This window comes from Polaromonas sp., from assembly GCF_043778355.1.
Lineage (GTDB): Bacteria > Pseudomonadota > Gammaproteobacteria > Burkholderiales > Burkholderiaceae_C > Polaromonas.
In genome coordinates this window covers 1-53,483 of sequence record NZ_JAYWHI010000052.1, presented here as the reverse complement: position 1 = coordinate 53,483, position 53,483 = coordinate 1, and the positions used below count along the sequence as shown (strand labels likewise).

Sequence of the window (53,483 nt, the reverse complement as noted above, 5' to 3'; positions counted from 1 at the left end):
CTGATTCACGGGCTTCGTGTGATGGGTTCAGGCCATCGCCCTGCCCGCTCAAACACGCCTCTGGCAAGAGCATACAGCGCCCAGAGCAGCAGCAAGGGAATCACCATGGTCTGCAGCAGAAAAATCACGATCAGGCGGATGATGTGGTCGGTGGCCTGTTCGGCCGCCAGCTTCAGGGCCTCAAAACGCGCCTTCACATCGGCCGTGTCGGACAGCCAGCCTTTCATGCGGTCGAGCACACCCGGATTGTCCGGCGCAGCCACGGGCGGACCAAGCCGGGCGGCCTGCGTCGACGAGGTGTCGATCTGCAATTGGCTGGCCGCGTAATCAGGCGCCAGGAATTTTTGCCACAGCAGGTCGGTACCCAATGTCACCACGGGAACCGCGAAGCGCAGCATCAGCAAAATCACCAGCAGGCGCGACAGCCATGGCTGCGGCACCTGCCGCCTGAAATGCATCACGGCCCAGCCCATTGCCGTGGCCGTCAACGTTAGCGAGATCAACCAATAGCCACCCATGGCGATCAACGCTTTCTGCACACCAAACGCCACACTGGCCGCCAGCATCAGTGTCGAGAACTTCTCCACCAGGTCGTTGACCGGGTCGAGCAACTGGCCCGGTGTGAGCGTGACACCCACCCCGAGCGGCTGCACCGACAGCGCCGTGCCCTGCGCCACCGAGATCACGGCATTCAGCGCGCGCGCCGTGGCAAAACTGACCAGGGCGCGCTTCAGGCCAGCGTCCACCTGCGCCATCGCGGGTGCGTCCAGCGGTGCGAGCCACGAACAGGCCACTGCAGCAAGCATGAACAGGGCCAGGACATAGCGGCGGATGCTGGGCATGGGTGCCTCCTCGAAAAAAAGTCGGACGGCTTCAGGATACAGCGTCCGCAGGTCACCTCCCCGGCTGGGCAGTACGCACGGCCGCCGCTACAATCGCGCTGCCTGACGCGGCCCGCAGCAGGTGTCATCGCTCCCGGAGAGGTTGAAACCATGACCGCCATCAAAACCCTGCTGCTGTTGTCCACCGCGTGCCTGATGCTGGGCTGCAGTACCCTCGGCAATGCGCCTATCGCCAATGACAGCACGGTCAGCGGCAACACCGCGAAACAACTGGCTGGCGACGTGCCGCTGCCGCAGGGCGCGGTGATCAAACAGCAGGATACGCTGGTGATGGGCACCGGCAGCTCCTGGACGGGGCGCCTGAGCCTGACAGTGGCGGGCGAGCCGCAATCGGTGTTTGCTTATTTCCGCGACAGCATGCCGGGCGCCGGCTGGACCTTGACCTCAAGCTCTTTTTCCAAACTGAGCCTGCTGACTTTCACCAAGGCAGAACGTATCGCCACGGTGCAGATGCAAGGCTCAGGGTTTGGCGGCGGCAACGAGGTGCTGATCACCGTGGCCCCGGCGGTCAAGCCGGCCAGTCCCGCCGGCCCCATCAGCCGGCCCTGATCCGTCGGGTTTCAGGCCGCTTCGTTTTTTTCGGGGTGCGTTTCGGGGACGGCGCTGACCAGCACCTTGTCGATGCGTTTGCCGTCCAGGTCCAGCACTTCAAAACGCCAGCCCGCCGCCTCGACGCACTCGCCCACGGCCAGCAGCCGCCCCGACACGCTTTGCAGCAAGCCGGCCACGGTGTTGTAGCGTCCCTTGTCTTCGTCGGGCAGCTCCTTGATGTCCAGTCTGGCCTTCAATTCGGACACTGGCATCACGCCGTCAATCAGCCAGCTGCCGTCGGGTCGCTGGGTGGCCCAGGCATCGACCTGGGCGCCGGGTTGTAGCTCGCCGGTAATTGCCTCCAACATGTCCATCGGCGTCATCAGCCCCTGCACCACACCGTATTCATCGACCACAAACACGATGCGGGTAGAGCGCTTGCGGAACTGCTCAAGCAGCTCCATGCCGGTCAGGGTTTCGGGCACAAATACGGCGGGAATGGCATAAACATCGATACGGTCATCCAGGGTCGGCGTGGTGCCCGTGCCGGTGCTTTCACCGACCGGCTGGATCTGCCCGCGCAGCGCCAGCAACTTGGCAATATTGATGACGCCCACCACATCGTCGAGGCTACCCCGGCACACCGGGTACCAGGAATGCCCGGTGGCACCGGCCTTGGCAATCGCCTGGGCGACGGTGTCGTTGGCGTCTATCCACTCAATGTCCGAGCGCGGCAGCATCAGCGATGGCAACAAGCGGTCGTCGAGCAGAAACACGTTTTGCACCATCTGGTGTTCGTGCTCCTCAATCAGGCCAGCGTCCAGGCCTTCCTCCAGGCTGGCCGCAATTTCTTCGTCGGTCACGGTGCGCTCGCCGGCGTTGTCCACCCGCAGCAGCTTGAGCACGGCATGGGTGCTGAAGGACAGCAGGCGCACAAAAGGCTTGGCGCCGGTGGCCACCCACATCATGGGCCGCGAGACCAGGCGCGCGACGGTTTCGGGATAAAGCTGGCCGATGCGTTTGGGCACCAGCTCGCCGAACACAATGGTGATGAAGGTGATGATGGTGACCACCAGTGCCGTCGCCGAAATGTCGGCGGCACGCACTGACGCGCCGAAAGACTGAATCCACGCCGACAGGTCGTCGCTGAACGCTGCCTCGCCGATGATGCCGTTGAGCATGCCGATGGAGGTGATGCCGACCTGTACCGATGACAAAAACTGCGTCGGGTTGTCCAGCAGCGTCAGCGCCGCGCGCGCCCCCTTGTCACCCGACTCGGCCATGGCATTGAGCCGGGCCTTGCGGCTGGAGGCCAGCGCCAGCTCCGACATGGCGAAGACGCCGTTGAGCAGCGTCAGAAAGGCGATGAGGATGAAATCCATGGATCCGGAGGCAGAATGAACACATGGCACTTTACATGATCGGCGACCTGCAGGGTTGCCATGAACCCCTGACGCGGCTGCTGCGCAAGCTTGACTTCTCGCCGAGTCGCGACACCCTCTACATCCTCGGCGACCTGGTCAACCGGGGACCGGACTCGCTGGCGGTGCTGCGCAGCCTGGAGCAACTGGGCGACGCAGCGCAATGCCTGCTCGGCAACCACGACCTGAACCTGTTCGGTATCCGCCACGGCCTGCGCAAGCCGCATCGCGGCGACACCGTGCAGCAGGTGCTGGACGCGCCCGACAGCGAAGCGCTGCTCGACTGGCTGCGGCATCGCCGCATGGCGATGTTTGCGCATGGCTGGCTGATGGTGCATGCCGGCGTGCTGCCGCAGTGGAGCGTCGCGCAGACACTGGCGCTGGCCGGCGAGGTGGAGCGCGCACTGCGCGGCCCGGACCTGGCCGGCTTTCTCAAGGGCATGTACGGCAACACGCCAGACCGCTGGGACGATGCACTGGCTGGCGCCGAACGCCTGCGCGTGATCGTCAACGCCCTGACCCGCATGCGTTTTTGCACGGCAGACGGCGAGATGGAATTTGCCAGCACCGGGGGCACCCAGACCGCCCTGCCCGGCTACCTGCCCTGGTTTGAGGTGCCGGGCCGCGCGACGGCTGCCACGCCGGTCGCGTTTGGCCACTGGTCCACGCTGGGCGCGGACACCGCCGCTGCCGGTGGCGGCCTGCTTTCCAACACCTTGCCGCTGGACACCGGTTGTGTTTGGGGCGGCTGCCTGACGGCCGCCCGCATTGGGGACACGCCGGATGAATTTGAGTTGGTCAATGTGCGTTGTGATCAGTCGCAGGCGCCCGGATAGCCTCACGGCGAAATTTTCAAGCCTTTTAGGCCGCCAGCCCATACCGGACGTGCGCAGACAGCTACTGATTCAATAGCGCTCTGGGCTTGCCTGATCGCTTGTTGCCGGCTTCACGGCCTTGTTGGCCGCCTGCAGGGCGGCTTCGTCGGACAGGCTGCGCGCCACGCTGGCCGACAGCAACAGCACCGCCGAGGAGAAGTAAATCCACAGCAGCAACACCACCAGCGAGCCGGCCGCGCCATAGGCCGACACCACGGCGGCGGTCGACAGGTACAGCGCCATCAGGTACTTGCCGAGAGAAAACAGGATGCCGCCCACCGTGCCGCCCAGCACCAGGTAACGCAGTTGTGGCTTGGGGCCGGCGCTCATGCGCATCAGCGCCACGAAGAGGCCCGCACAAAAGGCCATGGACACTGCCTCATTGACCGCCAGGGCCACCCGTTCCAGCGGCAGGTAGGCACCGGCCCAGCCGGTCAGGAAAGTCAGCAGCGCCGAAATCGCCAGCGAGGTCATGAGCAGGAAGCCGAAAGCCAGGATGTAGGCAATGCCGCGCAGGCGCAACGAGGCGCTGTACCACCACTTCTGCCGTGGCAGTTCGCCGGTGTCGCGCCGCCACAGCCGCTCGAACGCATCCTGCAATTCGGCAAACACGCCGGTGGCGCCGGACAGCAACAATCCGAAGGCAATCAGTGACGCCAGTACGCCGTCGGCTGGCTGCTGCGCGCTGGTCAGGGCCTGCTGCACCATCTGCGCGCCCTGCTCACCGATCACGTCGGCGATCTGACGCACCAGGCTGGCTTCGATGTAGCTGCGGTCCAGCCACCAGCCGAGCACGGCCACCAGCAGCACCAGCAGCGGCGCCAGGCTCAGGATGCCGTAGAACGACATGGCCGCACTCATGCGCAGGCCGTCAGCGTCTATCCACAACCGGACCGCCCGCCGGATCGGGCGCACCGGTTCGAGCAGGGTTTTCAGCAGGGATGAAGAAGGCTTGCCAGCAGACACAGGAAACATGGTCTGCAGTCTAACGAAGCGGCGCGGCAGCGGGCATCAGACGCCCACGCGCCGGCAGGTAGGCTGCTGCCGACGCCCCCCAAGGAACGGGCGCGGCGGGCCCGCGCATCTCAGGTCGCGGTTTTGAACAGCGCCGCGACTTTTTTCTTCGGCTTGATGTTGGCCGACACACTGCTGCGTGAGGAGGTGCTCTTGGCGGCTTCTTCCCAGGCGGGCTGGGCTTCAGCCGGCAGCGTCGATTCGTAGGGCTTGTCGAAAAACGGATCGCGCGCAGCCGGGCGCGGGGCGTATTCGCGGCGTTCACGCGGCTCACGGCGCTCGCGCGGAGCCGCATCGGCTTCGCGCGGTGCCTGGTCACCGGTCTCACGGTACATTCGGCGGCCGTCGTTGATGCGGCCCTGCTCCTTGATGCGCGGCTGGTCTTCCTCAAACTCCATCGGTTCGAGTTCGATCTTGGTCTTGATCAGTTTTTCGATGTCGGCAACCAGGCGCTGGTCGCTGCTGGCAGCAAAACTCACGGCCAGGCCGGATGCGCCGGCGCGGCCCGTGCGACCAATGCGGTGTACATAGTCTTCGGCGTTGAAAGGCACGTCGAAGTTGAACACGGCCGGCACGTCCTTGATGTCCAGGCCGCGGGCGGCCACGTCGGTACACACCAGCAAATCGACTTCGCCCTTTTTGAAGGCGTCGAGCGCCTTGAGTCGCTCGTCCTGGCTCTTGTCGCCGTGCAATGCGGTGGTCTTCAGGCCTTCGCGTTCGAGCGACCGTGCCAGCCGCGCGCAGCCGAGCTTGCTGTTGACGAAGACAAACGCCTGCTTGATACCGCGGGCCTTGAGGATCTGGTGCAGCGCGCGGCGTTTGTCGTCGGCACCGACGCTGTAGAAATGCTGCTCGACGGTTGACGCCGTGGCGTTGGAGCGCGCCACCTCAATCGTCACCGGGTCCTGCAGAAAGCTGGACGCCAGGCGTTTGATCTCGGGCGAGAAGGTGGCCGAAAACAGCAAGGTAATGCGCTGCTTGGGCAGGTAGCTCAGGATACGCTGCAGGTCGGGCAAAAAGCCGATGTCCAGCATGCGGTCGGCCTCGTCGAGCACCACGTACTCGACCTGGTTGAGCACAGCGTTTTTGGCTTCGATGTGGTCCAGCAACCGGCCCGGCGTGGCGACCAGCACCTCGACGCCCTTTTTAAGTTCCAGCGTCTGCGGTTTCATGTCCATGCCGCCAAACACCACCGCACTGTTCAGGTTGGTGTACTTGGCGTAGAACTTGACCTGCTCGGCCACCTGCACGGCGAGTTCGCGCGTGGGCAGCAGCACCAGCGCACGCACCGGATGGCGCGCGGGCGAGGTCGAGGCGTTCTCGTGTTTCATCATGCGCTGCAGCAGCGGCAACGCAAAAGCGGCCGTCTTGCCAGTGCCGGTCTGGGCAGCACCCATCACGTCCCTGCCCTGCAGGACGACCGGGATGGCCTGTTCCTGGATCGGGGTCATGGTTTCGTAGCCCATCTCGGCGACGGCACGGGCCAGCGGTTCAGCCAGCGAGAGGTTGGAAAAAGAGGATGTCATAAAAAAAGGCCCGACGTAACTCCAGCGTTGGTAGATGCGGATGGTCGCGCGGGCCGGGACGGGTTTGCCGGGGCGCGTTGGGGGCCAACAGCAGCGCTGGTGGCAAAGGTGGCGACGCGGACCGCCCGGTCGCGGTCATTGATCGCAGGGCGTGTGCAGCGTTTCCTCAAGTCCTTATTGTCGCACTTTGGGTGAAAACCCCCGCCAAGTGCCCAACAACCCCTGAAAGGCGCGCTGGGCACCCCTGATCAGTCTGTTGGCAGAGCGACGCACGCTATCTATTTTATAGCTGCTTGCGCCCATCAAATATGGGCTGTAGCCCGAAATCTTATAAATTGCGGGCACTGAAGGTGTCACAGGCCTTGACGCTGCCCTGTTGCAAGCCCGTGTTGAACCAGCGCGCCCGCTGGGCACTGGTGCCGTGGGTAAAGCTTTCCGGCACGACTTTTCCGCCGCCGCCCTGCAAGGCGTCGTCGCCGATCTTGGCCGCTGCATTCATGGCCTCCTCGACATCGCCCTGCTCCAGGATGGCGCGGGCGCGCTGCGCCTGGTTGGCCCAGACACCGGCAAAACAGTCGGCTTGCAGTTCAAGCCTGACACTCATGGCGTTGTATTCAACCTTGCTGATGCGTCCGCGCATCTGGTCCATCTTGCCAGTGATGCCCAGCAGGTTCTGCACATGGTGGCCGACCTCGTGCGCAATCACATAGGCCTGGGCAAAGTCACCGGGCGCGCCCAGCCTTTTCTGCAGGGTTTCGTAAAAACCGAGGTCGATATAGACCTTCCGGTCAGCCGGGCAGTAAAACGGCCCCATCGCCGCCTGACCCTGGCCGCAGGCGGTCTGCGTCGCACCGCGAAACAGCACCAGCGTTGGTTCCTGGTAAGTGCTGCCGCCCTTGGCAAACACATCCTTCCAGACATCTTCAGTGTCAGCGAGCACGGTAGAGACAAACCCCGCCATGCGGTCATCAGCCGGCGGCCGCTGGGCCGGGCCCTGCTGCACCTGCGCGGTCGGCGCACCCCCGCTGAGCATGCTCAGGATGGTCATCGGGTTGATGCCGAAGATCCAGCCGCCCACCAGCGCCACCACGATGGTGCCTATGCCTATGCTGCGGCCGCCCAGCATGCCGCCTCCCCCGAATCCGGAGCCTGAGCTGCGGCGGTCTTCGACGTTGTCGGACTGGCGGTTGCCTTCCCATTTCATATGCAGATTTCCTGTTGGGCTTGTTCTGAACTACTTTACTTGAGCGGTAACTGCCATCGGGAACAATGTCGCATGGCGCAAGATCTATCCCCCATGACTACATTTCCCCGACTTCGCGTCGCGCTGGCGGCTCTGGCCGCTGGCCTGTTGACAGCATGCGCCAGCCCCATCGTCACCCAGGTCAGCAATTTCAACCAGTGGCCGTCAGACGCCGCCGGTAGCAGCTTCAGCTTCATCAAGCCACCGGCTGGCGCGACGCAGCCGCCCCCCGAGCTGGAACTGGCGACTTACCAGGCGTATGCGCAGCAAGAACTGGAAAAACTGGGTCTGCGCAAGGCACCGCCCGGCCAGGCCGCTCGTCTGCTGGTGGAACTCGGCTGGATCACCCAACCGCAAGAACGCACCTACCGACAACCGATTTACGACGACCGGCTGGTGTTTTACCCGCCCTACCGCAATGCAGCCGGCCAGCTGTTTCCGGGCTACTGGGCGCCGAGCCGCTTCGGCCCGGCCTACATCGGCGACCGGCTGGTGGCCTACACCGTGCAGTTCAACCAGATCAATCTGCGCATCCTTGACACGCGAGGCAGCCCGCCGGGCCAGCCCCGCGCTGTGTTTGAATCGCACGCGGTCTACGAGGGCCAGGCCACGCTGCCCACCATGGCGCCCTACCTGGTGCGCGCCGTGTTCGACGGCTTTCCGGGCCAAAACGGGCAGGTCCGCCGCGTCAACTTTGACCGGGAGACCGGTGCAGTGATCCGGAAGTGAACCCTATTTGAAGCGCACCGAAAGGCCCTCGAGCTGGCCGGCGATCGGCCCTGAACCGTCGAGTTCGGTGCGCCAGGTTTGCCCCGGCAACACTGGCCAGGCATCGGTCAAGGTGCCGGTAGTGACCACGTCGCCCGCCTGCAGGAGCGGCGCTCCGGGAAGCGCACGCAGTTCGTCCATAAAATACAGCAGGGCCTGCAAGGGGCCGTCCAGCACGTTGGCGCCCGTGCCCTCGTCTTTGATCACACCTTCGCCATAGAGCCTGAGCCGGATGCTGGACAGTGCCTCAGCCAACGCGTGCGGCGAAGTGCCTGGCGGCAATGACACCGGCTTCCCCACCAGCAGGCGGCCGTGCAGGCCTTCGTCGGCCACGGCCTGCGCGGCGCTGAATTTCCAGCCTGAAAAGTGCGTGTGAACAATCTCAAAGCCATGCGCGACCCAGTCAATCGCATCGACCAGTTGCGCCAGGCTGCAGCCCGGCACCGGCGCGCTGCGCAGGCCGAACACAATCTCGGGCTCGATGCGCGGCTCGCACAGTCCGGCCAAGGTCAACACGCCGGTATTCGGCCCCGCCGCATCAACCCGGCTCAGGCTGCCTTGCCAGACGGTTCCCCAGATCGGCGCATACACCTGATACCGCGGCCAGATCGTGCGGTTGGTGAAACCGACCTTGTAGCCGGCCGGACGCTCGCCCCCCGTGATTCGCGCCGCGCGCACCGCCAGCGCAGCGGCATAAGCCGCGGGAAGGTCGGCAGGAACGCTGGAGGGCCACACAAGGGGGCTGGCCTGCAATCGGGCCGCAGAAATTTGAGCCGCCAGGCCGTCGGTTGAAGAAGGAATGGTCATGCCGCGATGTTAGCCAGAAACAGTATGCAAGTTGCGCACAATAGGGGCATGCACACCCCCGCTGCCGTCAAATCGCTTCCAACCGTTCTGCTGACCGGCTTTGATCCCTTTGGGGGCGAGCGCCTGAACCCGAGCTGGCTGGCTGTCCAGTCGCTTCAAGGCCAACACATCGCCAGCCACAAAGTCGTGGCGGCGCAATTGCCCACGGTGTTTGATACGTCCTTGCTCGAATTGGCGCGCCTGCTGGAGGAGCACCGTCCTGCACTGGTCGTCTGCGTGGGCCAGGCCGGCGGGCGGGCGGCGATCTCGCTGGAGCGCATCGCCATCAATATCAATGACGCGCGCATTCCCGACAACGCTGCCGCGCAACCGATAGACACGCCGGTGGTGGCGGGCGGACCGGCGGCCTATTTCACCGGCCTGCCGATCAAGGCGATGCTGTTGGCGCTGCAGGGCGAGGGCATCCCCGCCGAGGTCTCGCAAACGGCAGGAACCTTTGTCTGCAATCATGTTTTTTACGGCTTGATGCACCACCTGGCCACTCAGCGAGGCTTCGAGGGCGTGCGCGGCGGTTTTGTCCATGTCCCCTGGCTGCCCGATCAGGGCCAGCCCAGCATGAAGACCGATGAACTGGTACGCGGTTTGCGGGTGGCCATTGCAACGGCACTGGCCACCCGCGCCGACATCGCCGCAGGCGCAGGTTCGCTCAATTAGTCCTGGGAAGATCGGGGTTCATCGCGCACCAGACGCCACATCAGCCAGGTGCCAATCAGCGCGTTCGATAACGCAAAGATCGCGACCACAATCATGGCAAACGTATTGAGGGGTCGGTTATGAACAATCCAGGCCAGCGCTGCGGATAAGGCATTGAGCGCCAGCATCATCCAGAACAGGGGATTGCGCGGCTGAAACAGACGGGTTAACTTCATGGCGGTGATGCTAACCGCATTCAATGTGCGGCCCGCGCCGCGCGGGCCTAACGGCGTGCGCTGAAGGCCACGGGCATCAGGCCCTGGCTGGAACCGGCCGACACCGCAGTACTGCGGCTGAAGCTGACGCTGTTGTCAGCGAGGGTTGTGCGGCTGGCAGCATCCGGCTCGGACCTGGCCTGAATGAGGCAGTTGTTGAGCTCTACACCACCCAAAGTTTCCATGCACTGAACCACGGCGATCCGCTGGGAAGACAGCAGGGACTCACGCAGCTCGGCCTTTTTCACCTGTCCGCTCGCCACCATCGCAATGCCGACCAGCAGGCCGATCACCAGCATCAGCCCGGCGCCGGCAAAAATGTATTCGCGTGGCACGTTATGGACGGGGGGCAAGTGGCTGGAAAACATGGAAGGCTCCTGGGTGGTGACTGTCTCTATCGTAGGCAGGCGCGCTGCGGCAGCAACCCGGTGCACGGCTTGTGGCGCTGTAGGAGAAAATCGTCTGGCCGCATACGCCTTCCGGCTTAACATCCGGTCATGAAAGTCGAATCTCCCCTGCTGGACGCCAGTCAAACCGCAGCCCGCCTGCCTTACCCTGCGCTGGTCGCAGAAATCGTGCGGCTGCTGGACGACAACTCGGTGAAGGTTCCGGAGCGGCTGGTGCAGCCGCTGGCAGGAGGTGGCAGCCTGTTTGTGATGCCGGCCATGGACAGCCAGGTGGCGATCACCAAGCTGATCACTTTCACCCCCGCCAACGCGGGCACGCCGCGAGCGACCATCCAGGGCGACGTGGTGGTGTTTGACATTGCCAGCGGCGCGCGCCGGCTGGTGCTCCACGGCCCCACCGTCACGGCCAGGCGCACGGCCGCCGTGTCGCTGCTGGCAGCGCAGCGGCTTGCGCCCAGCCCGCGTGGCCCGCTCCTGATCATCGGCGCGGGCGTGCAGGGCCTGGCGCACCTCGAAGCCTTTGCCGAAGGCCTGGGCGTCCCCGAGGTGGTGATCGCCTCGCGCAGCGCCAACAGCGCGCAGGCGCTTGCTGCACACGCGCAGACACTGGGCCTGCGGGCACGCGTCACGCAGGACGCCAACGCCGCGCTGGCCGATTGCCCGCTGGTGGTGACCTGCACACCCGCCAGCGGCGTGGTGCTGACGGCCTTGCCACGCGCAGATGTTTTTGTCAGTGCGGTCGGTGCCTTCACGCCGACCATGGTTGAACTCGGCGTCGGCCTGTGCCAACACATGGCGCAGTCCGGCAGGGTGTTTGTAGACACGGCCGACGCGCTGCACGAAGCCGGCGACCTGCTTCAAGCCGAACTGGACGTGGCCCGCTTTCCCACGCTGGCCGATGTGGTCCGCAGCGACCTGATCCGACCCACGGGTCCGGTGCTGTTCAAAAGCTGCGGCTGGGCCGGCTGGGATCTGGCCGCAGCAAGAACCGCCTTGCGCGCTCTAGTGAAAAATTGAGTCAAGCCAGTCCACACCATTGTGCGAACCCGTGAAAGGCGTCGGCCCACAAGGCCCAGGCTGCCGCAAGAACCAGCAGCCCGCCGGCCGCGCGGGTGCCCCAATCCTTTCGAATCCGGTTACCCCGATCCTGCAGCTTGTCGTACAGCCAGGGCACCAGCATCAGCGACACACTGCTTCCGGCGGCAAACAACGCCATGGATACGGCTCCGGCCAGCGGCCCGCCGCTCAGCGAAGCCACCAGCAAGGCTGAATACAGCAGGCCGCAAGGCATGAAAGCCCACAAGGCGCCCGTGGCAAAGATACCGCCGCGCGCCGAGGCCAGGGGCCGCAGCCGTGACCAGACCGCGCGGCCGGCGTTGGTCGCCCAGACCGGCTGCCGGGCCTGCGCCAGCAACATCAGGCCCCAGAGCAGCACAAGCAGGTGAAACAGCGTCCAGACTGGTCGCAGTGCCGCTGTGTTGGCCGTGAGCCAGGCCAGGCTCTGCACCGCCAGCGCCGCTGCGCCGCCAGCCAGCGAATAACCCACCAGCCTCCCGGCCTGAAAACGCCAGAGCGCGCTTGGGGAAGACGTCGCCCCCTGGCGCGGCCCCAGCCGCGAGATCCCGGCGCAGGCTGCACCGCACATCGCCGCACAGTGCGGGCCGCCGGCCAGCCCCATCAGAAGCGCGGTCAGGGCAAGGGATGTGGACATGGATGCAGTGCTTGGGGCACTAGATGATCCGTGAGAAGTTTGTGCGGTGGCGATCAGCCTGCAGGTAGCGGTCAAACACCATGGCTACGGCGCGGACAAAAAACCAGCCCTGAGCGGTCACCTCAATGCCCGACGCGTCAAGCACCACCAGCCCGGCGTCTGCAAGCTCGCGCAACTGGTCCAGTTCGGTCGTGAAATAACTTCTGAAGTCCAGCAGCCAGGCCTGCTCGATCGATTCGAAAATTACCTGGCCCTGGCACATCAACGCCATGATCACGGCCCGGCGCGCCAGATCGTCGCGGTTGAGCGCCAGCCCGCGTACCACCGGCAGGCGCCCCTGGTCCAGGTGATCGCAATACTCGTCCATGGTCTTGGCGTTCTGGCTGTAGCTTGCGCCTATGCGCCCTATCGCTGACACACCGAGCCCGATCAGGTCGCAGTCGGGCTGGGTGCTGTAACCCTGGAAGTTGCGGTGTAACCGGCCCTGGCGCTTGGCCACGGCCAGCGCATCGCCGGGCAGCGCGAAATGGTCCATGCCGATGTAGACGTAACCCGCATCCCCAAAAGCTTCCAGCGACTGCGCCAGCATGGCCAGCTTGGCCGCAGCGCCCGGCAGGTCGGCCGGATGAATGCGCCGCTGCGGTTTGAAACGCTCGGGCAAATGGGCATAGGCATACAGCGCAATCCGGTCGGGTCGCAATTGCAGCACCTGCGCCAGCGTGCGCGCAAAGGATTCCGGCGTCTGCAGCGGGAGACCGTAAATCAGGTCGACATTGATGGAGTCGAAGGCCAGTTCGCGCGCCAGCGCCATCAATTCCTTGACCTGCGCAAAGGGTTGGATGCGGTGTACCGCCTTCTGCACCTCCGGGTCAAAATCCTGCACACCAAAACTCAGGCGATTGAAACCCAGGTCGGACAGGCTGCGCAGCCGCCCGGCGTCCACGGTGCGCGGGTCAACCTCGATGGAATATTCGCCGCCCGCCGCCAGCGTAAAACTGCGCCGCAACATGGCCATGAGTTCGCCGAGCTCATCGTCGCTCAGGAAGGTGGGTGTTCCGCCGCCCAGGTGCAGTTGCGTGACGCTCTGACCCTGCCCCAGCTGCGCCGTGTGCAGACCGATTTCCCGGCCCAGATAACGCAGGTAGCCGGCCGACCGGCTGTGGTGCTTGGTGATGATCTTGTTGCAAGCGCAGTAATAACACAGCGACTCGCAGAACGGGATATGCACGTACAGCGACAGCGGCAGGGTTGCAACGCTAGCCCTGTCCCGTCGCTGCGTCAAAGCCTGTTCATAGTCAACCGCGGTGAAGGCTTCCACAAACCGATCGACCGTCGGGTAGGACGTGTAGCGCGGGCCGGGGACGTCGAATCGTTGCAGCAACCCGGGCAATACGGCGGGCATGGCGGAGGTCATGGCAGGTAGTTCATGGTGATGTCCGACTGTGCAGCGTTGGCGCCCACCCGCGCTTGATGTGGATCAAGCGACGGTCTGCTGCGCGCCGGACAATTTGACACAGGGCCATCGGAGACCTTCCAGGACAGATCCGGACCCCAGACGTGCAAATACGTACGGAAACGAACAGACACCTGACGCCCCGCGCACCTAAGGTGAACGATGGCCAAACCGGCCAAAACCGGCCACCTACCAAGGACTCCCTATGCAAGCTCTCGTCTACAACGGCCCCGGCCGGAAGAACCTTGAAGACCGCCAGAAACCGGTGTTGCAGGCGCCGACAGATGCGGTCATCCAGGCCCACACTCAAAGGAGACAACATGAAAGTCAATGAAGGCGTGCTGGACCGCAGCCTGCGCGTAGTTGCAGGGCTGGTTCTGATTGGCCTGGCAGCCACCGGCACCGTTGGGGCCTGGGGCTATATCGGCGTTGTTCCCCTGGTGACGGGCGCCGTTGGCATGTGCCCCCTCTACAGCCTGTTGGGCATCAATTCCTGCCCCGTCCCGCGACGTTGACGCCACACAGCGGACTGTCACAGGGTATCCAGCGGGACCTTCAGGTACGACACCCCGTTGCTCTCCGCAGGCGGCATCTCGCCGGCGCGGATGTTGATCTGCACCGCCGGCAGGATCAGCACCGGCATCTCCAGTGTGGCGTCGCGCGCGTTGCGCATGGTCACAAAGGCTTCCTCGCCTATGCCGTCATGAACGTGGATGTTGGCAGCCCGCTGCGCGGCCACGCTGCTTTGCCAGGCCGGCGGACGGCCTTCCGGCGGGTAGTCGTGGCACATGAACAAACGGGTGTCGGCTGGCAGATCCAGCAGCTTGCGCATGGAGCGGAACAGGCTGTGCGCGTCGCCACCAGGAAAATCGCAGCGTGCCGTGCCGACGTCGGGCATGAACAAGGTGTCGCCAACAAACACGGCATCGCCGATCCGGTACGCCATGCAGGCCGGCGTATGCCCGGGCACCGACATCGCTTCGACCACCAGCGCGCCGATGGCAAACTTTTCCCCCTCCAGAAGCAGCTTGTCGAACTGGTGGCCGTCGGGTCGGAACGCGGGTTCGAGATGAAAGATGCGCGCGAAGACTTTTTGCACCTTGGTGATGGCCGCAGCTATCGCGATTTTCCCACCCAACTCGCGCCGCAGGTATTGCGCTGCCGACAGATGATCGGCGTGGGCGTGGGTTTCCAGAATCCAGTCCACCCGCAACTTGTTTTCACGGATAAACGCGATCAGTCTGTCGGCCGCGACAGTAAGGGTACGACCTGCTTTGGGATCGTAGTCGAGTACCGGATCGATGATGGCACAGGCGGACCCCTTCTTTTGATAAGCCACATGGCTGATGGTCCAGGTCGCGGGGTCGAAAAAACTTTCTACGCTGGGGTTCATGGCACTTCCTGACAATAATTTCCAATATACATTATATTCATGTACATAATGTTATAAAGTATACTGTTACTTCTTCATACCACCACTCAAAACGGATTTATGCCAGGCGCCACCTCCATGGACATTGACAAATTGCGCAGTTCGGCCGAGCAGGCCGGCAGCCTGCTGAAGGCTCTGGCCAATCCGGCCAGGCTGCTGCTGATGTGCCAGTTGGCGCAAGGGGAGATGCGGGTTGGCGAGCTTGAAGGACTGGTCGGCATCACCCAGCCCACACTGTCGCAGCAGCTTGGCGTGTTGCGAGATGAAGGGCTGGTCAGCACGCGCCGCGAAGGAAAAAGCATTTATTACCGCATCGACAGCCCGCAGGCGCTGGCCGTGATGGCTGTGCTGTACGAACAATTCTGCCCACCCACCGACAGGAAGAAACCATGAACATCGACTGGAACCACTTCACGCCCTGGACCTCCCTGGCCGGCGGCCTCCTGCTGGGCCTGGCCGCAGCCCTCTTCATTCTGGTCAACGGACGCATTCTGGGCATCAGCGGCATCATCGGCGGTCTGCTCCGTCCTCGCAAGAACGACGTTGGCTGGCGCCTGTCGTTTGTACTGGGCATGCTGGTGGCGCCTCTGCTTTACCTGCTGGTTGCCGGCCCGGTTGAGGCGCGGATCAACGCCAGCTGGGGCATGGTCGTGATCGCCGGCTTGCTGGTCGGTATCGGCACCCGTTACGGCTCGGGCTGCACCAGCGGCCACGGCGTCTGCGGCCTGTCACGCCTGTCCCCACGCTCGCTGGCCGCTACGCTGGCCTTCATGGGTGCTGGCTTTGTCACCGTTTTTGTATTGCGCCATGTGCTGGGCGCGTGAACTTCTGAAAGAGACCACCCCATGAAACACCGCATCTCCGAATTTGCAGTCGGTCTGATCTTCGGCATCGGCCTGATTGTCTCGGGCATGACCGACCCCGGCAAAGTGATCGGTTTCCTCGATCTGTTCGGCGCCTGGGATCCTTCGCTGGCGCTGGTCATGGGCGGCGCCATCTTCGTTGGTGTGTTTGCCTTCGCACTGGCCAGAAAACGCAGCACCACCTTTCTGGGCGGTGCTTTGCACCTGCCGGGCGCAGGCGACATCGACCGGCGCCTGATCGGTGGCAGCCTGCTGTTCGGTGCAGGCTGGGGCCTGGCCGGGTTTTGTCCCGGCCCCGCGATCGTGTCGGCGGGAAGCGGCCAGCCCAAAGCCCTTGTTTTTGTGCTGGCCATGCTGGCGGGCATGTGGTTGTTCGAGCGGCTGGGCCAGGGCTCTGGCCGTAGCGGCACCACCTGAACGCGGGGCACACTGCGTCCCCAGCGCGCCGGGCGTGGCCAACTGTGGCCCCGCCAGCCAGGTCGCTCAATGCACACGCGTGCTGAAAGAGCGGTTCAACCCGTCCAGGTCAATGATGCGGATATGCCGCTTGTCGACCTCCAGCAGGCGCTGCTGCTGGAACGCCGAGAAAGTGCGGCTCACGGTTTCCAGCGTCATGCCGAGGTAGCTGCCGATCTCGGCGCGTGTCATGCGCAGATGGAACTCGCTGGCCGAATAACCACGCGCCTTCATGCGCTGCGAGAGATTCAGCAAAAACGCCGCCAGGCGCTCCTCGGCATTCATGCTGCCCAGCAGCACCATCAGACTGTGCTCGCGCACGATCTCGCGGCTCATGAGCCGGCTGACCACATGCTGCATGCCCGAATTGGCGGCAGCCATCTCGGTGAAGTGGGTGTAGGGGATGGAGCAGACCTCGGCGTCTTCCAGCGCGATGGTGCTGCTGGCGTGGGCGCCATGGGCCACGCCATCCAGCCCCATCAGTTCACCCGCCATGTAAAACCCGCCGACCTGCTCACGGCCATCCGCCAGCAGCAGACTGGACTTGAAGGTGCCGCTGCGCACCGCATAGATGAACTTGAAACCGTCACCCGCGCGGTACAGGGTTTGCCCGGCAGCGATCTTGCGCCGCCCGAACATCAGGCTGTCCAGGCGCTCCACATCCCCTCCCGTCATGCCGCAGGGCAAACACAGCTCCCGCAAATGGCATTTGGAACAATGCGTGACCAGGGGCGCGGGCGCGGCGCCGGACTGGCGGGCAGAAATCCGGACGGCGGAAACGCTGGCTTCGAGGGTGGCAGTCAACATGGTTTTTCTCCTGGGCGATCTCGGCTGTCAATACGTATGGGGGAGGGACGCCTGCGTCACGGCGCTGGCGAGCTGGTCGAATTCGGTGCTTTTGTCGAGGAAGGCATGCGCACCTTCATCGAGGTAGCGCCTGCGATAAACCACATCCGAGTGATTGCTGAAAACAACAAAGGCGATGTCGGGCGCGACCCGGCGCACGGCGCGCAGAACCTGCAGGCCGGAGCCACCGTCCAGCTGGACATCGAGCACCACCACGTCTGGATGCGCGGCGAGAATGCCCTCAATGGCGTATTGCGGCGTTTCGGCGTGGCCCACCACCGCCATCGCGGCGCTTTCCAGCAAACCGGCCACGCGCTCGCGCATCAGGGGCGAATCGTCGGCGTGGAACACCTGGAGGGTGTGAAGGACTGTAGGGGGCATGCATCAACTGTCGCCGCATGCGCGCCGCGCCACCATAGGCGGGCGCCGGGGATACGCATCCCGAAGTCCGAGAATTTTCTCGGTGATGGCCGGGTTGTTCTCGGAATTGTCCTAGACGCGTCTGGCGCGGCGCGTCACTACAGGTCGGTCAGACCGTGCCTGAGCGCATAACGGATGAGCTCGCTCTGATTGCCGACGCCGATTTTCTGCATCAGGTTGGCCTTGTGCGTACTCACCGTCTTCACCGACAGGTTGAGCCGCCCGGCGATGTCGGTCACGGTCGCGCCGTCTACCAGCAGCCGGAACACCTCGAACTCGCGGTTGGACAGGCTTTCCTGCGGCGACACCTCGCTGCCAGGCATCGCGCCCAGAGCCAGTTGCTCGGCCACCTCGGTGCTGATGAAAGCGCCGCCGGCCGCGATCTTGCGCAAGGCCTGCTCAAGCTGCGCGGGCGCGCTTTCCTTGGTCAGGTAACCGCTGGCGCCTGACTTGATGGCGCGCACGGCGTATTGCAGCTCCTGGTGCATGCTCAGGACCAGGATGCGCAGTTTTGGTTTTTCCGCATGTACCAGCTTGATCAGCTCCATGCCGCTGCGGCCGGGCATGGACAAGTCCAGCATCAACACGTCAAACGCCAGCTCGCGCACGCGCTGCATGACCTCATTGCCGTCGGCGGCCTCACCGGCCACGTCCATGCCATCAATTGAGCAAACGATGCGCTTGAGGCCTTCGCGGACGATGGCATGGTCGTCGGCAATCACGATGCGAATCAAGCGGTGCCCCCTTTTTCTGCCACCGGGATGCGTACATCGATGCGTGCCCCCTGCCCAGGCTGGCTGTCGATGTGGATGTTTCCCTTGAGCAACTGGGTTCGTTCGCGCAGGCCCATCAGTCCCAGGGAGTACGGTTTGCGCGGTGCGTCCGTCAGGAAGCCCCGTCCGTTGTCGCGCACCTGCAGCACGACGTTGCCAGGGACACGGTCGATGCGGACCTGGACTTCTGATGCGGCCGCGTGTTTGGCCACATTGGCCAACGATTCCTGCACGATGCGGAACACTGCGGTCGCATAGGGTTCATGCAGCACCACGTCCTCGTCCACGGTGAGTGTGCAGGCGACCCCCGTGCGCTGCTCGAAGTTCTGGACCAGCCACTCGATGGCCGGCACCAGACCGAGATCGTCCAGCATCAGGGGCCGCAGGTCGGCGGCGATACGCCGGGTGGCGGCCACCGTCGCGTCGAGCATGCCCAGCATGTCGGCGAGCTTGGCAGCGGCGGCCTGCGCACGCGCGGGAAAGTTGTCACGCACCCAGATGGTGTCCATTTTGAGCGCTGTCAGCGATTGCGCCAGCTCATCATGTAATTCGCGGGCGATGCGGGTTTTTTCACCTTCAAGAATGGCATGTGCTTCAGACGCAAAGGCGCTGAGTTCCTCGCGTGTGCGTGCGCGCTCGGTGACGTCGCGCAAGATCACGGTGAACAGCTTGCCGTCGGCGGTATCGAGCTGGGAGATCGACGCTTCCATCGGAAACTCCTCGCCACCCACACGCTGTCCATACAGCACGGTGCCGTCACCCATGCGCCGCGAGGTGGTGCCGGTGCTGGCAAAACGCCGGATATGCCCCGCATGCCCGCCTCGAAAGCGCTCCGGCATCAGTTTCTCAAGGGGCTCACCCAGGGCCTGGTCGCTGGGCCAGCCGAAAATCTTCTCGGCTGCGCGGTTGTAAAGCACGATGCGCTGCTCTGCGTCTACCGTGATGATGGCGTCCATCGCAGAATCGAGCAGGCCAGCCAGGCGCGCTGCGGCGCCTTCCAGCGCGCGCCCGCTGGAGCGCCGCTGCACCACTTCGCGGCTCGCATGGAAAAAAGCGAACCCGGCCGTGGCAGCCGCCAGGGCCAGCACGGTCAAGGTTGCCGCAGGGGACCGCCAGCCTGTGGCCATGGCCAGGGCCGCGAACAAGGTCAGTGCTGCAACGCCCGCAAGCGCAAACGCAGCCGAGCGCTGCGAAGCAGCCGCATGGTCAGCATGAACAAGGGGGGAATGAGGCACGGCGCTTTCTTCAGGACGGGTGCGCGCATCTTACAGCCAGGGTAGGGGTCGCCGTCTGTGCGAAGGCCCACGCCGCCGACAAGGCGGGAACAACCATGCGCGGGCTGAATTTGGTGTCGGATTGGCATCTGACCCATGTCCGCTGGTCACAAGCCGCTATTATTTGTATAGCAACTGAACCTCGACTGCAGCCGGGACCCAGCAGGCTTCAGCGCTTCGCAGGCCTGTCGACTTCTGCCGGCGGCACTTCCAGAAGGGCTGTCAGGGCGCTGGAAGCCATGCACACCACCCAGAACGCAAAGAAGGCGGTGGTGTAGACCGCCTGGCGCGACCAGCCGGACGGCTGACCGGGAAGGTGGACGTCCTGCGGATCCACCAGAGCAAACACCAGCAGTTCCAGCAGGCAGGCACCCAGAAAGGCGGGCCAGGCGATGGCCATGATTTTGCGGCCTGACATGGCAGTCTCCTTTTATTGTGCGGCCGGCTGGGGACCGCTGGCGGGCGCCGGCGTGGCCGCATGGTTGCGCCCCTGCTGCGCCGGCGCCAGCGACCTGTCCCGGGCCAGGGTCTGGTTGATCTCGATGCCGCGGCGGTAGTAGTCACCGGCCACCACAGGATCGGGTGTGCGTATCGCCAGCCACAAGGTGGCAAAACCCGCCACCACCACGGCAGCGGGGCCGGCGATCACCATCCACACCAGCGGGTAGCGCCACCAGGGATCGCTGCCGGGCGTATCGCCCGATGGGGTTTTTTCAGTCGTCATCATGTCTCCAAGTTAACGCGGCACCAGGAAAGCGGCTTTTTCCGACACCTGCGCACGCCCGTCGGCCGAACGCACGTCGAAGTGGACGGCGTGCGAGCCGGCCGCCGCGCTGCCATAAGGCAGTTGCAGACGCACCACGACCCATCGCGACTGGGCAGCATCGACCTCCACCGGCTCGGCCGGCAACACCACCAGTCCGGGCAGGCCGCTGGCGGACAAGCTGTAACGCTGCGTCTGCTCGGTCGCGTTCATGATCTGCAAACGGTAGACGTTTTCAAGCTGCCCGCCCTCGGCAATACGTGCCAATGAGGCGCGGTCCCGCACCACATCGACCTTGAGCGGGGTGCGCAGCACCAGGCTGGCCAGCAGGCCGATACACAGGATGGCCAGCAAGCCGGTGTAGAGCAGCACCCGCGGCCGCAACACCCGGCGCAGTACCTGCGCCGGCGTCCAGCGCGCGGCCATGCTGTTTTGTGTGGCGTAACGGATCAGACCGCGCGGCGTGGCCATGCGGTCCATCACGGTGTCGCAGGCGTCGATACACAGGCCGCACCCAATACACTCGTACTGAAGACCCTCGCGAATGTCGATGCCCGTCGGGCAGACCTGCACGCACAGGCCGCAGGCAATGCAGTCGCCCAGACCCTGGGCGCGCGGGTCGCTGCCTTTGGCATGCAAGCCGCGCGGTTCACCGCGCGCCGTGTCATAACTGACGATCAGCGTGTCACGGTCGAACATCGCACCCTGGAAACGCGCGTAGGGGCACATGTACTTGCAGACCTGCTCGCGCATGAAACCGGCATTGCCGTAGGTGGCCAAGCCATAGAAAATCACCCAGAAGACCTCCCAGGAACCCATGCCTGTCTGCAGGAATTCCATGCCGAGCTCGCGGATGGGCGAGAAGTAACCCACAAAGGTGAAGCCGGTCCACAGCGCGATGGCCAACCAGACGATGTGCTTGAACCATTTCTTGACCAGCTTTTCAGCCGAGAAGGGCTCGCCATCAAGCCGCATGCGGGCCACGCGATTGCCCTCGATCTTCTGCTCGACCCACATGAACATTTCGGTGTACACCGTCTGCGGGCAGGCATAACCGCACCACAGGCGGCCGGCAACTGCGGTGAACAAAAACAGCGACAGCGCCGACACGACCAGCAAGCCGGTCAGGTAAATCAGGTCCTGCGGGTACAGCACCAGCCCGAAGATGTAAAAGCGCCGTGCGGCCAGGTCAAACAGCACCGACTGGCGCTGACCCCACTCCAGCCAGGGCAGGCCGTAATACACAAGTTGCGTCAGGAACACCATGGCCCAGCGCCAGCGGGCAAACAGGCCGGGGACGGTGCGCGGGTAAATCTTGCGGTGCGCCGCATACAGCGCGCTGCCGCCCTCCTCTGCCGGCACCGCGGTGATGGGGATGATCTTGCGCGGGCGCGGCACGGGGTCGGGCATGGAATCCGTCGGTCGGGGGGTCAACGGGCCGGTAGCGGGCCGGGAGACAGGCTCCAGACATAAGCGGCCAGCACATGAATCTGCGCATCGGTGAGCCGACCTTGTTGCGCAGGCATCTGGTTGGTCTTGCCGGTGTTGATCATGGCAATGATGGCCTCCTGGCCGTAGCCGTGGAGCCAGACCTTGTCGCTCAGGTTGGGCGCTCCCAGCGCCGGATTACCGGCGCCGGCGACACCGTGGCAGGCAGCGCAGGCGCTGAACTTGCTTTTGCCCAGACCGGCGCGCAAGGAGTCATGCGGGCTGCCTGACAGACTCAACACATAGTTGGCGAGGTTCTTGACGTCATCGGGGGTGCCCACGGCAGCGGCCATGGGCGGCATCACCCCAATGCGACCCTTGTGAATGGTTTCGCTGATTTTTTCCGGCGTCCCGCCATACAGCCAGTCGTTGTCGGTCAGGTTCGGAAAACCCTTGCTGCCACGGCCGTCGGAGCCGTGGCACTGCGCGCAATTGTTCAGGAACAAGCGCTGACCAATGGCCATGGCGGCGGAATCGCCCGCCATCTTGTCAGCTGGCATGGCCGTGTAGGCGGCATAAACGGGTTCGAGTTCCCGCGTGGCCGTGGCCATGTCCTTGGCATATTCGCCGTCCGTGCTCCAGCCAAGTTCGCCCTGGTAGCTGCCCAGGCCAGGATAGGCCACCAGGTAGCCGAGACTGAACACAATGGTCAGCACGAACAGACCCATCCACCAGCGCGGCATCGGGTTGTTGGCTTCGCGCAAATCCTCGTCCCAGACATGCCCGGTGGTGTTGTCGGCGCTCGGCGTGGCGCGCACACGCGCGGTCAGCCAGAGCAGCAGTCCGCAAGCCAGGATGCTGGCCAGCGACAGCACGGCCACGTAGTACGACCAGAAGTCATTGAAAAAATCGCTCATGGTGCGTTCTCAATCCTGTTCAAAAGGCAGACGGGCGGCTTCATCGAAGTCCGGCGTATTGCGGCGCGACCAGGCCCAGACGAGGATGCCAATGAAGGTCAGAAACGAGACCAGCGTGGCCGCGATGCGCAAGGTGGTGATGTCCATGTCCAGCTCCTTATTTCAGCGCGAGGCCAAGCGACTGGAGATAGGCGACCAGTGCATCCATCTCGGTCTTGCCCTTGATGTCGGCGGGTGCAGCGGCGATCTGTTCGTCGGTGAAAGGCACGCCTACCTTGCGCAGCGCGCGCATGTGGATGGCAGCCTCAGTGCCGCTGAGCGGCGCTTTCTCCAGCCACGGGTAAGCGGGCATGTTGGACTCAGGCACCAGGTCGCGCGGGCTGACCAGGTGCAGGCGGTGCCACTCGTCACTGTATTTGCCGCCGACACGGTGCAGGTCCGGTCCGGTGCGCTTGCTGCCCCACTGGAACGGATGGTCGTAGACAAACTCGCCGGCAACCGAGTAGTGCCCGTAGCGCAGCGTTTCGGCGCGAAACGGCCGAATCATCTGTGAGTGGCAGTTGTAGCAACCTTCGCGGACATAGATGTCGCGTCCCAGCACCTGCAGCGAGGTCGGCGGCAACATGCCGGTGATCGGCTCGGTGGTCGACTTCTGGAAAAACAGCGGCACGATCTCCACCAGACCGCCGACGGCGATCACCAGCAGGATCAACACGATCATCAGCAGGTTGTTGGTTTCGATCTTCTCGTGGGAGAAGCCGGGCTTTTTGTCGGGAGTATTGGCGCTCATTGTGTTTTTCCTCAAGCGGCGACAGCAGAAATCATGGGGATGGGCGCATCGGCCTTCTTGCCGGACAGCACGGTCATCCAGACGTTCCAGGCCATCACCAGCATGCCGCCCAGATAGAGCAGGCCACCGAGCAGGCGCACCACGTAGTAGGGATAGGTGGCTTTGACGCTTTCGACAAAGGTGTAGGTCAGGGTGCCGTCGTCATTGACTGCGCGCCACATCAGGCCCTGCATCACGCCAGCAATCCACATGGCCGAGATGTACAGCACGATGCCGATGGTGGACACCCAGAAATGGACCTCGATGGCCGGAATGCTGTACATGGTGGTGCGGCCATACATGCGGGGAATCAGGTAATACAGCGAGCCCATGGTGATGAGCCCGACCCAGCCCAGCGCACCGGCATGCACATGGCCCACGGTCCAGTCGGTGTAATGGCTCAGCGCATTGACGGTCTTGATCGACATCATCGGCCCCTCGAAGGTGGCCATGCCGTAGAACGACAAGGCAACAATCAGGAAACGCAGAATAGGGTCGGTGCGCAGTTTGTGCCAGGCGCCCGACAGCGTCATCACGCCGTTGATCATGCCGCCCCAGCTTGGCGCCAGCAGGATCAGCGAGAACACCATGCCGATGGACTGGGTCCAGTCCGGCAGCGCGGTGTAGTGCAGGTGATGCGGCCCCGCCCACATGTAGGTGAAGATCAGCGCCCAGAAGTGGACGATGGACAGGCGGTAGGAATACACCGGGCGGCCGGCCTGCTTGGGGATGTAGTAGTACATCATCCCCAGGAAGCCTGCGGTCAGCAGGAAGCCGACGGCATTGTGCCCGTACCACCACTGGACCATGGCGTCCTGCACGCCCGCATATGCGGAATAACTTTTCATCCAGCCGGCGGGAATCGCTGCGCTGTTGACAATGTGCAGCAAGGCCACAGCGATGATGAACGAGGCGTAAAACCAGTTGGCCACATAGATGTGGCGAACCTTGCGGGTGCCGATGGTGCCAAAAAACACGACGGCGTAAGCCACCCAGACCAGCGTGATCAGGATGTCGATCGGCCACTCAAGTTCGGCATATTCCTTACCGGAGGTATAACCCAGCGGCAGGCTGATGGCAGCCGCCACAATGACAGCCTGCCAACCCCAGAACACAAAAGACGCCAGCGCCGGCGCGAACAGCCGCACCTGGCAGGTGCGCTGCACCACATGCAGGCTGGTGGCCATCAGCGCACAACCGCCAAAGGCAAAGATCACTGCGTTCGTGTGCAGCGGCCGCAGCCTGCCGTAGCTGAGCCACGAGATGCCGAAGTTGAGTTCGGGCCAGGCGAGTTGGGCGGCGATGACCACGCCGACCAGCATGCCGACCACTCCCCACACCACTGACATCAGGGCAAATTGCCGGACGGCGGTATCGTGGTACAGGGCCGCGGGAGTTGTTTGATCGTTCATGAAGCACCTTTGTCTTGACGCTCCCAGTGTCTGTGCCGCGGAAGGCCTGCGGCTTGATACAAGTCAATCGGAATGCAGAATGCGCTCGCCTTCGGGCTCCAGCGACTCGAACTGGCCGCGCCACACCGCCCAGCCGAGCGCAACCATGATCAGCAGCGCCAGCACCACGGAAAAGGGAATCAACAGGAACAGGATGTCCATTCAGTCTCCAGAAGGTGTGCGCGACAGCCGCGCAGAATTGAGCACCACCAGCAGCGAACTGCCGGCCATGCCCAGGCCGGCCAGCCACGGCGGCATCAGGCCGGCGATGGCAAGCGGCACACACACAGCGTTGTAAAACGCGGCCCAGGCCAGGTTTTGTCGCACAACGCGGCGGGTGCAACGCGCCAGTTGCAGCAGCGCCGGCACCGCCGACAACTGACCGCCCAGCACCACGAAGTCGGACTTGGCCTGCGCCAGCGGCACGGCCTGGCCCATGGCTATCGACACATTCGCACAGGCCAGCACCGGCCCGTCATTCATGCCGTCACCGACCATGAGCACGTGATGGCCGGCCTGCTGCAGTTGCTGCACGTGGGCGAGTTTGTCGTGCGGAGAATGTTCACCGAAGCAGTGTGTGATGCCCGCGCGCGCGCCCAGACGGGCGACCGCGCCGGGCTGATCGCCCGACAGCAGTTCGACCCGGTAACCCTGCGCAAGCAGCGCGCGGGCAGACCTCGCCGCATCGGGCCGCAGGCCTTCGTCGAGCTCGAAGCTGGCCAGCCACTGCTGCCCATCGGCCAGATGCACCTGCGGTCCGCCGCACGGCAGCGCGGCAGCGGGAAAGCCGCAGAACAGCGCCGAGCCGAGAAATACGGTTCGTGACGCGCCACCATCAACCGGGCGGACCCTGGCGCGCACGCCGCCGCCCGAGACCTCTTCCAGCTCAGTGGCCACCAACTCGTCTGCCGCACAACTGTCTGCGATGGCCCGTGACAGCGGATGCAGCGACTGCCGGGCCAGCGCTACAGCCAGCGCCCCCATGGCCGCTGTGTCCGCGCCGGCAGGCGTCACCACCCGCACCACCTTCATGCGGTCGTCGGTCAGTGTGCCGGTTTTGTCGAACACCACGGTGTCCACGAGCGCACAGGCTTCAAACGCCTGGAGACGACGCACCATCACACCCCGGCGTGCCAGGGCGCCGGCAGCGGCCAGCGTGGCGGCTGGTGTGGCCAGCGACAGCGCGCAGGGGCAGGTGACGATCAACACCGCCACCGCCACGCTGATGGCGTGTGCCGGATCCAGCGGCCACCATCCCACCGCCGCCGCGGCGGCGGCGAGCAGCACAAGCAGCAGAAAAGGGCTGGCGATGCAGTCGGCAATTTGCGCCATGTCAGGTTTTTGTGCCGAAGCCTGCTCCATCAGCGCCACCATCGCGGCATAACGCGTGTCGGGCCCGACGCAGCCGACCCGCACCAGCAGCATGCCGCTCAGGTTGTGGCTACCGGCAATCACGGCGCTGCCGGCCGAGCGCAGCAGCGGTGTGGATTCGCCGGTCAGCAAGGCTTCATCGACGCGGCTTTCGCCGGTCGCCACCTGACCGTCCGCCGGGATCACCTCACCGGGCAAGACCCGGATCAGGTCGCCCGCGCGCAGGCGCCGCACCGCAACACGTTCGAAGCGACCATCCGGCGCCTGCCGCTCCACACTGTCAGGCAGCCTTCGCATAAGCGCTTCCAGCGAGCCGGCGGTGCGATCACGCAGGCGCTGTTCGAGCAAGCGTCCCGACAGCAGAAAAAAGACGAACATGGTGACCGAGTCGTACCAGACCTCTGTACCCCAGGGAGATGCCGGATCGAAGGTAGCGGCCGAACTTGCGCCGAAAGCGATCAGGATGCCGAGCGCTACCGGTACGTCCATGCCGATGCGCCGGTGACGCAGGTCGCGCCATGCCGACGAGAAAAACGGCGTGCAGGAAAACACGATGACCGGCAAGGTCAGCACCCAGGAGGCCCAACGCAGCAAGGCCTGCATGTCCGGCGTGATCTCGCCGGGCGCGGCGACGTAGGCCGGCGTGGCATACATCATTACCTGCATCATGCAAAACCCTGCGACCAGCCAGCGCCACAGCAGCAGGCGTTGCGCCTGCAAGCGCGGCACCGCCGACAACAGGTCACCGGCCGGCAGAGCGCGGTAACCGGCGCGTTGCAGGGCGCCTAGCCAGACCGACGGTCGACTGACGCCGCCCTGCCATATCAACCGGGCCGTAGCCGTGGCCCCATTGACCTGCACACCCTCCACGCCGGGCAACCCGCACAGTGCCTGCTCCACGCTCAGTGAGCAGGCCGCGCAATACATGCCGGTGATCGACAGGTAGGACTCCCACCAGCCTTCACGCCCCGCCACAGGGCGGCTGAAGCCGGCCCATTCCGCAGGATCGTCGATCGCCGCCACGTGCGATGTCTCCCCGGCACGGGCAGCGGCCGTCTTGTCACCTGAAAATGCTAGGACCGTGGACATGCCCAAGGCTAACCAGCGCCAGCACAGCATCACTTGACATGGATCAACACCGGGCGGGCGGGCCCGGCGTACGCTCGGCTGCGAATGGGTTTACACAAGGAGTCAGACATGTACCAGCGTATTCTTGTCACCACCGATGGTTCCACGCTCTCTAAAAAAGCCGTGCGCAGCGCGATCGACCTCGCGGCGGCCACCGGCGCCGGTCTGGTGGCGCTCAATGTGGTGCCGCGTTACCCCATGAGTTATTTCGAGGGTGGCGTGTCCATGTCCAGTGACGATGTTGGCCGCATCGAGAAAAAGTGGGCCGAAGACGGCCAGGCCATCGTGAATGCCGTCGAAAAGACTGCGCAGGCTGCGGGGGTCAAAGTCAAGACTGCAGTCACACGCTCTGATTTTGTAGCCGAGTCCATCATGGCCGCAGCCAGAAAACACAAGTGTGACCTGATCGTCATGGCCTCGCACGGCCGCAAGGGCATCAAGCGCCTGCTGCTGGGGAGCGAGACCCAGCATGTCCTCACCCACAGCAGCGTGCCGGTGCTGGTGTTACGCTGACACTTTCACACCAAGGAGACTTCATGAAAATACTGTTCGCTGCAGACGGCAGCAAATACACCAAAAAAGCGCTGGCTTTTCTCGTGACGCATGACAGCCTGGCCGGCCCTGAGGGCGAGGTGGTCGTGATCAATGTCCAGGCGCCGGTGCCAGGACGGGTCAGCAGCATGCTGGGCGCCACCGAAGTTGCGGCTTACCATGCCGAGGAATCGCAAAAAGTGCTGGTAACCATCGAGCGTTTTCTCACGCGCCACAAGATTACCTTCAAGACACGGGCCGTCGTGGGTGCGCCCACGGCTGAAATCCTGCGCGCGGCCAAACGCGAAAAAGCGCACATGATCGTCATGGGTACCCATGGCCACGGCATCCTCGGCCGCGCCGTGATGGGCAGTGTGGCGCAGCGCGTGGTGACGGATGCCGAGATCCCGGTGCTGCTGGTGAAATAAAGTCACGGCCCCGGTGGGCCTGCAGACACAAAAAAAGCTGACGATGTCAGCTTTTTTTGGGTACAAGCTCTCGCTATTTGCTTGCCACCGGCGCGGGCATTTCCACACCGCGATTGGGCTGCCCTTCGACATCCGCCCTGCGGTCAAAGGTGAGCAGTTTGCCCATCACGACCTGCACCCACATCGGATAGGTGTAAGCCGTTCCCTTGTTGTGGTCGATGATGGCACCGATGCCGCCACCAAAAATAATGTTGCCAGCCATACCCGCATTGGCACGCGAAATGGCAACACCCCGACCGTCAGACTCACCGGCTTTGGCACAGGTGATCTGCAGATCTTTCGACGAGCGGCGAACATTGACAGTGGCAGGCGTCTTGACGACTTGCGTGCCATAGTCATTTTCATATTTGCATTCCGCATCCTTGATCTCCGTGCCGTTGGCGCCGTAGGTTTCAAAACGGACGGGATTGGTCGAGTCGTTGACGATGGATGCGCAACCGGTCACGGCGACGCAGGCCACGAGCGTGGCATAAAAGCGGATGGACATGGAAATCTCCCTCGGGAATTGTTTTTAAGAAAAAGCGCAGGCGAATGTAACATGGGTTTACACCCCGATACGCCCGCGCCTTCCCTTGCCCCAAGGCAGAGCCATCGGCCGCTCAAGCCATGGGTAGCGTCACCCCCACCTGCCCCTGATACTTGCCGCCTCGGTCCTTGTAGCTCACCTCGCAGACGTCGTCCTTGTCGCTTTCGAAGAACAACACCTGCGCGCAGCCCTCACCCGCGTAAATCTTGGCGGGCAGCGGCGTGGTGTTGGAAAACTCCAGCGTCACATACCCTTCCCACTCGGGCTCGAAAGGTGTCACGTTGACGATGATGCCGCAGCGGGCGTAGGTGCTTTTGCCCAGGCAGATGGTCAGCACGTTGCGCGGGATGCGGAAGTATTCGACGGTACGGGCCAGCGCGAAGCTGTTGGGCGGGATGATGCAACTGTCGCCATGAAAATCGACAAAGCTTTTTTCGTCGAAGTTTTTCGGGTCCACCACCGTGCTGTGGATGTTGGTGAAGACCTTGAACTCGGGCGCGCAGCGGATGTCGTAACCATAGCTGCTGGTGCCGTAGCTGATGATTTTTTTGCCTTCGCTTTCGCGGATCTGGCCCGGCTCGAACGGCTCGATCATGCCGGTGGTCTCGGCCATGCGGCGTATCCATTTGTCGCTTTTGATGCTCATTGCGGTGTTTCCCTCGGTGTGGCTAGATTGTAGGCAAGCCAGAACCGACGCCGTTCAACGTCTTGTTTGCTATATTTTTTATAGCTGATTCCGCCCGCCAGTTATGGGCCAGATGCCGATTCGGCTTGAGAAATAACGACCTGTTCAATGACCCGGTCGTCGCCGAGCACGATCAGCGCAAACAGCATTTCGTCCAGGCTGCCGGCCTGCGCCGTCTTGCGCGCCAGCAGGGGCGTGGCTTGCGGGTCGAGAACCACAAAGTCCGCCTCACAACCAGGCAGCAGGTTTCCGATCACACCTTCGAGGCCTAGCGCCCGCGCGGCGCCGCCGGTGTGCTGCCACCACAGTTGCTGCGGGCTCAGCGACACGCCGGCTTTGGTCTGACCTTCGCGCCCCACGTAATAGGCGGCCAGCATGGTGTGGAAGGGGCTGAAGCTGGTGCCGCCGCCCACGTCACTGGCCAGGCCATAGAGAAAACCGGTGCGGTCGGCTGCCTGGTAGTCAAAAAAGCCACTGCCCAAAAACAGGTTGCTGGTCGGACTGACGGCCGCGGCCGTGCCGGTGCCGCGCATCAGCGCCCTGTCCTCGTCGTCGATGTGGATGCAGTGCGCATAAACCGCACGCGGACGCAACAGGCCAAATTGCTCGTACACGCTGAGATAGCTGCGCGCCTGCGGATACAGCGCACGCACCCAGGCGACCTCGTCCTTGTTTTCTGCCACATGCGACTGGATCCAGACGTCGGCGTAACGGGCGGCCAGTTCGCCGGCGCCGCGCAATTGCGCCTCGCTGCAGCTTGGCACAAACCGCGGCGTGATCGCGTAGCCAAGCCGGTCCACGCCATGCCAGCGCGTGATCAGCGCCTCGGTGTCGCGCAGACTTTGTTCGGTTTCGTCGCGCACACCGTCCGGCGAATTCTGGTCCTGAAGCACCTTGCCGGCAATCATCCGCAGGCTGCGGCGCTGGGCTTCGCCCAGCAGCGCGTTGACCGAGGCCGGATGCGAGGTGGCAAACGCCAGCGCCGTCGTCACGCCGTGGCGCAGCAACTCGTCCACGAAGAAGGTGGCCGCCTCGCTGTTGTGCACCGGATCCGAAAAGCGGCTTTCATGCGGGAAGGTGTAATTCTCCAGCCAGGGCAGCAGGCCTTCGGCCGGCGAGCCGATCACATCAAGCTGCGGGTAGTGGATGTGCATGTCCACAAACCCCGGCGCGATGATGCGGCCCGGCAGGTGGCTGATGTCCAGATCGGGAAAGCGCGGCGCCAGCGCACTGTAGCTGCCTGCAGCCTGCACCACCTGCCGGCCGGCAGCGTCCGGGCCGACCACCAGCAGGCCATCGGTCTCCAGAGCCGCCTGCGCGGGCTCGGGAAAATAGAGGAGGGAGGCGCGCCAGGCTTTCATGCTTGCAAGGTTACCGCAGCAGCAGCCTTTGGCTATAAGCATTGGCCTATAGGCGTTATAGGCGCAGCGTGCAACTGTCCCCCACCGACGCGCGCCAGACACGCACGGCACTCAGGGTAGGCAACCGCGGCTGCAGATTTTCAAGAATAAAGCGGCACAGGTTTTCCAGCGTGGGCGGGCCCAGGCCGGCAACCTCGTCGAGCAAATGGTGGTCCAGCTTCCCGCGCAGCAGCTCGACCTCGCGCCGCACCCATCCCAAGTCCATCACCATGCCGGTCTGGGGATCAGGCAGCCCGGTCAGAAACACTTCCGCATCGTAAGTATGGCCGTGTACGCGGCGGCTGCTGTCAGTCTCGATCTCGCGCTTGAGCGTGTGCGCCGCGTCAAAGAAAAATTTCTGGCTGATGGTGTAGTTCATTAGCGTATGCCGGTAATTTTGTGGGTCTGCAGGCTGAGCCGCCAGACCGGCCGCGCCAGGCATAGCTCAATACAGGCTTCGGTGTTGCGCTGCCGCTCGGGGTTGTCCATGGGCTGCAGGTAACGATGGGTGAAGCCTGCAGCCTCCAGTTCGTCAAGCGCCAGTTGCGGCTGCGGCCACACCACCTTGAGCTCCTGGCCTTCACGCTGCACCCAGGGTGCACCGGCCTTGGGGCTGACGCAAAGCCAGTCGATGCCGTCCGGCGCCGCCAGAGTGCCATTGGTTTCCACCGCGATGGCGAACTCCCGCGCATGCAAGGCGTCAATCAATGCGGCATCCAGCTGAAGCAGGGGCTCACCACCAGTCATCACCACGAAGCGGTTCCCGGCACCGGATGGCCACAAGGTTTCGATTCGGCGCGCAAGTTCATCCGCCCCGGCGAACTTGCCACCCAAGCTGCCGTTCGTGCCGACAAAGTCCGTGTCGCAGAACCGGCAAATCGCCGATCTGCGGTCCTGCTCACGCCCCGACCACAGGTTGCAACCGGCAAAGCGGCAAAAAACCGCAGGGCGACCCGCGTTGGCCCCCTCCCCCTGCAGCGTATAGAAAATCTCCTTGACCTGATAGCTCACGAGCTGCTCCCTGCGACTGCCAGAAGCGAAGGGGAAACAGGGAAGGAAAAACAGACGGCCACGCGCGTCGGAACGACTGTGGTCACGAGGTTTTTATACATGGTGGTCCTCTACATGGCCCCGGAAAATAAAAACACCAGCGCGCCGGGACAGCACGCGGGTCAAGCACTATTTTAGCCGCTCAGAACCAGCACACGATCCCACCTCTTCACCAGCTGGGGACGCGGGTCCGCTTCTGCCAGCCCCCAAACATGCCGGCCTGCAGGGCGCGGGGAGTTAAGCGCAGCGAACGACCTTGGGAGCCAAGAGCAGCCGAAGGTCAATAATTGATGCAGGCGATGTCAAACAAGGCATCCTGGAAGCTGCCCTCCCGCACAAGCTCCCACCTGCGCGGCACCTGGTCCTCGAAGACCACCTGGCCATGGCCCATGGGTTCTGACAGCAACGCCGCCGAAAGAATGCGCAGGCGCCGGTTCTTGCAGTCGAACTCGCTCTGGTGCAGGCGCGAGAAATACCCCTTTTCGTCGCTGATCTGGACCAGCTGGTAGTCCATCAGCCACCACATCCGGATCAGGCCGCCCTTGCCACGCAAGGTGTTGCGGTCAATATAGGTGATGACCATCTCATCGACCATGACCGGCATCCATTGGGCCGCAGCGCCCGTGCTGAGGCAACAGAAAACCAGGGACAGGAGCAGGCGTTTCATGGCGATGAGGCGGCAATTTTCCAACAATCATAGTGCGGCGCGACGCGAGACAGGCCCAGAAATTGCCCTTTGACAGGTCCGGGAGGCGATAATCGCGGGCAAATAGCGGCCCTGGCCAAGGAATCAGCCAAGATGCAGATACATGACAAGGATATTTACGCGCTCACGACCCGAGGCCAGGACGAGCTGCGCAGCGGAGCGACATCCCTCAGTCCAGCCGAAATCGAACTGCTGGTAAGAATCGACGGCTCCCAAAGCCTGAGCCAGCTCAGGGCCGGCATGACGCCCGCTCCCGCCGGTGTTTTTACAGCAGCGGTCATGACACTGCAGGACAAGAAGCTGGTCGCGCTGGCGGAAGTTGATCCCTTCACCGAGCAGTTCACCGCAACAATGAACGATTTTGCAGTCACCCTGGCCGAGGCCGAGGCCGACTCGGGGGCAGCATCGCTGAAAAAAGCCGGCTACTACGTCAGGATAGCCAGGCCGCGCGGCCCGGCCAAACCGCGGGATCCCGGTCAACCGCTGTCGGCCATTGTGGTGGACGACGAACCCATGCTGGCCAAATTCATCCAGAGCTACCTGATGTTCGAGGGTTTCAAGGTTCGGGTGGCGAGCAACCGTGAGGAGGTCGTGACCGAGTTCCGCAAACAACCGGCCCCTGATCTGATCCTGCTCGATGTGGTGCTGCCCGACGCCGACGGTTTCGACATCCTGCTGCGCTTGCGCCAGCACCCCTTGCTGAAAGCTGTGCCGGTCATCATGCTGACCGGCAAGGCCACGCGTGAGGCGGTGCTTAAAGGCCTGGCGGGGGGCGCCGACGGCTACGTCACCAAACCTTTTGAAGCCGATGCACTGATGCATGTGGTGCGCACCGTGCTCGGGCTGCCGGCCGCGCCTGACGCCCCGGCGCTGTCTTTGCTCTGACGCCAGGTTTATACGCGGAATTCCCCGAAACATGCCTCCAGACGGTCGATGTAACGGCGCTTCAATGCCTCATCGATAAAACTCGCCTCGAAGCTGTTGCGTGCCAGCGTGTAAGCATGTCGCGTGTCCATGCCGACGGCCGCAAAGGTCTGTATGAAGTTGTCATTCATGTAGCCGCCGAAGTAAGCCGGGTCGTCCGAATTGATGGTGACGGCCAGGCCGGCGTCCAGCAACTGCCGCAGGTTGTGTTGCGCCAGGTCCGGAAACACGCAGAGCTTGAGATTGGACAGCGGGCACACGGTCAGCGCAATGCGGTCCTGCGCCAGCCGCTGCATCAGCGCGGGGTCCTGGATGGCCTGCACCCCGTGGTCGATACGTTCGACCTTGAGAACATCCAGCGCGGTCCAGATGTAGGCGGGCGGGCCCTCCTCGCCTGCATGCGCGACCAGGTGCAAGCCGAGTTCGCGGCAACGCGCAAACACCTGTGCAAACTTTTCCGGCGGATTGCCGAGCTCGCCGGAATCCAGCCCGACACCGATGAACTTGTCGCGGTACGGCAGTGCCTGCTCCAGGGTTTCGAAGGCCTCTGCTTCGCTCAGGTGGCGCAGAAAACACAAAATCAGTGAGGCGCTGACACCCAGTTCGGCCTGCGCATCAACGCAGGCGCGGTGCAGGCCCAAGATCACGGTGTCCATGGCCACACCGCGCGCGGTATGGGTCTGCGGATCAAAAAACAGCTCGGCATGGACGACGTTGTCAGCCGCAGCTTTCACGAAATAAGCGTGCGCCATGTCGTAAAAATCCTGCTCCTGGATCAATACACTGGCGCCAGCGTAATAAATATCCAGAAAGCTCTGCAGGTTGGTGAAGGCGTAGGCGCTGCGCAGCGCGTCCACGCTCGCATAAGGTAGCGTGACGCCGTTGCGGCGCGCGAGCGCAAAAATCAGCTCCGGCTCCAGCGAGCCTTCAATATGGATGTGCAGCTCCGCCTTGGGCATGGCCTGCAACAAGGCGGGCAAACGGTCGGCAGAGATGTCGGGCACGCGGTACATGTGAGCTCCTAAAAACAAAAAGGCTGCGCGAAGGCAGCCTGGGTCAGCAAGCGGCGGCAGCCCCGCCGCCGGTCGCTGCAGGGCGGCCTCAGTTGCCCGGCACTTTGCCTTCCACGCCCTTGACGTAGGTCTTCAGGCCGCCGAGAAACTTGTCGTCGGCCACCACGTCCTTGGCAATCAGTTCCTTGCCAGTGTTGTCCATGATCGGGCCTTTCCAGATCGAAAAGCTGCCGTCTTTCAGACCGGCCTTGATTTCGTCCACACGCTTCTTGGTGTCGTCTGGCACGTCGGCAGCCATCGACACCATGTCGATCGCGCCTTCCTTGACGCCCCACCAGACCTGGCCGGTGGCCCAGGTGCCATCCAGCGCGTCCTTGACGGCCTTGATGTAGTACGGGCCCCAGTTGATGATGGCCGAACCGAGGTGGGCCTTGGGGCCATAAGCGGTCATGTCCGAATCCCAGCCGAAGGCACGCTTGTTCATCTTCTCGGCGGTCTGCAGCACGGCCGACGAGTCGGTATTCTGGAACAACACGTCGGCGCCGCCGTTGATCAGCGCGGTGGCAGCTTCGGTTTCCTTGGGCGGGTTGAACCACTCGTTGACCCAGACGACTTTGGTCTTGACCTTGGGGTTGACCGACTGCGCGCCCAGCGTGAAGGCGTTGATATTGCGCACAACTTCAGGAATAGGGATCGAGCCGACCACACCCAAGGTGCCCGACTTGCTCATCTTGCCGGCGATCACACCAGCCATGTAGGCGCCTTCGTAAGTCCGGCTGTCGTAGGTGCGCATGTTCTCGGCGGTCTTGTAGCCGGTGGCATGCTCGAACTTCACACCCTTGTTGTCATTGGCGACCTTGAGCATAGGCTCCATGTAGCCGAAAGTGGTGCCGAAAATCAGCTTGTTGCCCTGGCCGGCCATGTCGCGGATCACCCGTTCGGCATCGGCCGACTCAGGCACCTTCTCGACGTAGCTGGTGACCACCTTGTCGCCAAATTCCTTCTCGATGGCCTTGCGACCGTTGTCGTGCGCAAAGGTCCAGCCGCCATCGCCGACCGGGCCGACGTAGGCGAAAGCGATCTTCAGCGGCTCGGGCTTGGCCGGTGCGGCGGCGACCGGCGCAGGCGCCGGTGCCGGCGCGGGTTCTTCCTTCTTGCCGCAACCGATCAGGGCGGCGGATGCGACGGCCGAAAGGGCAGCCAGCTTGAGCAGTGAGCGTTTTTTCAGATCAGTCATGTCGTCTCCTGTAGCGACGGTTAAGCCAGGTTTTGGCGAAAAAAGCCCGATTATGAACCGGGGTAAAAAGGCTTGCCTATGGAAGTCGGCATGTTCAGTCGGATCCAGCGCGGGTTGCGCGAGATCAGCACCAGCACCACGATGGTGGCCAGATAGGGCAACATGGTCAGGAACTGGGGCGGCACATCCACCCCCAGGCCCTGCAAATGAAACTGCAGCATGGTCACTCCACCGAACAGGTAAGCACCAAGCAACACCCGTGCCGGGCGCCAGGTCGCGAAGGTGGTCAGCGCCAGCGCAATCCATCCCTTGCCAGCAATCATGCCCTCAACCCACAGGGGCGTGTACACCACAGAGACATAAGCCCCGGCCAGACCGCACAGTGCTCCACCGGCGACCACGGCCAGGAGCCGGATGCGCCGCACCGGATAACCGAGGGCATGGGCCGATTCCGGGCTTTCGCCGACCGAGCGCAACACCAGGCCAGCACGCGTGCGGTACAAAAACCAGATCAGGCCGGCCGTCAAGGCCATGGCGACATAGACCATGGGGTGCTGGCGGAACAGCGCCGGGCCGACAAAAGGCAGATCACCGAGCCAGGGGATCACATATTTGGCTTGCTCAGGCAATTTTTCCTGCACGTAGCTGATGCCGACAAAGGCTGAAAATCCTGCACCAAAGAGGCTCAGCGCCAGGCCGGTCGCGTACTGGTTGGTGTTCAGCCAGATCACCAGCACGCCAAAAATCGCGGCCAGCAAGGCGCCGGCCGCCATGCCGGCTGCAAAACCCAGCCAGCTGTTGCCGGTGTGCACCACGGTGGCGAAACCGGCAATCGCGGCGCACAGCATCATGCCTTCGGCGCCGAGGTTGACGATGCCGGCTTTTTCGTTGATCAGCAGGCCCAGCGCGGCGATTGCCAGTACGGTGCCCGCGCTCAAGGTCGCGGCAACAAGCAAGGCGGTCGAGTCCATCAGCGAGCCCCCTTTCGGAACCTGATCCGGTAGGCGATGAGCGTGTCGCAGGCCAGCAAGCTGAACAGCAGCAGGCCCTGAAACACACCCGTCAGCGATTTGGGCAGGCCCAGGCGCGACTGCGCAAGCTCCCCGCCGATATAAAACATGCTCATCAGGATGGCCGAGAACACCATGCCCGCCGGGTGCAGGCGGCCGACAAAAGCCACGATGATGGCGGCAAAACCATACCCTGCAGGCACATAAGGCGTGAGCTGGCCAATCGGCCCAGCCACCTCCAGCGCCCCGGCCAAACCTGCGGCGCCGCCGGAAGTCAGCAGTGCAATCCACAGAGCCTTGCGCGAGGAAAAGCCCGCATACCGCGCGGCGCTGGGAGCCAGGCCACCGACCTGCTGGGCAAACCCGGCATAGGTGCGAAACAGAAAAATCCATAACGCCGCCGCGCCCGCCAGGGCGATCAGCAGGCCAATGCTGACGCGCGAGCCAGTCATCAGGCGCGGAATCTGCGTGATCGCCTCGAAGGTTTTGGTTTGCGGAAAGTTGTAGCCCTGCGGGTCCTTCCACGGGCCGAACACCAGATAACTCAACACCATGTCGGCCACATAGACCAGCATCAGGCTGACCAGAATTTCATTGGCATTGAAGCGGTCACGCAACAGCGCGGTGATGCCAGCCCACACCATGCCGCCCAGCACACCGGCGGCGATGATGGCTGGAACAATCCACGGGCCTGTGGTTTTGTCGGCCAGCAGCGCGACGCCGCCGGCAGCCACAGCGCCGATTACAAACTGACCCTCGGCGCCAATATTCCAGACGTTGGAGCGAAAACACACAGCCAGACCCAGCGCAATGATCAACAGCGGTGTGGCCTTGACCATCAGTTCGCCCAGCGCATACGGTGACTTGATGGGCTCCCAGAAAAAAACCTGAAGACCGCGCACCGGATCTTTGCCAAGCGCCACAAACAGACACACGCCGATCAGCACCGTGATCAGCAGCGCCAGCAGCGGCGAACCAAAACTCCACAGCTTCGAGGGCTGCGGGCGGGCTTCAAGCTTGAGCATGCGCGCTCCCTTCACTACCCGTTCGGGCTGAGCCTGTCGAAGCCACTGCGTCCCGATCATGCTCAGCTTGTCGAAGGGCGGACTCAGAGTGAACGGTACTTTGTGCCCACAACCCGCTCATCCATTGACCCACCAGCGCCACCGTGGCTTCGGCACGCGACAACGGCGGAGAAAGCTGGCCCTTGGCCATCACGTACAGCCGGTCGCTCATGTCAAACAGCTCTTCCAGTTCCTCGCTGACCACCAGCACGGCGCAGCCGCTGCCGGCAAGCTTCAATATTTCACCGCGAATCTGCGCGGCCGCGCCCACGTCCACGCCCCAGGTTGGTTGCGAGACGATCAGCAGCGCGGGCTTCGCCGCGACCTCGCGCCCGACGATGAATTTCTGCAGGTTGCCGCCCGACAAGGATTGCGCCGCCGCACCCGGCCCGCCGGCCTTGACATGGAAACGCTCGATGATGGCCGCCGCCTGCGCGCGCAGCGTGCGCAGTTGCAACCAGCCACCGCGCCCGACCGCGTTCTTGCGCGTGAGCAGCAGGTTGTGCGCCAGGCTCAGCGCCGGCACCGCGCCGCGGCCCAGCCGTTCTTCAGGCACAAAATGCAGGCCAAGCGCGCGGCGCTGCGCCGGGTTCAGCCGGCCCGCGCCCTGCCCAGCGACCTGGATGGCTGCTGCCGGTGCACGCGTGTCTTCGCCCGACAGCGCATACAGCAGCTCTTTTTGCCCGTTGCCCGAGACGCCTGCAATCCCGACCACCTCACCGGCCCGCACCTGCAGCGTGATCTGCTGCAAGTCCACGCCAAACTGGTCTTCACGGCTCAGGCTTAAATCGCGCACATCGAGCACGGTTGCGCCCAGCGCCAGCTCCCTGTGCTCCAGTGCCGGTGGCTCGGCGCCAATCATCAAGCGGCTCAGTGAGGCGTTGGACTCCTGGCGCGGGTCACACACGCCGGTGACCTTGCCACCGCGTAACACGGTGCAGGCGGTGCACAGTTCGCGGATCTCATGCAGCTTGTGGCTGATGTACAAAATGCTGCAACCATTCGCTGCGAGCCGGCGCAAGGTGACAAACAGGTTTTCGACCGCCTGCGGCGTCAGTACCGACGTCGGCTCGTCAAGGATCAACAGCCGGGGATCGGTCAGCAGCGACCGGACGATTTCCACACGCTGGCGCTCGCCGACACCCAGCGTGTGCACCGGCCGCATCGGATCGAGTTGCAAGCCATACTCCCGCGTGGTGGTCTCGATGCGACGCGACACCTCCGCCAGACTGAGACTTCTATCCAGCCCGAGCCAGACGTTTTCGGCCACAGTCAGGGTGTCAAACAGGCTGAAGTGCTGGAACACCATGGCGATGCCGAGTGCCCGCGCCTCCTGCGGGTTCCGCACCACCACGTCCTGGCCGTCCATGCGTACCGTGCCGGCATCGGGTTTGACGGCACCGTAGATGATTTTCATCAAGGTCGATTTGCCAGCGCCGTTTTCGCCGAGCACGGCGTGGATCTCACCGGGCTGGACCGTCAGCGACACTTCGCTGTTGGCAACCACCGCCGGGTAGGCCTTGGTGATGCCGGTGAGCTGAAGGCGCGGTGCCGCGCCAGCGTGTGCCCCGGCTGGGGGAGTGGAAGTGGTCATTGTCTCGTCTGGTTGATTTTTATAAGTGTTTTCAGGCTCTAGCCCTTATCTGACCTGCATAAACAGCTATTGTTTTTGTAGCGACGCCGCCACCGCCTTGACCCGTTCACGCAACCATCTTGCCGATGCCGAGGCGTGTGTGCGTTCATGCCAGAGCTGGTAATACACCATTTGCGGAAAGGCGATCGGGCAGGGCAACACCTTCACCGCCAGCGTGTCAGTGAAGCGCTCGCAGTACTGCCGGCCCGTCGTCAACACCAGCAGGCTCGAAGCGACCATCGCCGGGATCAAACCGAAATGCGGGCAACGCGCCGTGATATTGCGCTGCAGTCCGAGACCGTCCAGGTGGACGTCGATCACGCCTTTGGCGCCGGGGTGCGTCGGTGTCGGCGCAATGTGCTCGGCCGCCAACCAGCTGGCACTGTCCCAGCCGCGGCGCATGACCGGGTGGTTGCTGGCGACCAGGCAGACCACCTCGTCGGCGAACAACCGTGCCATGTGCAGGTCGTCGGGCGGTGCCGGCCAGTTGCCCACCACCAGATCAAACTCGCCCTGGGCCAGGCGTGTGCGGTAGTCGGACTCGCCGGACAGCGCGTGGATGTCGATCTGGCACAGCGGCGCATGGTGTTTGATCTGCGCCACCAGTTGCGGCAGGAACAGCGGGTCCATGTAGTCGCTGCAGGCCAGGCTGAAGGTGTGGGTCGCGGTGGCGGGGTCAAACCCGCGCGCATCGCTGAACATCACTTCGGCGGCACGCAAAATGCTCGCCGAAGGTTCGATCATGCGCAAACCGGCGTCAGTAGGCACCATGCCGGCGCCTGAACGCACCAGCAGCGGGTCACCGGCCAGCTCGCGCAAACGCTTGAGCGCCGCGCTGACGGCGGGTTGGTACATTCCTAGGCGGATGGCGGCGCGTGAAACGCTGCGTTCGGTCAGCACGATGTTCAAGACCCTTATGAGATGGAGGTCTATCTTGTCGAATAAGGCCTGGTCTTTCATACCTTTTTGTACATTGGCCTGATATGACGATCGGTATACCGGCTGAAGGCAAATAGTCTTACCCTAGTGCGCATGGACATTCAATCGCCTCTCAAAATCATTCAATTCTTCAGGGGTGGCGAGCTGGTCTCGCTCGCCAATGTACCACCCAGCCGCACGCTGCTGGAGGTGCTGCGCGAAGACCTGGCACTCACCGGTACCAAGGAAGGTTGCGGCGAAGGCGACTGCGGTGCCTGCACCGTCGTTGTCGGCGAAGCCGTGGGCGGGCGCATGTCGTACCGGGCTGTCAACAGTTGCATCAAGCTGGCCCATTCTGTCGACGGCCAGGCGCTGTGGACGGTGGAGGATCTGGCTGCTGCCGACGGCACGCTGCACCCGGCCCAGCAAAGCCTGGTGGACTGCCACGGGTCGCAGTGCGGCTTTTGCACGCCGGGCTTTGTCATGAGCCTCTTTGGCATGTACCAAAACCATGTCGCTTGCGGAAAATCCATTACCCGCGAACTGGCGCAGGAAGAGTTGTCCGGCAATCTGTGCCGCTGCACCGGCTACCGACCGATTCTTGACGCCGCGCAGCAGATGGCCTCACTGCCTGCCGTCAAGCTTGACGAAGCCGATTTGCTATCAAAACTAAAGCTGCTGGCGCCCGCCAGTCATCGGCTGGAGGCCGATTTGGCTTACAAATCCCCCCGCTCCCTGGCAGCGCTGCTTGAAGCGCGCGCCGCCCATCCCGGCGCCCAACTTGTCGCTGGCTGCACCGACGTGGGCCTGTGGGTCACCAAGATGCACAGGCAGTTTGACCAGGTGCTGGACATCACCCAGGTCGAGGAACTCAGGCAGGTGGAGCGCTACCCGCATCACATCGCCATAGGCGCCGCCGTCACGCTGGCCAACGCTTTTGTTGCGCTGGTCGCCGACCGGCCGCAACTGGCAACGTTTGCCGCACGCTTTGCGGGCCTGCCCGTGCGCAACGCCGGCACACTTGGCGGCAACGTGGCCAACGGCTCGCCGATTGGCGACTCGATGCCGCTGCTGATTGCACTGGGCGCGAATGTCGTGCTGATGAGCGTGCGCGGCCACCGCGAGATGCCGCTGGAATCGCTCTACACCGGTTACCGGAAAAACGTGATGGCGCCCGACGAGGTGCTGGCGTGGATCAAGGTGCCGCTGCCAGAGGCTGGCGAGGCGCTCCGCGCCTACAAGATCAGCAAGCGTTACGACGATGACATTTCAGCGGTTTGCCTGGTCATCAACATGCAGCTGGCCGACGGCAAGGTTGCGACGGTCAGCCTGGGCGCAGGCGGCGTGGCAGCCACTCCGGCCCGCGCCGTGCACACGGAAGCTTTTCTGCTCGGCAAGGCGTGGACGCAGGCCACCGTGCGCGAAGCCATGGACGTCTTGCGCGGCGAGTTCACGCCGCTGAGCGACATGCGCGCATCCGCCGCCTACCGCAGCGAGGTGCTGGGCAACCTGCTGCAACGCTTCTGGCTCGAAAGCCAGGGCCTGCAGCACATCAATCTGGAATCGGTTGTCATCCCGGACCTGATCCGGGATCCACAGCCTGCGGCGTCGCCGGCATGGATTGCGGGTCAAGCCCGCAATGACATGTCAGGGGCACAGGCATGAACAAACGCGACTCCGACTTCACCGCCGCTGACGGCGGCGGCCCCGGTGGCGCGGCCGATGCTGGCGAACGCAACATCGCGCCCGCCACCGAGTCACCGCACGCCCCCGCCACGCCCGGCCCGGCTATGGGTGTGTCGCGCCCGCACGAAAGCGCGCGCGCCCAGGTGGCCGGCAGCGCCACTTATGTTGATGACATTCCCGAGGTCAAGGGCACGCTGCATGCCGCGCCGATTCTTTCTACCGTCGCGCACGGGCGCCTGCGCGGCGTGGATGCCAGCGCGGCGCTGGCCATGCCCGGCGTGCGCGGCGTGGTACTGGCGGCGGACATTCCCGGCGACAAGATGCTGGCCACCTTTGTCGGCGATGAACCCATCTTTGCCATCGACGACGTCCAGCACGTCGGCCAGGTGATCGGCCTGGTGGTGGCCGACACCGTGATGCAGGCGCGCCGGGCAGCGCGGCTGGTCAAACAAACCATTGAGGCGCTGCCCGCCCTGCTCGGCCCGCGCGCCGCCCACGCCGCGCAAAGTTATGTGCTGCCCAAGGTGGTGGTGCGCCGCGGTGAGCCGGAAGCCGCGCTCAAAAAGTCAGCACACACACTCACCGGCCAGCTCGAAGTCGGCGGGCAGGAACACTTCTACCTCGAAGGCCAGGTCGCCTACGCCCTGCCGCTGGAGCAGGGCCAGTGGTGGATTTACTCAAGCACACAACACCCCGGCGAGATCCAGCACTGGGTGGCGCATGCGCTGGGCATAGGGAACAACGCTGTCACCGTCGAGTGCCGGCGCATGGGCGGCGGCTTTGGCGGCAAGGAGACGCAGGCCGGGCATCTGGCCGTGTGGGCCACGCTGGCGGCGCGCAAGTTCAAATGCCCGGTCAAGCTGCGGCTGGACCGCGACGACGACTTCATGGTCACCGGCAAGCGCCACCCCTTTGCCTACGACTACACCGCCGGGTATGACAATTCCGGCCTGCTGACCGCGCTGCAGCTCACCATGCTGGCCGACTGCGGTTTTTCGGCCGACCTGTCCGGCCCGGTCGCCGACCGCGCCATCTTCCATGCCGATAACGCCTACTTTTTGAGCGACGTCGAGATTGTTTCGCACCGTTGCAAGACCAACACGCAAAGCCACACCGCCTTCCGCGGCTTCGGCGGCCCGCAGGGCGTGATCGTGATCGAAAGCATCCTCGGCGACATTGCCCGCAGGCTCGGCCTGGACCCCTTCGACGTGCGCATGCGCAACCTGTACGGCATCAACGAGCGCAATGTCACCCACTATCAGATGAAGGTCGAGGACAACATTCTCGCCCCGCTGCTATCAACATTGGAGCAAACTTCTGACTACCGGCGGCGGCGCAACGCCATCTCGGCATGGAACGCGGCGAGCCTGATCATCAAGCGCGGTATTGCGATCACGCCGGTCAAGTTCGGCATCAGCTTCACCGCAACCTTTTTCAACCAGGCCGGCGCGCTGGTGCATGTGTACACCGACGGCAGCGTGCAGGTGAACCACGGCGGCACCGAGATGGGCCAGGGTCTGAACACCAAGGTTGCGCAGATCGTTGCCGACGAGTTGGGCGTGCCCTTCGAGCGTGTGCGCTGCACGGCCGCCGACACCAGCAAGGTGCCCAATGCGTCGGCCACCGCCGCCAGCAGCGGCACCGACCTGAACGGCCGCGCCGCCCAGTACGCCGCCCGCAACGTGCGCGACAACCTGGCCGCCTTCGCAGCGGGCCTGGATGGTTGCGGCGCAGGCGCCATTCGTTTCCAGGGCGGCCAGGTGATCTCACCCAAGGCGACGCGCAGCTTTGACGAGGTGGTCAAAGCCGCCTATGCCAACCGCATCCAGCTCTGGAGCGACGGCTTTTACCGCACACCGAAAATTCACTACGACAAGACCACCCTGACCGGCCGGCCGTTCTATTACTTCAGCTACGGCGCCGCCTGCAGCGAAGTCGCCATCGACACGCTGACTGGCGAGAGCCGCGTGCTCAAGGTCGACATCCTGCACGACGTCGGCACCTCCATCAACCCGGCGCTCGACATCGGCCAGATCGAAGGCGGTTTTGTGCAGGGCATGGGTTGGTTGACGACAGAGCAACTGGTGTGGAACGACAAGGGTTACCTCGCGACCCACGCGCCCAGCACCTACAAGATCCCCGCTACCGGCGACATCCCCGAACACTTCAAGGTCGACCTGTGGCCCGAAGCCAACCGCGAAGACAACGTAGGCGGCAGCAAAGCCGTCGGCGAACCACCTTTCATGCTGGCGATCAGTGTGTATGAGGCCATGCGGGAAGCAGTGGGCGCTATGAAGGCGGGGCATGAGCCGGTGGTGATGGTGGCACCGGCCACTGCGGAGAATGTGCTCAAGGCCGTCGGGTATCGATAGCGCCGTAGTGCGACTTGGCACACCCCACGGCCCATTGGCCATGCCCCCCATAACACGCCTTGTGTGCACGCAGCCATGGTAAGCACCACCCGGCAATGCCCACGCTGTTGACCTATATCAAGCTCCTCCTGCCATGCCGCCCGCTTAATCAATAGCGACGCAAACCACGCAGCGCCTGTTCATACCGGAAACAGCCTGCCGCGACAACGCGTCGCACGGACTGCAGGGCATCAATCAGGGGAAATCTTATGGGCTCCTACAAAAAACTTTGGTTCGCGCTGATCGGCGTGTTGATCCTTACTTTCTCGCTGCTGGGTTACTTCGGCGTGGAGGTGTACCGCCAAGCGCCGCCGATACCGGCGCAGGTGACGACACAGGACGGCAAGGTTCTGTTCGACCGCGAAGGCATCCTGGACGGCCAGACGGCCTGGCAGTCGGTGGGCGGCATGCAACTGGGCTCCATCTGGGGTCATGGCGCATACCAGGCGCCTGACTGGACGGCCGACTGGCTGCACCGCGAGCTCACCGCCTGGCTGGACCTGGCTGCGCAACAACTGCATGGCAAGCCCTACGGTGTGCTCGACGGGCCGACGCAAGCCGCCCTGCGCCAGCAGCTCAAGTCAGAGTACCGTGGCAACCGGGTCGATGAAGCGCAGGTGCTGAAACTTTCTGCTCGCCGCGTTCAGGCCATTGCGCAGACCGGCGCGTATTACGACCTGCTGTTTTCAGACGCTCCTTCGCTGCAGAAAAGCCGCGAGCATTTTGCGATGAAAGAGAACACGCTTCCCAGCGCCGAGCGGCGCCGGCAGATGACACAGTTTTTTTTCTGGACGGCCTGGGCCGCCGCGACGGAGCGGCCGGGTCAGAAGGCGACCTACACCAACAACTGGCCGCATGAGCCGCTGATCGACAACCAGCCCAGCGCCGAAAACATCGTCTGGTCCATCGCCAGCATCGTGGTACTGCTGGCGGGCGTGGGCTTTCTGGTGTGGGCCTGGGCCTTTTTGGGCAAACACGACGAACCGCTGCCGGCACCCGCTGCGTGCGACCCGCTGACCACTTTTGCGCTGACGCCGTCGCAACAAGGTCTTGGCAAGTACCTGTTCCTGGTCGTGGCCCTGTTTATTTTTCAGGTCTTTGTCGGTGGCTTCACCGCGCACTACACGGTTGAGGGCCAGCAGTTCTACGGCATCGATGTTTCGCGCTGGTTTCCGTATTCGCTGACGCGGACGTGGCACATACAGGCGGCGCTGTTCTGGATCGCGACCGGTTTTCTCGCCGCAGGGCTGTTTCTGGCGCCGCTCATCAATGACGGCAAGGACCCGAAGTTCCAGAAAATCGGCGTCGATGTACTGTTCTGGGCACTTGTTCTTGTTGTTGTGGGTTCTTTCACTGGCAACTACCTCGCGATTGCGCAGGTGATGCCACCCGAGTGGAACTTCTGGCTTGGCCACCAGGGCTACGAGTATGTGGACCTGGGCCGGTTGTGGCAGATCGGCAAGTACATCGGCATTTTGCTGTGGCTGGTACTGATGTTGCGCGGCGTGGTGCCGGCCTTGCTGACCAAGGGTGGTGACAAGAATCTGCTCGCGCTGCTCACCGCATCAGTCGGCGCCATTGGACTTTTTTACGGCGCTGGATTGTTTTACGGTGAGCGCACCCACCTCTCGGTAATGGAGTACTGGCGCTGGTGGGTGGTGCACCTGTGGGTTGAGGGCTTCTTCGAGGTCTTTGCGACTACGGCGCTTGCTTTCATCTTCTCGACACTGGGCCTGGTCTCTGTGCGCATGGCCACCACCGCAAGCCTGGCCTCTGCATCACTGTTCATGCTGGGCGGTATTCCCGGCACCTTTCACCACATGTACTTTGCCGGTACCACCACACCTGTGATGGCCGTCGGCGCCAGCTTCAGCGCACTCGAAGTGGTGCCGCTGATTGTGCTGGGCCACGAAGCTTGGGAAAACTGGCGGCTCCGGTCACGTGCGGACTGGATGGACAAGCTGAAGTGGCCCATGATGTGCTTTGTCGCCGTCGCTTTCTGGAACATGCTGGGCGCCGGTGTCTTCGGTTTCATGATCAACCCGCCCATCTCGCTGTACTACGTCCAGGGCCTGAACACCACGCCGGTGCATGCACACGCTGCGTTGTTCGGGGTGTACGGTTTCCTCGCGTTGGGCTTCACGCTGCTGATACTGCGTTACCTGCGGCCCAACCATGCGTTCAGCGCGCCCTTGATGAAGACCGCGTTCTGGGGTCTGAACGCCGGGCTGATGCTGATGATTTTTACCAGCCTGCTGCCGATCGGGGTCATCCAGTTCCACGCCAGCGTCAGCCATGGCTTGTGGTACGCCCGCAGTGAGGACTTCATGCAGCAGCCGCTGCTACAGAACCTGCGCTGGGTGCGCACCTTCGGTGACGTGGTGTTCATCGTCGGTGCTATTGCAATGGCACTGCAGGTGGTTGCCGGTCTGCTGAGCAAGGCGCCCGCGCCAAAGCAGCCGGTGCACGGTTCTGGCGAAGTTCGGGTGTGAAACAAGTCAACAGGAAAAAGAAATGGCCTTGAAGCACGCACAAGCGATGGACGTGATTGATCTCCTGATGATCGGGGCGCACCAGGAGAGGGTAAGCAGCACCAGTCTGCTGAAAACCTCGCGGATACAGCTGATTCGAATGGCTCTGCCCGCAGGCCATGTGCTGCCTGAGCACCACGTGCCAGGCGAGATCACGATTCACTGCCTTTCCGGTGAGGCGGAGGTCACGACCCCAACGCGCGCCTCCCGGCTTGCAGCCGGAACGCTCGTCATGCTACCCGCTGCAGAGCCTCACGGCGTGCGGGCTTTTCTGGACACGCTGTTACTGGTGACGGTGTTTCAAGCCTGAGCGATACATGTCAGGTGAAATCAATCGTTTTGTATGTCCACTGAGGACCACTCGGACGCCGCCCGCCTGGCCTCGGACACCTTAGCCACCTTGCAGCCGGGCTCTTTATGTCGATGCGGATACGGACGAACAAATGCTGCCCTTGAAGAAGGCTGCGCTGGCGGCAGTCCGGTCTGGGACTGCCTCCTGCAGCGTTCCGCGCCTTCATTGATTACAAAAACCGCCATCAGCCCTGTCCAACGGTCTTAACCAGCTATTGTTTTAGTAGCGCTACCCGCCCCGCCCACCGCCCCCAACTGCCGCACCGTCTGCAGAAAGCTGCTGATCAGCTGGACAGCGGCGCGTCCTTTGCGACACACCACTTGCACGTGGTTGTGCGGGACCAGCCCCTCCACCGGCAGCGTGACCACGCGGTGGTCTTCGGTGAACGCGCCGTCTGAGACCACCCCCAGCCCCAGGCCCTGAGCGACGGCTTCGCGCACGCCTTCGCGGCTACCCATCTCGACCGAGTTTCTGACGCCAACCCCTGCTGCCAGCAGGCCGGCCTCGACCGAGCGTCAAGCTCCCACAGCGCGGTACAGGTTGTAGCAACTCACGGTGGTAATGACGGTGCCGACCAGCATCAGCAAGGTTTTTGTTTTCAGGTGTTTGGTGATGTATGCAGCAAAGGGCGCAGCGACAAGTCCGCCCATGGCCAGACCAGCCACCATCAGCCAGACAGTTTCATCCAGGATAGAGAAGAACGATGCTGCCACCGTGACTGTCAGGAAAAATTCTGCAAAATTGACAGACCCGATGGTAGTTTTCGGGTCGTGGCCAGAACCCACCAGCGTGGTGGTGACAATCGGTCCCCACCCCCCGCCGCCAGTGGTGTCCATAAAGCCGCCCACCATGGCCAAAGGCACTACTTTCTTCAAGTGGATTTCGTGCTGTGCGCGGATGCGTTTGAACGCTTTGCTGAACACATACAAGCCCATCAGCAGCAAGTAAAAACTAATATAGGGTTTGAGCGCCTGGCCATCGACATTGGCCAGAATGTAAGTGCCAATCAATGCCCCAACAATGCCGGGGATGAGAAGGCTGAGAAACAAGCGCTTGTTGATGTTCCCCATTTTCAGATGCGAAACGCCTGATACCCCGGTGGTAAATACTTCGGCCAAGTGGGTAGCGCCACTGGCCATTGCCGGAGGTACCCCCACGGCCAGCAAGAAGCTGCTGGACGTTATGCCGTAGGCCATTCCCAAAGCGCCGTCAATGGTTTGCGCAAGCAAGCCCACCGCCACCGCGCTCCAGAAAATCGGGTCTCGCAACGCCTGGCCAATGATGATCATGCCACTTTGGCTGCTTGAGCCATTGAACAACCGGTGCGTCAAGTAAAGCGTCAGGCCGATCAACACGGCGCCCACCATGTAAGCCGCCACCCTAAGCACCGGGTGATCCATGGCATGAGTAACCTCGTACTCAATGGGTGGTATGCCCAGCGCCTGGTGCTCCGGATTGACGCTTTGGTCATCAAAATCAATATGGCGAATCTTCACGGGAGCAATCGGTAGCTTGAGGTCGGGCGGATCTTAAGTTCGCCAGCCCCAATCACCAAAGACAGAGTCGTCATGTCCATATATTGGGACGACCTTGTCGCAAAACCGAGGGGAGCAAGCTACGGGGTAAACATGCGCCCATCAACCTGTCGAAGCTCAGCCCGCCAGCGCCTTCATCTCCGCATACAAATCCGCCTTGCCCTCAAAGCCAATGCCCGGCAGCTCCGGCAGCGTGACGTAACCGTCCACCACTTTCACGCCGTCGGGAAAGCCGCCGTAAGGCTGGAACAGGTCCGGGTAGGACTCGTTGCCGCCCAAACCCAGACCGGCGGCAATCGCCAGCGACATCTGGTGGCCACCGTGCGGGATGCAACGCGCAGGTGACCAGCCGTGTTCTTTCAGCATGTCCAAGGTGCGCAGGTACTCGACCAGGCCGTAGCTGAGTGCGCAGTCGAACTGCAGCCAGTCACGGTCCGGGCGCATGCCGCCGTAACGGATCAGGTTGCGCGCGTCCTGCATCGAAAACAGGTTTTCGCCGGTGGCCATGGGCCCGGCGTAATGCGGGGCCAATTCGGCCTGCAGCGCATAGTCGAGTGGGTCACCGGCTTCCTCATACCAGAACAGGTCGTAGGCCGACATCGCCTTGGCATAGGCGATGGCGGTCTTCAGATCGAAACGCCCGTTGGCATCCACCGCCAAGCGCTGGCCCGGCGCCAGCATGCCAAGGACCGCCTCGATGCGCCGGCAGTCGTCGGCCAGCGACGCCCCGCCTATCTTCATCTTCACGACCGAATAGCCGCGGTCCAGGTAGCTGCGCATTTCGTCCCTCAGTTTGGCGTCGTCCTTGCCGGGGTAGTAATAGCCGCCTGCCGCATACACAAACACCTTGCGGTTTGGCGTGCCATTGCCATAACGCTCAGCCAGCAACTGGTACAGCGGCTTGCCAGCGATTTTGGCGACCGCATCCCAGACCGCCATGTCGATGGTGCCGACAGCCACCGAACGCTCGCCATGACCACCGGGCTTTTCGTTGGTCATCATCGCGGCCCAGACCTTGTGCGCATCCAGGTTGTTGCCGCTGGCGTCCAGCAGGCTGCTTGGGGCGGCTTCCAGGATGCGCGGCGCAAAACGCTCGCGGATCAGGCCGCCCTGGCCGTAACGGCCGTTGGAGTTGAAGCCGTAACCGATGACCAGCTTGCCATCGCGGACCACATCGGTGACCACCGCGACCAGGCTCAGTGTCATCTTCGAGAAGTCGATGTAGGCGTTGCGGATGTCGGATTTGATGGGCTGGGTGATTTCGCGGATGTCGGTGATCTTCATGGGCTGGCTTCGGTAGTTGTTGCTGTTGGGGCTATCATCGGCGCCTCCCGCCCCGGCGTCCAATGCCGGATTTTTCTTGTTCCATGCCCGCAAAGCACCACCCATGAATTTGACCTGGCTGGAGGATTTCCTGGCGCTGGCCCGCACTGGTAATTTCTCGCGAGCGGCAAGCGAGCGCCACATGACACAGCCGGCCTTCAGCCGCCGCGTGCGGGCGCTGGAAGAGTGGCTGGGCGTGGCGCTGTTCGACCGCGCGACACACCCGGTCACGCTGACCGAGACCGGGCAATGGTTCCAGTCGGTGGCGCAGGACATGCTCACGCGTGTGGCGCGCGTGCCCGATGAAGCACGCGCCGTGGCAGACGCCAGCTCGGCCACGCTGCGTTTTGCGTCCACCCATGCTTTGTCCTTCACCTTCCTGCCAGCCTGGTTGCGTGGCCTGGAATCCGGCTCGCCGGTGGGGCCGATTCAACTGGTCTCGGATGTGATGCAGCAGTGCGAGGCCCTGATGCTGCAGGGCCGCGTGCAGTTTTTGCTGTGCCACTGGCATGCGCAGGTGCCGGGCCGGCTGGACCCGTCGGCGTACCGCTCGGTCAAGGTTGGCAGCGACTCCCTGGTGCCGGTATCAAGCCCAGGAAAAAACGGTAAGGCCCGGCATCTGCTTTCTACGAGCAACAAACAGGTTCCCCTTTTGGCGTATAGCAGCGAGTCGGGACTCGGCCGCATCGTGCGCGCTCTGCGCAGCGGTGCCATTGAAAAGTCGGGAAGCGAGCCGGTCTTCACCGCGCATCTGGCCTCGGTGCTCAAAACCATGGCGCTCGACGGGCGCGGCGTGGCCTGGCTGCCGCTGAGCCTGATTGACAAAGAACTCGCCAGCGGGCGTCTGGTGGCCGCCGGCGGCCCCGAGTGGTCGATTGAACTCGACATTCGGCTGTTTCGCAGCGAGGCTGCTGTGCCGCCGGCGGCGGAAAACTTCTGGCGCAAGGTGGCTGGCGCGCCAGCTTGAGTCAAATGAACTGACAAAAGCGAAGAGGTTGTCATCCCGGACTCGATCCGGGATCCATGTCATGTTTCGCTGCATCGGCTCGCCAGGCATGGATTGCGGGTCAAGCCCGCAATGACAAAGTCACGCCAAGCCGCTGTTTGCCGGCATCAATCCAGTGCTTTTGCGTTCAAGTCTTCTCCCGGAACAGTTCCTCGATCACCCCGCGCAGCCAGCGGTTGCCCGGATCGGCCTCGAAGCGTTTGCTCCAGTGCAGCGAGACCGTGAAGTCACGCAGCGGGAACGGCGGCTCGATCAGGGTGTAGCCGCCGTCGGCTGCAAAAATCTGCGCGATATTGCGCGGCATCACCACCGCGAGGTCGGTCGCCTTGACGATGGAGGGCAGCACCATGAAATGTTCGGTGGTCAGGCGCAGGCGGTCTTCGAGTTGCAGCAGTTCGAGAATGCGCAGCGTGTCGGAATGCGTGCGCACCGCGACAAATTCAAGCTGGTGCAAGGCATCGAGCAAGGCCTGGCCGCTGCGGCGGCGGCGGGTGAACGGGTGGTCGTCGCGCAGCAGCACGATGTAGCGGTCCTTGAGCAGTTGCACGCGCTGCGTATCCTTGACAGTCGGCAAAAAACCGAAGGCAAAGTCGATGCGTCCGCTGTCCAGGCCAGCGGCAATGTCGCCACCAGCCAGCGGTGCGGTCTCAATCCGCAGGCCGGGCGCCAGCCGGCGCAGGGCCACCATCAGCTCCGGCAGAAAACGCGCCTCACCGATATCACTCATGTGGATGCGAAACACCTTGCGCGACAGCAGCGGCTCGAATAAAGCCGACTCGTTGAGTGCCTGCTCCAGCGTGGCCAGCGCGCTGCGCACCGCGCCGGCCAGCCGGTCGGCTTTGGGTGTGGGCTGCACGCCACCCCCGGCACGCACAAACAACGGGTCCTTAATCAGCAGGCGCAAGCGCGTCAGCCCCTGGCTGGCGGCCGGTTGCGTCAGGTCCATCAACTCGGCCGCGCGGCTGACATTGCGGGTGCGGTAGACCGCGTCGAACAGCCGCAGCAGGTTCAGGTCGATGTCTTTTATATGCATTGAATGAATACCAGATAGTCTGGATATTCTATTGATTCATGGTGTGGATGCGACCAAACTTCGCCTTGCCAGTCCGGGCCAGCCTCGGAATTCACCGTTCGGTGTCATCCCGGACTTGATCCGGGATCCATGCCGCAAGAGCCACCGACGCGTGTATCTGCGACTTGGATTGCGGGGGCGAGCCCGCAATGACAGAAAAAGGGGATACCACTTGGAAGTTTCATTCAGCAAGGAAATCGAGTCGCTGCGGCTGAACAGCGGCGAGACTTTCCACGGCGAGGGCATCCTCGCGATCACCAAAGCGCTGCTGCAGTCCGGCGTGGCTTATGTGGGCGGTTACCAGGGGGCGCCGGTGTCTCACCTTCTCGACGTCATGGTGCAGGCCAAGCCTTATATGGACGAACTCGGCGTGCACGTGGAGGCCTGTTCCAACGAAGCCTCGGCCGCCGCCATGCTGGGCGCGTCCATCCACTACCCCTTGCGCGGCGCAGTCACCTGGAAGTCGATAGTGGGCACCAACGTCGCGGCCGATGCCTTGTCCAATTTATCCTCGCCGGGGGTGCTCGGCGGCGCGCTGATCGTGGTCGGCGAGGACTACGGCGAAGGCGCCAGCGTCATCCAGGAACGCACCCATGCCTATGCGCTGAAGTCGTCCATGTGCCTGCTGGATCCGCGGCCCGACCTCGGCAAGATGGTGGAGATGGTCGAGCATGGGTTTCGCATCTCTGAAGCCTCCAATATGCCGGCCATCCTGGAGCTGCGCATACGCGCCTGCCATGTGCGCGGCAGTTTTGAATGCAAGGACAACCGGCCACCGGCGATCTCCAAGCGGCAACTGATGGAA

General features: G+C 63.3%; 58 protein-coding genes and 1 pseudogene. 19 read left to right on the top strand and 40 right to left on the bottom strand.

Features of this window, described 5'->3' with window-relative positions:
• Window positions 1-5: 5 nt before the first annotated feature.
• Entirely contained in the window at window positions 6-842 is an 837-nt protein-coding gene (locus ACH2CW_RS08665) for a hypothetical protein (RefSeq protein ID WP_395057121.1), read from the bottom strand.
• 150 nt (window positions 843-992) lie between these two features.
• Between ACH2CW_RS08665 and ACH2CW_RS08660 the strand changes: the two genes are divergently transcribed.
• On the top strand, window positions 993-1,451 hold the full coding sequence (locus ACH2CW_RS08660) for a hypothetical protein (protein WP_395057119.1): 459 nt from the start codon (window positions 993-995) through the stop codon (window positions 1,449-1,451).
• A gap of 11 nt (window positions 1,452-1,462) precedes the next feature.
• Here the strand turns inward: ACH2CW_RS08660 and ACH2CW_RS08655 are convergent, their stop codons facing one another.
• Window positions 1,463-2,815: a hemolysin family protein gene (locus tag ACH2CW_RS08655; RefSeq protein WP_395057117.1), complete on the bottom strand. Its 1,353-nt coding sequence runs from the start codon at window positions 2,813-2,815 to the stop codon at window positions 1,463-1,465.
• A gap of 23 nt (window positions 2,816-2,838) precedes the next feature.
• Between ACH2CW_RS08655 and ACH2CW_RS08650 the strand changes: the two genes are divergently transcribed.
• Window positions 2,839-3,690: a symmetrical bis(5'-nucleosyl)-tetraphosphatase gene (locus tag ACH2CW_RS08650; RefSeq protein WP_395057115.1), complete on the top strand. Its 852-nt coding sequence runs from the start codon at window positions 2,839-2,841 to the stop codon at window positions 3,688-3,690.
• A 69-nt stretch (window positions 3,691-3,759) separates the two neighbouring features.
• On the opposite strand, the gene ACH2CW_RS08645 is transcribed toward ACH2CW_RS08650, so the two are convergent.
• The 3 genes from ACH2CW_RS08645 to ACH2CW_RS08635 all read right to left on the bottom strand — a co-directional run bounded on the left by ACH2CW_RS08645 (window position 3,760) and on the right by ACH2CW_RS08635 (window position 7,473).
• Window positions 3,760-4,704 (bottom strand): YihY/virulence factor BrkB family protein, encoded by a 945-nt coding sequence (locus ACH2CW_RS08645; RefSeq protein WP_395057113.1) that lies wholly within the window; start codon window positions 4,702-4,704, stop codon window positions 3,760-3,762.
• A 110-nt stretch (window positions 4,705-4,814) separates the two neighbouring features.
• Complete coding sequence (locus ACH2CW_RS08640; RefSeq protein WP_395057111.1) at window positions 4,815-6,269, bottom strand: DEAD/DEAH box helicase; 1,455 nt, start codon at window positions 6,267-6,269, stop codon at window positions 4,815-4,817.
• A gap of 328 nt (window positions 6,270-6,597) precedes the next feature.
• On the bottom strand, window positions 6,598-7,473 hold the full coding sequence (locus tag ACH2CW_RS08635) for a neutral zinc metallopeptidase (protein ID WP_395057109.1): 876 nt from the start codon (window positions 7,471-7,473) through the stop codon (window positions 6,598-6,600).
• 93 nt (window positions 7,474-7,566) lie between these two features.
• Here ACH2CW_RS08635 and ACH2CW_RS08630 point away from each other — a divergent pair, with 93 nt between their 5' ends.
• Entirely contained in the window at window positions 7,567-8,241 is a 675-nt protein-coding gene (locus ACH2CW_RS08630; protein ID WP_395057107.1) for a DUF4136 domain-containing protein, read from the top strand.
• Window positions 8,242-8,244: 3 nt separating this feature from the next.
• Here ACH2CW_RS08630 and ACH2CW_RS08625 read toward each other — a convergent pair whose 3' ends face one another.
• On the bottom strand, window positions 8,245-9,087 hold the full coding sequence (locus tag ACH2CW_RS08625) for a 2-keto-4-pentenoate hydratase (RefSeq protein WP_395057105.1): 843 nt from the start codon (window positions 9,085-9,087) through the stop codon (window positions 8,245-8,247).
• A 48-nt stretch (window positions 9,088-9,135) separates the two neighbouring features.
• Between ACH2CW_RS08625 and pcp the strand changes: the two genes are divergently transcribed.
• Window positions 9,136-9,801, top strand: coding sequence for a pyroglutamyl-peptidase I (pcp, locus tag ACH2CW_RS08620; RefSeq protein WP_395057103.1), 666 nt, complete (start codon window positions 9,136-9,138; stop codon window positions 9,799-9,801).
• Here the strand turns inward: pcp and ACH2CW_RS08615 are convergent.
• Together ACH2CW_RS08615 and ACH2CW_RS08610 are read right to left on the bottom strand one after the other, a co-directional pair.
• Window positions 9,798-10,016 carry a hypothetical protein gene (locus ACH2CW_RS08615; RefSeq protein WP_395057101.1) on the bottom strand — a complete coding sequence of 73 codons (219 nt, stop codon included), beginning with the start codon at window positions 10,014-10,016 and terminating at the stop codon, window positions 9,798-9,800. The genes pcp and ACH2CW_RS08615 overlap by 4 nt on opposite strands.
• 47 nt (window positions 10,017-10,063) lie before the next feature.
• Complete coding sequence (locus ACH2CW_RS08610; RefSeq protein WP_395057100.1) at window positions 10,064-10,423, bottom strand: hypothetical protein; 360 nt, start codon at window positions 10,421-10,423, stop codon at window positions 10,064-10,066.
• A 129-nt stretch (window positions 10,424-10,552) separates the two neighbouring features.
• Between ACH2CW_RS08610 and ACH2CW_RS08605 the strand changes: the two genes are divergently transcribed.
• Window positions 10,553-11,479 (top strand): delta(1)-pyrroline-2-carboxylate reductase family protein, encoded by a 927-nt coding sequence (locus tag ACH2CW_RS08605; RefSeq protein WP_395057098.1) that lies wholly within the window; start codon window positions 10,553-10,555, stop codon window positions 11,477-11,479.
• A 1-nt stretch (window position 11,480) separates the two neighbouring features.
• On the opposite strand, the gene ACH2CW_RS08600 is transcribed toward ACH2CW_RS08605, so the two are convergent.
• Both ACH2CW_RS08600 and hemN read right to left on the bottom strand, forming a co-directional pair.
• A complete protein-coding gene (locus tag ACH2CW_RS08600) occupies window positions 11,481-12,173 on the bottom strand; it encodes a sulfite exporter TauE/SafE family protein (protein ID WP_395057096.1) in 693 nt (230 codons plus the stop codon).
• A 19-nt stretch (window positions 12,174-12,192) separates the two neighbouring features.
• The gene (gene hemN, locus ACH2CW_RS08595; protein WP_395057145.1) at window positions 12,193-13,575 is read right to left on the bottom strand and encodes an oxygen-independent coproporphyrinogen III oxidase; all 1,383 of its coding nucleotides are present in this window, start codon (window positions 13,573-13,575) and stop codon (window positions 12,193-12,195) included.
• Between the two features lie 256 nt (window positions 13,576-13,831).
• Here hemN and ACH2CW_RS08590 point away from each other — a divergent pair, with 256 nt between their 5' ends.
• On the top strand, window positions 13,832-13,960 hold the full coding sequence (locus ACH2CW_RS08590) for a hypothetical protein (RefSeq protein WP_395057094.1): 129 nt from the start codon (window positions 13,832-13,834) through the stop codon (window positions 13,958-13,960).
• A complete protein-coding gene (locus tag ACH2CW_RS08585) occupies window positions 13,947-14,141 on the top strand; it encodes a DUF2892 domain-containing protein (protein ID WP_395057092.1) in 195 nt (64 codons plus the stop codon). The genes ACH2CW_RS08590 and ACH2CW_RS08585 overlap by 14 nt, the downstream gene beginning before the upstream one ends.
• Before the next feature lie 17 nt (window positions 14,142-14,158).
• Here ACH2CW_RS08585 and ACH2CW_RS08580 read toward each other — a convergent pair whose 3' ends face one another.
• A complete protein-coding gene (locus ACH2CW_RS08580; protein WP_395057090.1) occupies window positions 14,159-15,019 on the bottom strand; it encodes an MBL fold metallo-hydrolase in 861 nt (286 codons plus the stop codon).
• A 117-nt stretch (window positions 15,020-15,136) separates the two neighbouring features.
• Between ACH2CW_RS08580 and ACH2CW_RS08575 the strand changes: the two genes are divergently transcribed.
• Genes ACH2CW_RS08575 through ACH2CW_RS08565 form a run of 3 tightly spaced genes read left to right on the top strand, consistent with a single transcriptional unit; the run spans window position 15,137 to window position 16,338 of the window.
• A complete protein-coding gene (locus tag ACH2CW_RS08575) occupies window positions 15,137-15,451 on the top strand; it encodes an ArsR/SmtB family transcription factor (RefSeq protein ID WP_395057088.1) in 315 nt (104 codons plus the stop codon).
• Window positions 15,448-15,882 (top strand): YeeE/YedE family protein, encoded by a 435-nt coding sequence (locus tag ACH2CW_RS08570; protein ID WP_395057086.1) that lies wholly within the window; start codon window positions 15,448-15,450, stop codon window positions 15,880-15,882. The genes ACH2CW_RS08575 and ACH2CW_RS08570 overlap by 4 nt, the downstream gene beginning before the upstream one ends.
• A gap of 21 nt (window positions 15,883-15,903) precedes the next feature.
• Window positions 15,904-16,338, top strand: a complete 435-nt coding sequence (locus ACH2CW_RS08565; protein ID WP_395057084.1) for a DUF6691 family protein — start codon at window positions 15,904-15,906, stop codon at window positions 16,336-16,338.
• Window positions 16,339-16,404: 66 nt separating this feature from the next.
• On the opposite strand, the gene fnr is transcribed toward ACH2CW_RS08565, so the two are convergent.
• From fnr to ACH2CW_RS08500, 13 genes are all read right to left on the bottom strand, one after another.
• Window positions 16,405-17,184, bottom strand: coding sequence for a fumarate/nitrate reduction transcriptional regulator Fnr (gene fnr / locus ACH2CW_RS08560; protein ID WP_395057082.1), 780 nt, complete (start codon window positions 17,182-17,184; stop codon window positions 16,405-16,407).
• Window positions 17,185-17,211: 27 nt separating this feature from the next.
• Window positions 17,212-17,604: a response regulator transcription factor gene (locus ACH2CW_RS08555; RefSeq protein ID WP_395057080.1), complete on the bottom strand. Its 393-nt coding sequence runs from the start codon at window positions 17,602-17,604 to the stop codon at window positions 17,212-17,214.
• Between the two features lie 137 nt (window positions 17,605-17,741).
• The gene (locus ACH2CW_RS08550) at window positions 17,742-18,377 is read right to left on the bottom strand and encodes a response regulator (protein WP_395057078.1); all 636 of its coding nucleotides are present in this window, start codon (window positions 18,375-18,377) and stop codon (window positions 17,742-17,744) included.
• Window positions 18,374-19,651: a PAS domain S-box protein gene (locus tag ACH2CW_RS08545; protein WP_395057076.1), complete on the bottom strand. Its 1,278-nt coding sequence runs from the start codon at window positions 19,649-19,651 to the stop codon at window positions 18,374-18,376. Before ACH2CW_RS08545 ends, ACH2CW_RS08550 begins: the two co-directional genes overlap by 4 nt.
• 208 nt (window positions 19,652-19,859) lie before the next feature.
• The gene (locus ACH2CW_RS08540; protein ID WP_395057074.1) at window positions 19,860-20,108 is read right to left on the bottom strand and encodes a hypothetical protein; all 249 of its coding nucleotides are present in this window, start codon (window positions 20,106-20,108) and stop codon (window positions 19,860-19,862) included.
• Between the two features lie 12 nt (window positions 20,109-20,120).
• On the bottom strand, window positions 20,121-20,414 hold the full coding sequence (locus tag ACH2CW_RS08535; RefSeq protein ID WP_395057072.1) for a FixH family protein: 294 nt from the start codon (window positions 20,412-20,414) through the stop codon (window positions 20,121-20,123).
• A gap of 12 nt (window positions 20,415-20,426) precedes the next feature.
• Complete coding sequence (gene ccoG, locus ACH2CW_RS08530; RefSeq protein WP_395057070.1) at window positions 20,427-21,863, bottom strand: cytochrome c oxidase accessory protein CcoG; 1,437 nt, start codon at window positions 21,861-21,863, stop codon at window positions 20,427-20,429.
• A 20-nt stretch (window positions 21,864-21,883) separates the two neighbouring features.
• The gene (gene ccoP, locus ACH2CW_RS08525) at window positions 21,884-22,798 is read right to left on the bottom strand and encodes a cytochrome-c oxidase, cbb3-type subunit III (RefSeq protein WP_395057068.1); all 915 of its coding nucleotides are present in this window, start codon (window positions 22,796-22,798) and stop codon (window positions 21,884-21,886) included.
• Window positions 22,799-22,807: 9 nt separating this feature from the next.
• A complete protein-coding gene (locus tag ACH2CW_RS08520; protein WP_395057066.1) occupies window positions 22,808-22,945 on the bottom strand; it encodes a cbb3-type cytochrome oxidase subunit 3 in 138 nt (45 codons plus the stop codon).
• A gap of 10 nt (window positions 22,946-22,955) precedes the next feature.
• Entirely contained in the window at window positions 22,956-23,588 is a 633-nt protein-coding gene (ccoO, locus tag ACH2CW_RS08515) for a cytochrome-c oxidase, cbb3-type subunit II (protein ID WP_395057064.1), read from the bottom strand.
• Between the two features lie 11 nt (window positions 23,589-23,599).
• Window positions 23,600-25,039, bottom strand: coding sequence for a cytochrome-c oxidase, cbb3-type subunit I (ccoN, locus tag ACH2CW_RS08510; protein ID WP_395057062.1), 1,440 nt, complete (start codon window positions 25,037-25,039; stop codon window positions 23,600-23,602).
• Between the two features lie 63 nt (window positions 25,040-25,102).
• Window positions 25,103-25,240, bottom strand: coding sequence for a cbb3-type cytochrome oxidase assembly protein CcoS (gene ccoS / locus ACH2CW_RS08505; RefSeq protein WP_395057060.1), 138 nt, complete (start codon window positions 25,238-25,240; stop codon window positions 25,103-25,105).
• Complete coding sequence (locus ACH2CW_RS08500; RefSeq protein ID WP_395057058.1) at window positions 25,241-27,538, bottom strand: heavy metal translocating P-type ATPase; 2,298 nt, start codon at window positions 27,536-27,538, stop codon at window positions 25,241-25,243. It lies immediately after the preceding gene.
• A 108-nt stretch (window positions 27,539-27,646) separates the two neighbouring features.
• Between ACH2CW_RS08500 and ACH2CW_RS08495 the strand changes: the two genes are divergently transcribed.
• Together ACH2CW_RS08495 and ACH2CW_RS08490 are read left to right on the top strand one after the other, a co-directional pair.
• On the top strand, window positions 27,647-28,090 hold the full coding sequence (locus ACH2CW_RS08495) for a universal stress protein (RefSeq protein ID WP_395057056.1): 444 nt from the start codon (window positions 27,647-27,649) through the stop codon (window positions 28,088-28,090).
• 23 nt (window positions 28,091-28,113) lie between these two features.
• Complete coding sequence (locus ACH2CW_RS08490; protein WP_395057054.1) at window positions 28,114-28,536, top strand: universal stress protein; 423 nt, start codon at window positions 28,114-28,116, stop codon at window positions 28,534-28,536.
• Between the two features lie 73 nt (window positions 28,537-28,609).
• Here ACH2CW_RS08490 and ACH2CW_RS08485 read toward each other — a convergent pair whose 3' ends face one another.
• The 6 genes from ACH2CW_RS08485 to ACH2CW_RS08460 form a co-directional block, all read right to left on the bottom strand.
• Window positions 28,610-29,083, bottom strand: coding sequence for a hypothetical protein (locus ACH2CW_RS08485; protein ID WP_395057052.1), 474 nt, complete (start codon window positions 29,081-29,083; stop codon window positions 28,610-28,612).
• A 112-nt stretch (window positions 29,084-29,195) separates the two neighbouring features.
• Complete coding sequence (gene dcd, locus ACH2CW_RS08480) at window positions 29,196-29,768, bottom strand: dCTP deaminase (RefSeq protein ID WP_395057050.1); 573 nt, start codon at window positions 29,766-29,768, stop codon at window positions 29,196-29,198.
• A gap of 101 nt (window positions 29,769-29,869) precedes the next feature.
• Window positions 29,870-31,168: a guanine deaminase gene (gene guaD / locus ACH2CW_RS08475; RefSeq protein WP_395057049.1), complete on the bottom strand. Its 1,299-nt coding sequence runs from the start codon at window positions 31,166-31,168 to the stop codon at window positions 29,870-29,872.
• A 55-nt stretch (window positions 31,169-31,223) separates the two neighbouring features.
• Window positions 31,224-31,586, bottom strand: coding sequence for a 6-pyruvoyl trahydropterin synthase family protein (locus ACH2CW_RS08470; RefSeq protein ID WP_395057047.1), 363 nt, complete (start codon window positions 31,584-31,586; stop codon window positions 31,224-31,226).
• Window positions 31,586-32,218, bottom strand: coding sequence for a 7-carboxy-7-deazaguanine synthase (gene queE, locus ACH2CW_RS08465; protein WP_395057045.1), 633 nt, complete (start codon window positions 32,216-32,218; stop codon window positions 31,586-31,588). Before queE ends, ACH2CW_RS08470 begins: the two co-directional genes overlap by 1 nt.
• A gap of 319 nt (window positions 32,219-32,537) precedes the next feature.
• Entirely contained in the window at window positions 32,538-32,924 is a 387-nt protein-coding gene (locus tag ACH2CW_RS08460) for a surface-adhesin E family protein (protein ID WP_395057043.1), read from the bottom strand.
• A gap of 132 nt (window positions 32,925-33,056) precedes the next feature.
• On the opposite strand from ACH2CW_RS08460, the gene ACH2CW_RS08455 reads away from it, so the two are divergent.
• A complete protein-coding gene (locus ACH2CW_RS08455; protein WP_395057041.1) occupies window positions 33,057-33,848 on the top strand; it encodes a response regulator transcription factor in 792 nt (263 codons plus the stop codon).
• An 8-nt stretch (window positions 33,849-33,856) separates the two neighbouring features.
• Here ACH2CW_RS08455 and ACH2CW_RS08450 read toward each other — a convergent pair whose 3' ends face one another.
• The 6 genes from ACH2CW_RS08450 to ACH2CW_RS08425 all read right to left on the bottom strand — a co-directional run bounded on the left by ACH2CW_RS08450 (window position 33,857) and on the right by ACH2CW_RS08425 (window position 40,804).
• The gene (locus ACH2CW_RS08450) at window positions 33,857-34,900 is read right to left on the bottom strand and encodes an adenosine deaminase (RefSeq protein ID WP_395057039.1); all 1,044 of its coding nucleotides are present in this window, start codon (window positions 34,898-34,900) and stop codon (window positions 33,857-33,859) included.
• Between the two features lie 88 nt (window positions 34,901-34,988).
• Complete coding sequence (locus ACH2CW_RS08445; protein ID WP_395057037.1) at window positions 34,989-36,137, bottom strand: BMP family ABC transporter substrate-binding protein; 1,149 nt, start codon at window positions 36,135-36,137, stop codon at window positions 34,989-34,991.
• A 50-nt stretch (window positions 36,138-36,187) separates the two neighbouring features.
• Complete coding sequence (locus ACH2CW_RS08440; RefSeq protein WP_395057035.1) at window positions 36,188-37,108, bottom strand: ABC transporter permease; 921 nt, start codon at window positions 37,106-37,108, stop codon at window positions 36,188-36,190.
• On the bottom strand, window positions 37,108-38,172 hold the full coding sequence (locus ACH2CW_RS08435; protein ID WP_395057033.1) for an ABC transporter permease: 1,065 nt from the start codon (window positions 38,170-38,172) through the stop codon (window positions 37,108-37,110). Before ACH2CW_RS08435 ends, ACH2CW_RS08440 begins: the two co-directional genes overlap by 1 nt.
• Complete coding sequence (locus ACH2CW_RS08430; RefSeq protein ID WP_395057031.1) at window positions 38,159-39,805, bottom strand: ABC transporter ATP-binding protein; 1,647 nt, start codon at window positions 39,803-39,805, stop codon at window positions 38,159-38,161. Before ACH2CW_RS08430 ends, ACH2CW_RS08435 begins: the two co-directional genes overlap by 14 nt.
• Before the next feature lie 66 nt (window positions 39,806-39,871).
• Window positions 39,872-40,804: a LysR family transcriptional regulator gene (locus ACH2CW_RS08425; protein WP_395057029.1), complete on the bottom strand. Its 933-nt coding sequence runs from the start codon at window positions 40,802-40,804 to the stop codon at window positions 39,872-39,874.
• Window positions 40,805-40,876: 72 nt separating this feature from the next.
• Between ACH2CW_RS08425 and xdhA the strand changes: the two genes are divergently transcribed.
• The 4 genes from xdhA to ACH2CW_RS08405 all read left to right on the top strand — a co-directional run bounded on the left by xdhA (window position 40,877) and on the right by ACH2CW_RS08405 (window position 47,700).
• On the top strand, window positions 40,877-42,427 hold the full coding sequence (gene xdhA, locus ACH2CW_RS08420) for a xanthine dehydrogenase small subunit (RefSeq protein WP_395057027.1): 1,551 nt from the start codon (window positions 40,877-40,879) through the stop codon (window positions 42,425-42,427).
• Window positions 42,424-44,820 carry a xanthine dehydrogenase molybdopterin binding subunit gene (gene xdhB, locus ACH2CW_RS08415; RefSeq protein WP_395057025.1) on the top strand — a complete coding sequence of 799 codons (2,397 nt, stop codon included), beginning with the start codon at window positions 42,424-42,426 and terminating at the stop codon, window positions 44,818-44,820. Before xdhA ends, xdhB begins: the two co-directional genes overlap by 4 nt.
• A 248-nt stretch (window positions 44,821-45,068) precedes the next feature.
• A complete protein-coding gene (locus tag ACH2CW_RS08410) occupies window positions 45,069-47,351 on the top strand; it encodes a nitric-oxide reductase large subunit (RefSeq protein ID WP_395057023.1) in 2,283 nt (760 codons plus the stop codon).
• A 22-nt stretch (window positions 47,352-47,373) separates the two neighbouring features.
• Complete coding sequence (locus tag ACH2CW_RS08405) at window positions 47,374-47,700, top strand: cupin domain-containing protein (protein WP_395057022.1); 327 nt, start codon at window positions 47,374-47,376, stop codon at window positions 47,698-47,700.
• Window positions 47,701-47,945: 245 nt separating this feature from the next.
• Here the strand turns inward: ACH2CW_RS08405 and ACH2CW_RS08400 are convergent, their stop codons facing one another.
• The 3 genes from ACH2CW_RS08400 to ACH2CW_RS08390 form a co-directional block, all read right to left on the bottom strand.
• Entirely contained in the window at window positions 47,946-48,239 is a 294-nt protein-coding gene (locus ACH2CW_RS08400; protein WP_395057143.1) for a LysR substrate-binding domain-containing protein, read from the bottom strand.
• A gap of 18 nt (window positions 48,240-48,257) precedes the next feature.
• Window positions 48,258-49,238, bottom strand: coding sequence for a sulfite exporter TauE/SafE family protein (locus ACH2CW_RS08395; RefSeq protein WP_395057020.1), 981 nt, complete (start codon window positions 49,236-49,238; stop codon window positions 48,258-48,260).
• Between the two features lie 156 nt (window positions 49,239-49,394).
• The gene (locus ACH2CW_RS08390; protein ID WP_395057018.1) at window positions 49,395-50,561 is read right to left on the bottom strand and encodes a mandelate racemase/muconate lactonizing enzyme family protein; all 1,167 of its coding nucleotides are present in this window, start codon (window positions 50,559-50,561) and stop codon (window positions 49,395-49,397) included.
• A gap of 103 nt (window positions 50,562-50,664) precedes the next feature.
• Here ACH2CW_RS08390 and ACH2CW_RS08385 point away from each other — a divergent pair, with 103 nt between their 5' ends.
• The gene (locus ACH2CW_RS08385) at window positions 50,665-51,567 is read left to right on the top strand and encodes a LysR family transcriptional regulator (RefSeq protein WP_395057016.1); all 903 of its coding nucleotides are present in this window, start codon (window positions 50,665-50,667) and stop codon (window positions 51,565-51,567) included.
• Between the two features lie 166 nt (window positions 51,568-51,733).
• On the opposite strand, the gene ACH2CW_RS08380 is transcribed toward ACH2CW_RS08385, so the two are convergent.
• On the bottom strand, window positions 51,734-52,639 hold the full coding sequence (locus ACH2CW_RS08380) for a LysR family transcriptional regulator (protein ID WP_395057014.1): 906 nt from the start codon (window positions 52,637-52,639) through the stop codon (window positions 51,734-51,736).
• Between the two features lie 211 nt (window positions 52,640-52,850).
• Between ACH2CW_RS08380 and ACH2CW_RS08375 the strand changes: the two are divergent.
• Window positions 52,851-53,483 (top strand): annotated as a pseudogene (locus ACH2CW_RS08375) (indolepyruvate ferredoxin oxidoreductase); the annotation flags it as partial.

Excerpts from the sequence above, each read along its gene's own strand:
- ACH2CW_RS08665 (WP_395057121.1), bottom strand. The coding sequence starts at position 842 with ATGCCCAGCATCCGCCGCTATGTCCTGGCCCTGTTCATGCTTGCTGCA.
- ACH2CW_RS08660 (WP_395057119.1), top strand. The coding sequence starts at position 993 with ATGACCGCCATCAAAACCCTGCTGCTGTTGTCCACCGCGTGCCTGATG.
- ACH2CW_RS08655 (WP_395057117.1), bottom strand. The coding sequence starts at position 2,815 with ATGGATTTCATCCTCATCGCCTTTCTGACGCTGCTCAACGGCGTCTTC.
- ACH2CW_RS08650 (WP_395057115.1), top strand. The coding sequence starts at position 2,839 with ATGGCACTTTACATGATCGGCGACCTGCAGGGTTGCCATGAACCCCTG.
- ACH2CW_RS08645 (WP_395057113.1), bottom strand. The coding sequence starts at position 4,704 with ATGTTTCCTGTGTCTGCTGGCAAGCCTTCTTCATCCCTGCTGAAAACC.
- ACH2CW_RS08640 (WP_395057111.1), bottom strand. The coding sequence starts at position 6,269 with ATGACATCCTCTTTTTCCAACCTCTCGCTGGCTGAACCGCTGGCCCGT.
- ACH2CW_RS08635 (WP_395057109.1), bottom strand. The coding sequence starts at position 7,473 with ATGAAATGGGAAGGCAACCGCCAGTCCGACAACGTCGAAGACCGCCGC.
- ACH2CW_RS08630 (WP_395057107.1), top strand. The coding sequence starts at position 7,567 with ATGACTACATTTCCCCGACTTCGCGTCGCGCTGGCGGCTCTGGCCGCT.
- ACH2CW_RS08625 (WP_395057105.1), bottom strand. The coding sequence starts at position 9,087 with ATGACCATTCCTTCTTCAACCGACGGCCTGGCGGCTCAAATTTCTGCG.
- pcp (WP_395057103.1), top strand. The coding sequence starts at position 9,136 with ATGCACACCCCCGCTGCCGTCAAATCGCTTCCAACCGTTCTGCTGACC.
- ACH2CW_RS08615 (WP_395057101.1), bottom strand. The coding sequence starts at position 10,016 with ATGAAGTTAACCCGTCTGTTTCAGCCGCGCAATCCCCTGTTCTGGATG.
- ACH2CW_RS08610 (WP_395057100.1), bottom strand. The coding sequence starts at position 10,423 with ATGTTTTCCAGCCACTTGCCCCCCGTCCATAACGTGCCACGCGAATAC.
- ACH2CW_RS08605 (WP_395057098.1), top strand. The coding sequence starts at position 10,553 with ATGAAAGTCGAATCTCCCCTGCTGGACGCCAGTCAAACCGCAGCCCGC.
- ACH2CW_RS08600 (WP_395057096.1), bottom strand. The coding sequence starts at position 12,173 with ATGTCCACATCCCTTGCCCTGACCGCGCTTCTGATGGGGCTGGCCGGC.
- hemN (WP_395057145.1), bottom strand. The coding sequence starts at position 13,575 with ATGCCCGCCGTATTGCCCGGGTTGCTGCAACGATTCGACGTCCCCGGC.
- ACH2CW_RS08590 (WP_395057094.1), top strand. The coding sequence starts at position 13,832 with ATGCAAGCTCTCGTCTACAACGGCCCCGGCCGGAAGAACCTTGAAGAC.
- ACH2CW_RS08585 (WP_395057092.1), top strand. The coding sequence starts at position 13,947 with ATGAAAGTCAATGAAGGCGTGCTGGACCGCAGCCTGCGCGTAGTTGCA.
- ACH2CW_RS08580 (WP_395057090.1), bottom strand. The coding sequence starts at position 15,019 with ATGAACCCCAGCGTAGAAAGTTTTTTCGACCCCGCGACCTGGACCATC.
- ACH2CW_RS08575 (WP_395057088.1), top strand. The coding sequence starts at position 15,137 with ATGGACATTGACAAATTGCGCAGTTCGGCCGAGCAGGCCGGCAGCCTG.
- ACH2CW_RS08570 (WP_395057086.1), top strand. The coding sequence starts at position 15,448 with ATGAACATCGACTGGAACCACTTCACGCCCTGGACCTCCCTGGCCGGC.
- ACH2CW_RS08565 (WP_395057084.1), top strand. The coding sequence starts at position 15,904 with ATGAAACACCGCATCTCCGAATTTGCAGTCGGTCTGATCTTCGGCATC.
- fnr (WP_395057082.1), bottom strand. The coding sequence starts at position 17,184 with ATGTTGACTGCCACCCTCGAAGCCAGCGTTTCCGCCGTCCGGATTTCT.
- ACH2CW_RS08555 (WP_395057080.1), bottom strand. The coding sequence starts at position 17,604 with ATGCCCCCTACAGTCCTTCACACCCTCCAGGTGTTCCACGCCGACGAT.
- ACH2CW_RS08540 (WP_395057074.1), bottom strand. The coding sequence starts at position 20,108 with ATGTCAGGCCGCAAAATCATGGCCATCGCCTGGCCCGCCTTTCTGGGT.
- ACH2CW_RS08535 (WP_395057072.1), bottom strand. The coding sequence starts at position 20,414 with ATGACGACTGAAAAAACCCCATCGGGCGATACGCCCGGCAGCGATCCC.
- ccoG (WP_395057070.1), bottom strand. The coding sequence starts at position 21,863 with ATGCCCGACCCCGTGCCGCGCCCGCGCAAGATCATCCCCATCACCGCG.
- ccoP (WP_395057068.1), bottom strand. The coding sequence starts at position 22,798 with ATGAGCGATTTTTTCAATGACTTCTGGTCGTACTACGTGGCCGTGCTG.
- ACH2CW_RS08520 (WP_395057066.1), bottom strand. The coding sequence starts at position 22,945 with ATGGACATCACCACCTTGCGCATCGCGGCCACGCTGGTCTCGTTTCTG.
- ccoO (WP_395057064.1), bottom strand. The coding sequence starts at position 23,588 with ATGAGCGCCAATACTCCCGACAAAAAGCCCGGCTTCTCCCACGAGAAG.
- ccoN (WP_395057062.1), bottom strand. The coding sequence starts at position 25,039 with ATGAACGATCAAACAACTCCCGCGGCCCTGTACCACGATACCGCCGTC.
- ccoS (WP_395057060.1), bottom strand. The coding sequence starts at position 25,240 with ATGGACATCCTGTTCCTGTTGATTCCCTTTTCCGTGGTGCTGGCGCTG.
- ACH2CW_RS08500 (WP_395057058.1), bottom strand. The coding sequence starts at position 27,538 with ATGTCCACGGTCCTAGCATTTTCAGGTGACAAGACGGCCGCTGCCCGT.
- ACH2CW_RS08495 (WP_395057056.1), top strand. The coding sequence starts at position 27,647 with ATGTACCAGCGTATTCTTGTCACCACCGATGGTTCCACGCTCTCTAAA.
- ACH2CW_RS08490 (WP_395057054.1), top strand. The coding sequence starts at position 28,114 with ATGAAAATACTGTTCGCTGCAGACGGCAGCAAATACACCAAAAAAGCG.
- ACH2CW_RS08485 (WP_395057052.1), bottom strand. The coding sequence starts at position 29,083 with ATGTCCATCCGCTTTTATGCCACGCTCGTGGCCTGCGTCGCCGTGACC.
- dcd (WP_395057050.1), bottom strand. The coding sequence starts at position 29,768 with ATGAGCATCAAAAGCGACAAATGGATACGCCGCATGGCCGAGACCACC.
- guaD (WP_395057049.1), bottom strand. The coding sequence starts at position 31,168 with ATGAAAGCCTGGCGCGCCTCCCTCCTCTATTTTCCCGAGCCCGCGCAG.
- ACH2CW_RS08470 (WP_395057047.1), bottom strand. The coding sequence starts at position 31,586 with ATGAACTACACCATCAGCCAGAAATTTTTCTTTGACGCGGCGCACACG.
- ACH2CW_RS08460 (WP_395057043.1), bottom strand. The coding sequence starts at position 32,924 with ATGAAACGCCTGCTCCTGTCCCTGGTTTTCTGTTGCCTCAGCACGGGC.
- ACH2CW_RS08455 (WP_395057041.1), top strand. The coding sequence starts at position 33,057 with ATGCAGATACATGACAAGGATATTTACGCGCTCACGACCCGAGGCCAG.
- ACH2CW_RS08450 (WP_395057039.1), bottom strand. The coding sequence starts at position 34,900 with ATGTACCGCGTGCCCGACATCTCTGCCGACCGTTTGCCCGCCTTGTTG.
- ACH2CW_RS08445 (WP_395057037.1), bottom strand. The coding sequence starts at position 36,137 with ATGACTGATCTGAAAAAACGCTCACTGCTCAAGCTGGCTGCCCTTTCG.
- ACH2CW_RS08440 (WP_395057035.1), bottom strand. The coding sequence starts at position 37,108 with ATGGACTCGACCGCCTTGCTTGTTGCCGCGACCTTGAGCGCGGGCACC.
- ACH2CW_RS08435 (WP_395057033.1), bottom strand. The coding sequence starts at position 38,172 with ATGCTCAAGCTTGAAGCCCGCCCGCAGCCCTCGAAGCTGTGGAGTTTT.
- ACH2CW_RS08430 (WP_395057031.1), bottom strand. The coding sequence starts at position 39,805 with ATGACCACTTCCACTCCCCCAGCCGGGGCACACGCTGGCGCGGCACCG.
- ACH2CW_RS08425 (WP_395057029.1), bottom strand. The coding sequence starts at position 40,804 with ATGAAAGACCAGGCCTTATTCGACAAGATAGACCTCCATCTCATAAGG.
- xdhA (WP_395057027.1), top strand. The coding sequence starts at position 40,877 with ATGGACATTCAATCGCCTCTCAAAATCATTCAATTCTTCAGGGGTGGC.
- xdhB (WP_395057025.1), top strand. The coding sequence starts at position 42,424 with ATGAACAAACGCGACTCCGACTTCACCGCCGCTGACGGCGGCGGCCCC.
- ACH2CW_RS08410 (WP_395057023.1), top strand. The coding sequence starts at position 45,069 with ATGGGCTCCTACAAAAAACTTTGGTTCGCGCTGATCGGCGTGTTGATC.
- ACH2CW_RS08405 (WP_395057022.1), top strand. The coding sequence starts at position 47,374 with ATGGCCTTGAAGCACGCACAAGCGATGGACGTGATTGATCTCCTGATG.
- ACH2CW_RS08390 (WP_395057018.1), bottom strand. The coding sequence starts at position 50,561 with ATGAAGATCACCGACATCCGCGAAATCACCCAGCCCATCAAATCCGAC.
- ACH2CW_RS08385 (WP_395057016.1), top strand. The coding sequence starts at position 50,665 with ATGAATTTGACCTGGCTGGAGGATTTCCTGGCGCTGGCCCGCACTGGT.
- ACH2CW_RS08380 (WP_395057014.1), bottom strand. The coding sequence starts at position 52,639 with ATGCATATAAAAGACATCGACCTGAACCTGCTGCGGCTGTTCGACGCG.